This is a genomic window from Microvirga makkahensis (assembly GCF_009830105.1).
GTDB classification, from domain to species: Bacteria; Pseudomonadota; Alphaproteobacteria; order Rhizobiales; family Beijerinckiaceae; genus Microvirga; species Microvirga makkahensis.
The window spans coordinates 1-57,671 of sequence record NZ_WURB01000004.1; the positions used below are offsets into that span (position 1 = coordinate 1).

Consider the following 57,671-nt stretch of genomic DNA (forward strand, 5'->3'; position numbering starts at 1 on the left):
TCGGCCACCTGCGAGGACTGGCCCACCTGCGAGGCGATCTCGCGGATCGAGATGGAGAGCTCTTCCGTGGCGGCGGCCACCGTCTGCACGTTGGCCGAGGTCTGCTGCGCCGCGGAGGAGACCGTCATAGTCTGCTGGCTGGTCTGGCCGGCCACGGCGCTCATCGACCGGGCGGTCGCCTCCATCTCGGTGGCGGCCGAGGCCAGGCCCTGCGTGAGAGCCGACACCTGGGTCTCGAACCGCTGCGTGAGCTCGTCCAGAGCTTGCGCACGGCGCATCTTCGCCTGGTTCTCGGCCTCCTGCTCGGCGGCGAGGCGGCGGGCCTCGATGGCATTATCCTTGAACACCTGGACGGCATTCGCCATCACGCCGATCTCGTCGCGGCGGGCCGTGCCCTCGACCGTCATGCTCAGATCGCCATCGGCGAGGCCGCGCATGTTGTCGACGAGTTTCTGAATCGGGCGGGAGATGCTGCGTCCCAGGCCGAAGGCGATGGCGATCAGAATGACGGCCGAGACGCCGACGAAGGCAAGGAACAGGTTCCGGTAGGTGGCGTTGAGGACGGCAAGGTCGTCGACGTACATGCCTGCCGCTACGACCCATTCCCACTCAGGGACGGAGACGGCGTATACTGTCTTCGGAGACGGTACGGTTTCGTTCAGCTTCGGCCAGGAAAAGTTCACGAAGCCGCCGCCCTTCCTGCCGGCTGCGACCTGCTCGCGGGTGACGTAGACTCCGTTGGCGTCCTTCACGTCAGAAAGGTTCTTGCCTTCGGTGTCCTTGTTGGGGTGCATGACAACGAAGTTGGTGTAATCGAGCACCACGAAGTAGTCGTTTCCGTTGTAGCGCATCGAGCGCAGGGAATCAGTCGCGCGCTTCTTCGCCTCCTCGACCGAAAGCTCACCTTTCCTGGCGCGCTCCTGATAGCCCGCGATGAGAGTGGTGGCCGTCTGGGCGAGGCCCTTCAGCTCCGCGTGCTTCCGCTCGAGCAGGATGCTGGAGATCGTGAGCGATCCGTAAATGGCAAGCGCTATCAGCGCGAGAATGCCGAAGGCCATGCCGGCGTAGAAGCGGCCTGCAACTCCCATGAGGGCATTGGCCCATTTCGCACGGGCGGTAAAAGCGTTTTGAGACATCTCCATCCTCATCTTCGTGCCGCCAGCACCTGGCGCGCGCATCCGAAATTTGGCGGGGAAGTAACCGGTGAGGCTTGCCTGGAAATGGCGGGGCCGATTCTCCCGCCGGACGCTCTGTTGTTTGAAGAGCGCACCGTTGGTGTGAATGACCGGTCCGCTTTCTGGCACGAAGCGCTAGAGAACGACGATTCCGGCGTGCTTCGCCTTATCATCGGGCTCCACGTGAATGGTGATGAGGGCATCCTCGATCTCGCCCTTCAGCGCGCGCTCCAGGCGGTCGCAGATGTCGTGCGCGTCCGTGACGCTCATTCCGCCGGGCACGACCAGATGGAAATCGATGAAGGTCATCTTGCCCGCGTGCCGCGTGCGCAGGTCGTGCGCCTCGATGGCGCCTTCCGCATTGACGGAGATGATCTCGCGCACCCGCGCGAGGGTCGCCTCGGGCAGGGCCTCGTCCATGAGGCCGCCGATGCTCTCCTTCATCAGGCCCCAGCCGGACCAGAGAATGTTGACCGCGACGAGAGCCGCGAGAATGGGATCGAGCCAGGCCCAACCGGTCCCGGGTACGAGCACGAGGCCGACGAGAACGCCCGCCGAGGTGAGCACGTCCGTCAGCAGATGACGCCCGTCGGCAGTGACGGCGGGCGAGCGCAGGCGACGGCCCTGGCGAATCAGCACCCAGGACCAGAAGCCGTTCACGACGGTTGCTGCCGCGTTGACGGCAAGGCCGAAGGCCGGGGCATCGAGCATCCTCGGCGAGAGGAGCCCGAAATAGGCTTCCCGCAGGATCATCAGCGCTGCCACGATGATCAGCACACCCTCGAGAACAGCGGAGAAATATTCCACCTTGTGGTGGCCGTAGGGATGATTGGCGTCGGCGGGCGCTGCGCTCACCCGAACGGCCATGAAGGCCGCGATCGCCGTCACCACGTTGATGATGCTCTCCAGCGCGTCCGAATAGAGTGCGATGCTCCCCGTCAGGTGATAAGCGGCATATTTGAGCGCGAGGACGAGCGCTCCAACGAATATGCTGCCGATGGCAAGCTTTTGAATGCGACTCATGGCTGGCATCGACAAACGGGACGGCAGGACGGGAGAGCCGCCGTTATAGTGACTGCGCCTCCGAGCGCAAGCCATTCATTTTACTTGCAATTCGCTCGCAAAAGCGAGCCGGGTCAGCGCAGCATCCCGCCGATCTTGCTCATGAGCGTGCGGTAGTAGCCGGCCAGGAAAGGAGAAAGCGACCGGCAGCGCACAACGAGGCCGAGCGCTTCGTTACGCCGTCCTTCGCGGAGGCTCTCGAGAGCCTCGGCATGAAGCCGCGAGAGTTCCGCGACCGCGGGATCCTGACGCTGCGAAGCGGGGGCCACGACGGTGAAGATGGCCGATTCCGTCGCGCGTCCGCGCACCGCGATGCGGTCGAGCTCGATCAGCACGTAATCGTCGCGCACGGCTGCGGCCGTCGCCGGGCCGAGGATCAGCGGGACGTTATATTCCTTGGACAGACTCTCCAGGCGCGAAGCGAGATTCACCGCATCGCCGAGCACCGAATAATCGTAGCGCCAGCGCGAGCCCACGTTGCCCACCACGCAATCGCCCGTGTTGATGCCGATGCCGACAGCGAATTGAGGGGCCCTCTCGCCTTCCTCCTGCCGCAGGGCGGCATTCAACCGGGTGACGGCGTCCATCATGCGCATGGCCGCACGCACCGCGCGCCGCGGATGATCGGGGCTCGGCAGGGGGGCGTTCCAGAACGCCATGACGCAATCGCCCATGTACTTGTCGATGGTGCCGCCCTCCGCGAGCACCGCTTCGGAGAGGGGATCGAGCAGGCGGTTGATGAGCGCGGTCAGCCGCTCGGGCTGGTCCTTCAGGGACTCCGACAGGCTGGTGAAGCCGCGCACGTCGCAGAACAGAACCGAGAGGTTGCGTCGCTCCCCGCCGAGCCTGAGTGCGCCCGGATCGCGCGCGAGCTCCGCGACGAGATCGGGCGAGAGATAGCGCGAGAAGGCCTCCGACACCGCATGGCGCAACTGCCGCTCGCGGGCATAGTCCAGGCCGAACCGCGTGCCGAACACCGCGAGCGCCGTGGCGGCGGGCAGGACGGGCGGCGCCCAGAGGCGCCCGAAGCGCAGCGCGAACCATGCGCCCGCGACGAGAAGGGCGACCATGAACAGGGCGGCGAGCCCGGTGCGCCAGGTCACGCCGCGGATGGACAGGGCCGCGGCCCCGAAGGCAGCCGCCACGAGCAGAGCCAGGACGGCCGGGCGCGGAACGGGGACGACGAAGAGATCGTGGCGCAGGTTGTCGAGGATCGTCGCCTGCACCTCCACTCCTGCGGTGAGTTCTCCCGTGGTCAGCGTATAGGCCGTGGGGAAGGTATCGGGCGCGCCCGCATCGGCGGAGGTCGCGGCCTTGAGGCTCAGGCCCACGAGAACGATCTTGTCCCTGAAGCGTCCGGGCTGGAGAAACGTCTCCGGATCCAGAGCCTGGTAGTAGGAAACGGTCGGATAGGTGCGGGCGGGTCCGAAATATTGAATGAGGGCGCCCTCGGGTGGAGGCTCGGCCGGCTCCCCGGCAACACGCAGGATCTCGGCTGCGAATCCGTCGGGCTGAGTCGGCATCCGGCGCAGATACACATCGCCGTCGGGGGTGACGGAGGCGACACCGGGAACAGCGCCCGCATCGAGAAACGGCTCGATCGGATTGACGCGCGTGACCTGAACGCCGTGATCGAGCTTCGTCGAGACATCGTCCGATGCGAGCACCACGTCCGGCCCGAGGATTGCCGCAAACCGCCTGTCGGCCTCCTCCGTCGAGGGCTCGGAAAAGATGATGTCGAAGGCAATGACCTTGGCGCCCGCCGCGCGCAGACGCTCGGCGAGCCGGGCGTGAAGCTCCCGCGGCCACGGCCAGCGCTGCCCGATCTCGGAGAAGGACGGCTCGTCGATCGCCACCACCTCCACGCCGGCGACCCGAGGGCGTGGCGGCGCGACGATCGAGAGAATATCGAACACCTTCGCTTCGATCAGCCGGAAGGGGGGAAAGAAGACGAGCGGCGTCAGAAGAGCCGCGATCAGCCCCGCCATGACGAAGTGCCGCCGGAGCGGCTCTCCCGTCTGCATGCGCGCGGCCGGTGCGGGAGCGCCCACCCTTAGAACCGTGCCTTCACGCCGGCCGCGAAGGTGCGGCTCGGTCCGGGAATATTGGGCGCGACCTGGAATTCCTCTTCGAACATGTTGAGCACGCTCAGTTCCACCAGAAGCCGCCGATCCGGGGTTTCCCAGGTCAGGGAGGCATCCGCCGTCCAGTAATCGTCGAGCCTCGTGCCCGCGAGCTCGCCCGCGAAGTCGCCCACATAGGTGGCCGCCATGGTGAGCTTGATCCGGCTCGGGTGGACGAAGGTGACGCCCGCCCGCGCGAAATTGCCGGCGATCAGCGGCACGTCGCTGCCGCGCCCGGCGCCCGAGAGCACCTCCGTCGATTGGGTGCCGATGGTGCCGAACACGCCGATGCCGTGGGTGAGCCAGAGATTGGCGGTGGCGGACACCCGCTCGATGCGCGCCTTCTCGATGGCAATGCTGTCGAAGGTGTTCGGAATGCCGATATCGAGATTGTCAGCCTCCTGCCGCTGATACTCGAGGGCCGTGAACAGATAGGGCGACCATTCCGCATCCCAGCGAAGGGCGAGCGTGTCGACTTGTCCGTCGAGGGCGATCGGCAGCGTGTTCGGCACGAGCCCCACGGTCGTGACGGGCGAGAGCGTATAGGCGAGCGGCATGAGGCCGTCGGTGCGATAGGCGGCGCGCAGCCAGTGGCCCTCGAAGGGCGAGATGCCGATTCCGATGCGCGGGGAGACCATGCTGTCGTCGCTGAAACCGGTGTCCAGGGCCGTGCGCTGGATCCCGGCCTGGGCCTCGAACCAGTCGGAAGGACGCCAGAACAGGTCGGCATAGAGGCGGCTCGCCTTGAACGTGGCGTCGGATTCCTCGTCGATGGGGATGGATGTGTACTCGCCGGTAGCGGTGTCGAAGAGGTAGGTCAGCCCCTCGGCGCTGCTGAGGGCGCGTCCGCGTTGCGCCTCGAAACCGTAGCGAAGGGTGAAGTCGTCGAATCCGATCGTGTGAGCCAGGGCTGCCGCCACGCCCTCCGTTCGGGTGCGCTCCCTTTGCTGTCCGCCCAGGATCAGGGTGGGGGAGAGCGTCAGGGCCAGATTCGAAAACCGATCGTCGACGACGCGTTGGCCGAAGACGGCTGCGGTCAGCACGTTCCTGTCGCTGAAGCTGTGGCTCCATCCGGCGCCGCCGAGCACGGAGGTCGCGTCCTGGGTGCCGTCGAAGAGTCGCGTGGGCGTGCGGATGCTTGCAATGCCCGGCGCCTGATCCGCCGCTGCTCCGAACAGCACGAACCGATCGGCCGCCGAAGGGGCAGAGCCGATGAAGAAGGCGCCATTGGTCGCTTCCTGCCTGTCGATGGTCGCGCCGTTCTCGGCCTGAGCGCGGTTTGCAGTCAGGGAGAAAGAAGTGGGAAGCGGCTCGTTGGAATAGCCCTGAACGGTCGCTTCCGCCTGCCAGCCCAAATGGCCGTCGCGGGACAGCAGGGTGCCGCCGATCTCGGCGTCGATGAAGGGGCGGCGGATGAGATCCAGGCGCCCGATGCGGCCGGAAACCGCGAGCGGGTCGAGGAACAGCCCCTGGAGCGTCAGGTTGAGGGCCGTCAGATCCGAGTCCACGCCCGTTTCGATGGTGGAGACGTCGGGCCGGGCCGTGAACAGGGTGGGCCGGTCGACGGCCGCCTGGTCGAAATAGCTCGAGGCGTTGAACGGGTCGAACACGCGGTCGCCGTAGAAACGCGACCACTCGTTCAGGTTCAGGAAGCGATAGGCCTGGGCCGGGTAGGAGCCGCCATCCTTGTTCACCGCGAGACCTGCGAAGTCGCCGCCGCGCTGACGGTAGCGGCGCAGGGTCTCGCGGGCGGCGAGAACCGCCTGGTCCGCCTGATACTGATCGATGGCGATCGCCGTGCGTGCGCTCGAGACCACGGGATCGTTGGGGTCGAGGCGGTCCGCATTGTCGAGGGCCTGGTCCGCGAGCTCCTCGTCGCCGTTCTGGTAATAGGCGGCCGCCGCCATGAGCAGGCCCTGGGACCAGGCCGGATTGGCGGCCGAGCCGGCGAGAATGGCCTCGATCGCCCTGTCGGTTTCACCCTTCTGCAGGAGGTAGCGGCCGCGGGCCACATAGGCGACATGAAAGCCGGGATCGAGGGCGAGCGCCCTGTCGATCAGGGCGCCCGCTTCCTCGACGCGGTTCTGATCGAGCAGAAGGATCGCGAGATTGGCGTAGGAGACGGGGCTTCCCGGATCTTCCGCGATGGCCCGGCGCAGGGCTTCTTCCGCGGCCAGGGGCCGGTCGCGGTCGGATTCGAAGAGGCCGAGGCTGTTCCAGATCCCGGAATTGCCCGGCGCAACGGCGGCGGCCTTGCGCAGGGACTCGACGGCGGCATTCACCTCGCCGTCGATATCGCCCCGGATGTTGCTGTCGGCGGCGATGACTTCCGGATCCTCGGGGTCGATGGCTTTCGCCCGGGCAATGGAGGCGCGCATCTCCTCGCGCCGGTTCAGGGCATAGGAGACCTGTGCCGACATCACCGCGATACGGACGTCGTTCGGGAAGCGCCGTTCCGCGGCCTTCAGCACCTCGGATGCCGCATTGAGGTCCTGGCGGAAGGCCACTACATAGGCATGGGCCAACGCGGCAAGCGGGTCATGGGCGGATCCCTTGGGCTCCGGATACACGCGTTTCGGATCGGCGAGCGACCGGGCGATGTAGCGCCCGTAAGCGGCGATGGTCCGCCGCTTCGCGTCGACCCCGCGCTCGGCCCTGCCAAAGAGTTCGGCCGCCTCCGACCAGCGGTGCTGCGATCCGAGCAGGGTGGCCTCAACCAGATCGGCGCGGGCGCGCTGCGCGGCACTCAGGCCCTTGGCGCGCGCTTCCGCAAGCGCCTGCGCGGCCACCGCGCGGCCGTCGAGAACGAGGGCCGTCTCGGCAAGGCTCAGCCAGTCCTCCGCGCTACGGCTCTCGGGCGGTATGCCCGCAATCCGCGCGCGCTCGGCCCGTAGGACCGGGCCGCTCAGCGGCGAGACCGGCATCGAGGAGAACGTATCCCGCAGGCTCAAATAGAAGAGCATCTGCTCCCGGTCTTCGGAATTCGTGAGCACGAACTTCGTCGGCGCCTGCCCGATGGAGGCCACCGCGCCTTCGCCCTGGCGCACGGTGACTGAGCCTTGTGCATTGCGCAGCTCCACGACGCCTTCGAGCACCACGAGGGAGGTGCGCCCGCCTTCGACGGACAGCGCCCAGTCGGTGCCGCGGATAGCGGCCACCGCGGCGGGGGTCTTCACGTCGACGCCCGATCCGCCGCGCGCGGCGCGCGCCCAGATGCTGCCTGCGTCGAGACTGAGCGCGGTCGTGCCGCTGCCGGCGCCCGCCACGTCGTTCACGGTCAAGGTGGAGTTGCGGCCGACGCGGATCTGGGTCCGGTCCGCGAACAGGATCGCCAGATTGCCGATGGCATTGGTGCGCAACACGTCGCCGCCGATGACATCCTGCCGAATCTGCGCCGCCCGCCAGAGATCCTCGCGAACGAAGCGCATTTCCTCGCCGCCCTTGGCCGCCACGATCGAGCCCACGGGGGGAAGCGGCCTGGGAATGGGTGACTGCGCATGAGCCTCCGCCAAGCACAGGCAGAGGGAGCTTGCGGCAGCTAGAAGCCGAAAGGGATGGGCAGCCATGATGTCTTCTGTGATAACGTGTCCTGATCCTGCAAATTCAAGCTTAGCAGGTATGCGGCAGGATCAAAGCCAAATCAGACAGCATGGTCTGTGCTCAAAAGCACATGACCCATTCCCTTAGGAAAGGGGCTTGCCCTTAGGAGAGAGATCCGGAACGTCGCAGGACCAGGCCGGGCGGGCCTCAGGACGCGACCGTGCGCCGGGCCATGATCAGCTTCTGCTTCAGATCGTTTTGAGCGAAGGGCTTCTGGAGGACCGGGCGGTCGCGGAAGGAGTCCCGGATGCCTGCGCTGCCGTACCCTGTCGAGAAGACGAAGGGGATCGAGCGCTGGGCCAGGGCCTCGGCCACGGGATAGATGGGCTCGCCCGCGACGTTCACGTCGAGAATGGCCAGATCCACCTGCTCCCGGGCGACCGCGTCCAGGGCCGCGGAAAGCCGCGCGGCCGGGCCGATCACTTCGCAGCCGAAATCGAGCAGCATGTCTTCCAGCAGAAGGGAGATCGCTGCTTCGTCTTCCACTACGAGGATACGCAGGCCGTTCAGATCTCCGTCGCTCGTCACGCTATCGGTCACGTCTTTAACTTTCCTTCACGCCAGGGCCGCATGATCGGCCTTCGCTGCACCGGATCCCGTTCCGAGTGCCTGCGAAAGCCATGCCGGGAATCAGAGGGTTCTATCATTCTTGCATGGGGTGCAAAAGCCGACGGCAACCCTTCGGAGCTCCAAAGCTTTATCATTGCGTTGATCTTAGAGCAGCCTCCTGCACTTGCCTAGGACCCGAAAGGCCTGGACTGGTTGGATATTATCGCGGCGAGGTCCAGGCCCGCCACGGCTTTCGTGCGACTCTTCGCCTTAGCTCCGGCTGGGGCCTTCCCAAGGCTTCAGGCCGGGCTCGGCACCGGTCCTGCGGGATGATCGCTTCAAAGCCGATGCCCCCTCTGATAGAAAGCGTCTTCGGAGCGGAAAACCGGGGCCACTTAGCGCTGACGCGGCCCTTCGGGTCCGTACGATGCGCTGACGGGGTCGCGACCATCGCCCTGAGCCTTGCGCGGATCCGGTTTCTTCCTGAATAATCCCCCTCATGTTCAGTCGATCCGTACCCGAGTCCGCTCTCCGCCATCCGCTGCAAACTCCCAAGCCCGTGCCGCCGGAGCGGGGCCATGACTAGGCAGGGAACCAAGGCACCCATCCTCATCGTCCTGCACCAGGAGCATTCGACGCCCGGGCGCGTCGGGCGTCTGCTGGCGGAGCGCGGGCATCGGCTCGATATCCGCCGGCCTCGCTTCGGAGACCCGCTCCCCGAGACGCTCGCCGACCATGCCGGTGCGGTGATCTTCGGCGGCCCTATGAGCGCCAACGATCCGGATGATTTCATCAAGGCGGAGATCGAATGGATCGGCGTTCCCCTGAAGGAGGGCAAGCCGTTCTTAGGCCTGTGTCTCGGCGCGCAGATGCTCGCCAAGCACATGGGAGCCGATGTCTGGCAGCATCCGGAAGGGCGCGCCGAGATCGGTTACTACCCTCTCGTGCCGACCGGAGCGGGAGAGCGCTTGAGCGAAGCCTGGGGCGTACCCTGGCCGAGCCATGTCTATCACTGGCACCGCGAGGGATTCGACTGCCCCGCCGGGGCCGATACGCTCGCAACGGGCGACGATTTTCCGACCCAGGCCATCCAGGTCGGCGGCAAGGCCTTCGGCCTCCAGTTCCACCCCGAGGTCACGCACGCCATGATCTGCCGCTGGACCGTCGTTGCGGAGGAGCGACTGTCGACGCCCGGCGCACAGGATCGCGTCCGCCAGCTCGACGGGCGTTTCCTGTACGATCCGCATGTTTCGCGCTGGATCGACCGGTTTCTCGATCATTGGCTCGAGGAGCCGCTCGCAGCGAAAACAGGGGCCGGAGCCTAAGTCGCATCGAACTCGAAGGGCGAGACGCCGCGCCGCATCTCGTCGACGATGAGGGCGTGCATCATGGGTGGGGCAGCGCGCTGCGGACAGGCGACGCGCTCGCACAGGCGGCAGTTGATGCCGATGGGGGTGGCGTCGGCGGCCGCGAGGTCCAGGCCGCGCGCATAGACAAGGCGATGGGCGTATTTCAGCTCGCAACCGAGACCCACTACGAATTGCGGATCGGACATGCCCCAGGGATTCGAGGCGCGCTTGACGGCGCGGGCCATGGAGAACCAGCGCGAGCCGTCCGGCAGCTCGACGATCTGGGTCGCCACCTGTCCCGGGGTTTTGAAGGTGGAGTGGAGGTTCCAGAGCGGGCAGGTGCCGCCGAATTGCGAGAAGGGGAAACGGCCCGAGGAGAAGCGCTTCGACACGTTGCCCGCCGCGTCCACACGCACGAGGAAAAAGGGAATCCCGCGGGCGCCGGGCCGGGCGAGCGTCGTAAGGCGGTGCGCCACCTGCTCGAAGCTCGCGCCGAAACGCGCGCCCAGCACCTCGACGTCGTATCCGAGGACGTCCGCCGCGGCCTGGAACTTGCCGTAGGGCATCATGAGCGCGCCGGCGAAGTAGTTGCCGAACGAAACGCGCAGCAAGCGGCGGGCAGGGCCGTCCGTGGGTTCGAGTTTGGCGGCCAGCGCATCGATGGTCGAGCGCATCTCCGCAAAGGCGAGCTGATAGGCGGCCTGGAAGGTGCGGCCGGACGGATCGACGAGTTCGGAGATCAGGAGCTGGCGGCGGTGGTGATCGTAGCGCCGCAGGTTGTCCGACATCACGTCGATGGGCATGACGCGCACGCGGATGCCGTGCTTGGAACGAAGACGCTCCGCGATGGCGAAGAACGGCTCGTGCCCCGTGACCGCAAGGTCGGAAGCCAGTGTCTCGGCCGCCTCGTCCAGTTCCGGAAAATGGTTCTTGGCCTCGTGGATCAGCTCGCGCACCCGGTCGACCGGATTGATCTGCGGCGCATCCTCGGCCCGGTCCCTGTCTTTGAGATGGGGAGTGACGGCCTCGCGTGCGCCCCGCATGGCCTGATAGGCGCGGTAGAGGCGATTCACGGCATCCACGAGAGAAGGCGCGTTCTCGATGGTTTCACGCAGCTCGATTCGGGAGACCGGCGCGCTGCGAAAGAGCGGATCGGCGAAAATCTCCTCAAGTTCCGAGACCGTGCGCTCATGGTCATCGTTGGCGAATTCCCGCGGATCCAGGGAATAGGCATGGGCGAGCCGGATGAGCACCTGCGCCGTGATGGGGCGCTGGTTGCGCTCCATGAGATTCAGATAACTGGGCGAGAGCCCGAGCTCCTCCGCCATGCGGGACTGGCTTAGATTGAGCTCGCGGCGCAGGCGCTTGAGACGCGGACCCACGAAGAGTTTTCTGCTCTCATCCATTTGTGAATCTTTTTACAAATTTACCGTTGTCCCTACGTCGGACTTTTACAACGCCACCTTTCTTACGAAATCAGGCATTGAAACAAAGACTTCCTCTGGAATTATATCCATCAGACATCTCGTCGCCGAACAGAGATTGTGGGCTGGCGAGGTGCTTTGTCAACGGATGTAAATATCCAATATGGGGCGCTGGCCCCTTAAGGCATACGGAGAACGGCCATGCAAAAGACGCGCTTCTGGGTGGTTGGCGGTGAATACACCTCCTGCGAATGCGAATCCCTGGTTCACGGCACCGAGCGTGTCGTTGGCCCGTTCGAGAGCCGCACCGAGGCCGAGCGAACCTGGCGCACCCTGTCCGAGGATCATCGTCCACAGGCCCAGGTGCGATTCACGATCGCCCAGGAGCCTCCGTCGGCCCTAAGTGCCTGAACGATCGGCAGATCCTTCCTGGTTCTCGCCCATCGCCGTCACCGGCCGGCGGTGGGCGAGAGTGGCGTGATACGAAATTTTTATCGTCAGAGCCGGGACTCGGGTGCATTCCCTCTGCTTAAATCGCGGGCGTGACCTAGAAATAGCCTTGGTGCGCACGCTCAAGCCGAGGGGGAAACATGAGGCTCGTTCTGAAGACTTTTGCCGCCGTTCTGGCCTTGGGCTTGGCAGCCCTGGGTCCGGCCAGGGCGGATGTCGTCGTCTCGTCGAAAATCGACACGGAAGGATCGATCCTGGGCAACATGATCCTGCTCGTCCTCGAGACCAATGGCATCAAGACCCAGGACAGGATCCAGCTCGGCGCGACACCGGTGGTGCGCAAAGCGATCACCGCAGGCGAGATCGACATCTATCCCGAGTACACGGGCAATGCCGGCTTCTTCTTCAACAAAGCCGACGATCCTCTCTGGAAGGACGCGGCCAAGGGTTACGAAACTGCCAAGAAGCTCGATTACGAGGCCAACAAGATCGTCTGGCTCGATCCCTCGCCCGCCAATAATACCTGGGCCATCGCCCTGCGCCGGGACGTGGCGGAGACCAACAAGCTCAAGACGCTTTCCGAATTCGGCAAATGGGTCTCGGAGGGCGGCGAGGCGAAGCTCGCGGCCTCCGCCGAGTTCGTGAACTCGGAAGCGGCTCTGCCATCCTTTCAGAAGGTCTACGGCTTCAGATTGAAGCCGGAGCAGCTCATCGTCCTGTCCGGCGGCGATACGGCGGCGACGATCAAGGCGGCGGCTGAGAAGACCAACGGCGCCAATGCCGCCATGGTCTACGGGACGGACGGCGGGATTGCGCCGTCGGGACTGGTGGTGCTGGAGGACGACAAGGGCGTGCAGCCGGTCTACGCACCCGCTCCCATCATTCGCGAGGCGGTGCTGAAGGAGAATCCGAAAATCGCGAACATCCTCAAGCCCGTCTTCGCCTCCCTCGACCTCACGACCCTGCAAAAGTTGAATGCCCGCGTGCAGGTGGGCGGCGAGGCGGCGAAAGCCGTCGCGGCCGACTACCTCAAGTCCAAAGGCTTCATCAAATAAGCGACCGGCTCTTTGCGTGAAGCAGACGGCAGGGTGGCCAAGCAAGGACCAGGGTTCGACGTGAGTTCCGCGACATCCAGGACGAGCACGTTCGGCGTGGTTCCGCCGCGCCCCGCGCTCTCCTTCGACCATCTGGGATTCGTGATTGCCGTTCTCATCGGGATCGCGCTCTTCGCCGCCCCGTTCGCCACGTATCGCGCCACCCGCATCGCGTCCGGCGAGGCGCGCCTCGTAATCGAGGCTCTCCCCTTTTCCATGGCGGCCGCTCTGGCGCTCGTGGCGCTCGGTGTCGCGCTCGGAGCTGTTCTCGCGCGGGATCCCCTCGGGCGACTCGGCTCCGCCGTGATCGGTCTTGCCGTTCTTCTCCCGTCCCTCGGCCTGTCCGCAGGCTACCTGACGCCCGCGGACAACAATTTTGCTCGCGTTTCGCCGTCGCTCGGTTTCTGGCTGCTGAGCCTGTCGTTCTCGCTGCTCGCCGTGGATGCCCTGGCGCGCATGAGGCTCGGCCCCTTTGGACGGCTGGCGGCCCTGGCCGTCGGCGCGAGCGCTCTGGCGCTTCTGCTGCTCTCCGGCATCTGGGACGATCTCTCGATCCTCAAGGAATATGACACCCGCGCCGACAGCTTCTGGCGTGAGGCGCGCCAGCACCTTCTGCTCGCCTTCGGCTCCTTGGCGGCCGCGTGTCTCTTCGGCATCCCGCTCGGCGTCGCCAGTCATCGGCTGAGAACGCTCCGGACAGCGGTCATGCAGAGCTTGAGCATCGTGCAGACGGTCCCGAGCATCGCCCTGTTCGGACTTCTCATGGCTCCGCTCGGCGCCGTCGCGGCGAGCGTGCCGCTCGCGGCGGCCTTGGGCATCAGGGGGATCGGCGCCGCACCAGCCTTTTTCGCGCTGTTCCTCTATGCGCTGCTGCCCATCGTCGCCAACACGGTTGCCGGGCTGAACCAGGTTCCCGCAGCCGTCGTCGATGCGGCGCGCGGGATGGGCATGTCGGCCAGGCAGCGGCTGCTGGGGGTCGAGATGCCGCTCGCCCTTCCGGTGATCCTCGCCGGAATCCGCATCGTGCTCGTCCAGAATCTCGGCCTTGCAACCGTGGCGGCGCTGATCGGCGGCGGAGGATTCGGCGCCTTCGTCTTCCAGGGCATCGGCCAGACGGCGATAGACCTCGTGCTCTTGGGCGCGCTTCCCACCGTCGCCCTGTCCTTTGGCGCATCCGTCGTTCTTGATGCGCTGGTCGATCTCTCCAAGGGAACGACGCCTGCATGATCGAAATCGATCGTCTCACCAAGCGCTACGGCGCCACCCTCGTGGTCGAGGATGTCTCCTTCAACGTCGAAGAGGGCACGCTCACGGTCGTCGTCGGCACGTCGGGCGCGGGCAAGTCGACGCTGCTTCGCATGATCAACCGGCTGGTGGAGCCGAGTGCAGGGCGCGTGCTCATCGACGGAGAGGATACGCGCACGATCCCGGAGGACGAGCTGAGACACCGTATCGGCTACGTCATCCAGGGCTATGGTCTGTTTCCGCATCGCAACGTAGCCGACAACATTGCCACCGTGCCGCGCCTGCTGCGTTGGGACCGCAAGAGGATCGCGCAACGCGTGGAAGAGCTGCTCGATCTGTTTCAGCTCGACCCGGCGGAATTCGCTCACAAGTTCCCGCATGAACTGTCGGGCGGACAGCAGCAGCGCGTCGGCGTGGCGCGGGCGCTGGCGGCGCGGCCTGCGCTCCTTCTGATGGACGAGCCGTTTGGCGCGCTCGATGCGGTGATCCGCTCCAAGGCCCAGGACGATCTCATCGCCATCCAGCGCCGGTTGGGGGCCACCATCGTCCTCGTCACGCACGACATGAACGAGGCCTTCCATCTCGGTGACCGCATCGCCGTCATGGATCAGGCCCGCCTCCTGCAATATGCGACGCCGGCCGAGCTCCTGATGCGTCCGGCCGACGACTTCGTGGAGCGTCTCGTGGGAACCGTGGAGCGGCCCTTCCGCCTGCTCTCCCTGACGCCGGTGCGGGAGGCTCTTGAGGCGGGCCATGCCGAGGGGGAGCCGATTGCGGCGTCCGAGAGCCTTCACGACGCGCTTTCGCGCCTTCTCTGGACGGGGCGCAAGGCCCTTCCGGTCGCCGATTCATCCGGTGCGATCATCGGCCGAGTCAGCGTCGACAAAATCCTGCAGCATGGGCGTCCGCTCCCATGACAGCGACCTCCCTCGTCCGGCTGATCGCCTTCCTCCTGCTCGCGGCCTTCATCACGATGCCGCAGGGCTTCGCATTCCTCTTCGAGCCTCTGATCGCTCCTGGCGCACCGGCCATCTACAACCAGGGCAGCCTGCTCGTGCTGACGCTGCAGCATCTGCGCACGGTGTGTCTGGCGACGATCGCGAGCACTGTTCTTGCCGTCGCGCTCGGGATCTTCGTCACCCGTCCGTCGGGAGCCGAGTTCCTGCCGCTCTCACGCAGCCTCGTGAATATCGGGCAGACCTTTCCGCCGATCGCCGTTCTTGCGATCGCCGTGCCGCTTGTGGGCTTCGGCGAGAAACCCACCTTCATCGCACTGTTTCTCTACGGTCTGCTGCCGATTTTCGAGAACACGCTGACGGGGCTGACGCAGGTTTCCCCGCTGGCCCTGGAGGCGGCGCGCGGCATGGGCATGAACGCGCGGCAGCGCCTTGTGCAGGTGGAGCTTCCGCTCGCGCTCCCCGTGATCCTTGCCGGTATCCGCCTGTCGGTCATCATCAGTCTGGGCACCGCGACCATCGGCTCGACTGTTGCCGCCAAGGGGCTCGGCGAAGTGATCATCGCAGGCCTCCAATCGAACAATATCGCCTTCGTGCTCCAGGGCGGTTTGGTGGTTGCGCTGCTCGCGGTTCTGATCCACGACGGATTGGGACTCGTCGAGCGGGTTGCCGCGAGGAAGCTGGGCCGCTTCCTGAATGAGGTGCCATGACGCTGCTTGAACGGCTGAAAGTCGAAACCAGGCCCGCGCATGACCGGATCGAGAGCGCCATGAAACTCGACCGCCGCATCGCCAGCCGTGACGAATACCGGAACTTGCTGGCCCGATTCTACGGCTTCCATGGCGCGTGGGAGCGGTCCGCAAGCGCGGTTGCGCCGGACAGGATTGTCTTCGAAAGCCGGTGCAAGACGAGGCTTCTGATCAGGGACCTCCTCGCGCTGGGCCTCGCGGAAGACGAGATCATCCGTTTGCCGCAATGCGATCCTCTCATGCCCCTGCCAAATTCCGCGGCCGTGCTCGGCAGCATGTATGTGGTCGAGGGATCCACATTGGGCGGTGCGGTCATCGCCCGCGAGGTGGAGCGAAACCTCGGCTTCGACGGGCAGACCGGCTGTGCCTATTTCAGGAGCTACGGGAGGGATGTCGCTGTCATGTGGAGGCGGTTCGGCGCTATGCTTCTTCAGGCGTCCTCTCCCGAGACCGATGACGCGATCGTCGCGGCGGCGCAAGAAACCTTCCGCGTCATGCACAACTGGCTCTGCGAGGCTCCATGAAAATCCAAGCGCCGCAAGAGATCGACCTGACCGCCTGCGAGCGGGAGCCGATCCACATTCCGGGCAGCATTCAGCCTCACGGTCTCCTGTTCGCCCTCTCCCGGGCGGACATGGCCCTGACGCATGCAAGCGCGAATGCCGCCACGGTGCTGGGGATCGATCCGGCGTCGATTCTCGGAAAGCCTTTCCACAGGGCGCTGTCCGGGATCGCAGCGCAGCTGGAAGCCGACGTCGCCGAGCCGGTGCCTGCGGGAACGGCACGCTACCTTCGCACCGTCACTCTGCAAACGGACAGGGGCGAAAAGACTTTCGACGCCGTGCTTTCCGGCTCGGGCGGGCACGTGGTCCTCGAACTGGAGGCGGTGCCCGAGGGCGCCAGCTCCAGCATCGGGACGCTTTACCCCGCCCTGCGCCGATTCGTGGAGGAGTTGCCCCGGGCCTCGACGGTCGAGCGGCTCTGCCATCTCGCGGCCCAGGATATTCGCCGCATGACCGGCTTCGACCGGGTTCTCATCTATCGTTTCGACGAGCACTGGAACGGCACCGTGATCGCAGAGGACCGCAACGATGCCCTGCCGTCCTATCTCGATCTGCGCTTTCCCGCCTCCGACATCCCGGCTCAGGCACGGGAGCTCTATCGCCGCAATCGCCTGCGGATCATTCCCGACGCGAACTACACCCCCGTTCCGATCCAGTCGCACGATCCCGCCCCGCTCGATCTCAGCGACTCTGTGCTGCGCAGCGTCTCGCCTGTGCATCTCGAGTACATGCGTAACATGAGCACGCCGGCTTCCATGTCGATTTCAATCCTGAGGGACGATGCGCTTTGGGGATTGATCTCCTGCCACAGCAGCGAGCCCCGGCGCGTCTCTCCGGCCGTGCGCAACGCCTGCGATTTCCTCACCCGGATCTTCTCGTTGCAGTTGGAAGCCCGCGAAAATGCGGTCCTGGCCGATGCCCGCGCGCGGCTGAGCGCCGTCCAGGCGCGCCTTCTCACCCATATGGCGGGGGAGAATTTCTTCGTCGATGGCCTCGTGAGCCATCCCGACGATCTGATGCTGCTGACCGGCGCGCAAGGCGCCGCCATCGTCACCGACGAGCATTGCTGGCTCCTCGGTGAAACCCCGAAAGAGTCCGAGGTCAAGGCGCTCTATGCCTGGCTGTCCGAGCATCACCCGGAGGATGTGTTCGCCACGGACCGGCTCGCGGAACTCCTTCCCGAAGCGCAGGGCTATGCGGACAGGGCGAGCGGTCTCCTGTCCATTTCCATCTCCAAGATGCGTTCGAGCTATATTCTCTGGTTCCGTCCCGAGATCGTGCAGACGGTCAAATGGGGCGGCAATCCGGAAAAGCCTGTGCTGGAGGAAGCCGGAACCTTGAGGCTTCATCCCCGGCGCTCCTTCGAGACCTGGAAGGAGACGGTGCGCGGGCGCTCGGCGGCCTGGGACCACAGCGAGATTGAGGCTGCCAAGGAACTGCGCAATGCGATCGTCGGCATCGTGCTGCGCCGCGCCGAAGAACTGGCGGCCCTGGCCCAGGAGCTGCGTCGGTCGAACAAGGAGCTGGAGGCCTTTTCCTATTCGGTGTCGCACGATCTGCGCGCGCCGTTCCGCCACATCGTGGGTTACTCGGAACTCCTCAGAAAGCAGGAATGGTCCGAGTTGTCCGAGCGGGGCAAACGTTACATTGACACGATCGTCGAGGCTGCCTATACGGCCGGCACGCTCGTCGACAATCTGCTCCGCTTCTCGCAAATGGGCCGCACGGCGCTGAAACCCCGCCCCGTGGAGGTGGGGGAGCTCGTCCAGGATATCCGGCAGAAGCTCGCCATGGCGGCGGAAGGCCGCCGGATCGATTGGATCGTCGGCGACCTGCCCGCAATCGTGGCGGATCCGGTTCTCATCCGGCTCGTGTTTGAGAATCTTTTGGATAACGCCGTCAAATATTCTCGAAAGCGGGATACATCGCGTATCGAAGTGGGTTCTTACCGGGATAGCGGGGAGATTGTCTTCTTCGTGCGCGACAATGGTGTCGGCTTCGACATGAAATATGTCGACAAGCTGTTTGGCGTCTTCCAGCGCCTCCACCGGGCCGAGGAATTCGAGGGAACCGGGATCGGGCTGGCCAATGTTCGCCGCATTGTCGAGAGACACGGAGGGCGCAGCTGGGCCGAAGCTCAGCCGGACAAGGGCGCGACCTTCTATATTGCCCTGCCCGAGAGCGAAGGAGCGGCTTGATGCCGGAACTGAAACCGATCCTGCTGGTCGAGGACAACCCCAAGGATCTTGAACTGACCCTGGCCGCTCTGGAGCAGAGTCAGCTCGCCAACGAGGTCGTGGTGGTCCGAGACGGCGAGGAGGCGCTCGATTTCCTCAATCGGCGCGGCGCGCATGCGAACCGCAACACCAGCGATCCCGCCGTGGTTCTGCTCGATCTCAAACTCCCGAAGGTCGACGGGCTCGAGGTACTGGAGAAGGTGAAGACCGATCCGCACCTGAAACAGACGCCCGTGGTAATGCTTACCTCCTCCAGGGAGGAGAGCGACCTGATCCGCAGCTACGAGCTGGGCGTCAATGCTTTCGTGGTGAAGCCAGTGGGCTTTCGCGAGTTCTTCGATGCGATCCAGGACCTCGGCGTGTTCTGGGCCATCCTCAACGAGCCGCCGCCGCGGCGGGCCGATTCCTGAGGCGGGTGCATGGACCGAACGGCCGCTCCCCAGTCCAGCCGAATGCTCCGCATCCTCCTCCTGGAGGACAGCGCGCTCGATGCCGAGCTGGTGACGGAGGCGCTGGAATCGTCGGGCCTGACGGCCGCGATCGAGCGAGTCGTTCTGGAGGAGGAGTTCTCCGCGGCGCTCCGCGATGGTTCATGGGATCTCGTGCTGGCCGATTATCTTCTGCCCGGCTTCGATGGGCTGAACGCTCTTGCCCTGGTGCGGGAGCGCTTCCCGGAGTTGCCCTTCGTGTTCGTCTCCGGCGCTCTCGGGGAGGAGGTGGCTGTCGAGGCGCTCAAGCAGGGCGCCACGGATTACGTGCTCAAGGACCGGCTGCACAGGTTGCCCGTCACGGTTCTGCGGGCGCTTGGCGAGGCCCGCGAGCGAATCGAGAAGCGTCAGGCCCAGGAAGCCCTGCAGAAGCTTCTCGATGAGCGGACGGCGCTTCTTCACGAACTCGATCACCGTGTGAAGAACAACCTGCAGCTCCTCCTGTCGCTGATCGGAATCGAGATTCGACATGCCGAGGATGAGGCGACAGGCCGCGTGCTCGAGCGCATGCGGGAGCGCCTTCAGGCCTTAGGAGCGGCCCATCGCGATCTCTATGACGGAAACGGATCGTCCCGGTTCGAGGTGAGCAGCTTCGCACGTGGGCTTTGCGAAGAGCTGGCGGCGGCCGTCACTCACGTCAGCATCGTCCCGGAATTCGACGTGGAGGCCATCGAGGTCGAGGCCGCCATGGCCGCGCCCATGGCGCTCCTCTTCAATGAGATCATCGTGAACGCGCTTGCCCATGCCTTCAGGGAGCGGCACGGCAAGCTGAAGATTGCCATAAGAGCACGCGACGGCCGGCTGCTTTTCCAGCTGGCGGACGATGCCTTCAGTCCCGAGGAAAAGCAGGCGGCGCAGGAGGGCGCCTCCGGGACCGTGCTGAAAGGACTGGCCCGTCAGCTCGGGGCCAGTGTCGAGTGGCCCATGGAGGATCCGAAGGTTCTTGTCCGTGTCGTGATGCCGGTTCAAGATCTCGGCTGACATGCACGATATGGACCGTCCCCCATCCGGAACAATGCCGCCCAGACCGGATCCCGTCCTCTGGTCGCGGACATCGTTGCGGCAGGTGCTCTGGGCGCTCGTGTTCGCGCTGACGCTGCCGGCCGTCCTGATCGCAGGCGCAGGGTTCTATTCAGGCTATCGTGCCGAGCGCGAGGCCACAGATCTGCGCCTCCAGGAAACGGCCAGGGCTCTGAGCCTGTCGATCGATCGTGCGATCGAGAAGAGCGAAATGGCCCTGCGCGTGCTCGCCCTCTCTCCTCATATCGCAAATGGCGATTTTGCCGCTTTCCACAAGCAGACGCTGGAGGCGGGACTCGCCGGCCCCTCGTCCATCGCCTTGATCGAGCCGAGCGGAAAGGTGCTGCTCAACACACGCGTGCCCTATGGCTCGCCCTTGCCTGACGGCCGGCGCGAGGGCGCGGTGCTGAAGGTGCAGGAGACCCGTCGCGTCCAGCTGTCGGACCTTCAAACAGATCCGATCAACGGCCAAGTCCTGATCACGATGGATATGCCGGTCGTCATCGGCGACAGGGTGGCTTATATCCTGTCGGCGGCCATCGATCCTGCGGGCTTTCAGCGGCTCATCTCGGATCAGCGGATCGCCCCGGGCTGGAACGCAGCTGTGCTCGACCGCAGCGGCCGGATCGTCGCCCGGTCCCGATCACCCGAACGATTCATCGGCGAGCTTGCCAATCCCGTCATACGCGATGCCGCCGCCACTTTCTCGGAAGGAAATGTCCGGAGCGAGACTCTCGACGGCGTTCCGGCCCGCGCCTATTTCAGCAAGTCGCCCACCTACAACTGGACGTTTGTCGTGAGCGTTCCCTCCGCGGAACTCACCGCCTCGTTCCAGCGCTCCATGTTCTGGCTCCTGATTCTCGCCGGGTGCATTCTCATGGGAGTCGCCTTGGCCGCCATGCTCTCGCGCCTGATCGCCAAGCCGGTCGACCAGCTCGTCGCTGCTGCCCAGGCGCTCGGTACCGGCCGTGAGGTGGACGGGACAACGACGCACGTCCTCGAATTCGACACGATTCAGAAAGCCCTGGCTGATGCAGCCACCGACATCCGCGAGCAGGAGCGGCATCGGGAGGAGGCTCTGGCTCGCATCGCAGAAAGCGAGGCCCGCCTTCGCCTGGCGCTCAATGCGGGACATCTCGGCTCCTGGGAATTCACGCCCTCGACTGGCGCCTTCGTTGCCTCGCCGCAATGCCGCGCCAATTTCGGGCGGGGGCCTGATGAGCCGTTGTCCTATAACGACGTGCTCGCCGCCATTCATCCCGACGATCGCGCACGGCAGACTGAGGCCGTTGCCCAGGCTCTCAAGAACCGTTCGGATCTTCATGTGGAATACCGTGTCATCTGGCCGGATCACAGTGAACGCTGGATCCGCATTAGCGGGCGTGCCCGCATAGGGCCGGACGGGGGTCTCTCGCTCGTCGGCGTTTCGCAGGACATCACGGAGCAGCGGCTGGCCGACGAGCGCCGGGGGCTCCTGCTGCATGAGCTCAATCATAGGGTCAAGAATACCCTGGCCACCGTGCAATCCATTGCGGCCATGACGCGCCGCGCCGCCGAGCAGGGCGACGAAGGAGCCTGGGACGCCTTCCTCGGGCGCGTGCAGGGCTTGGCAAAGACGCATGATCTTCTCACCGACACCCAATGGCAGGGTGCCATGCTGGAAGATGTGCTGAAGAACGAGCTGGAGCCTTACCAGGACGCCATGCGCCAGCGCATCCGCCTGCGCGGCCCGAAGATTAATCTGCAGCCGAGCGCCGTTCTGGCCCTGGGGCTCGCCATTCACGAGCTTGCCACCAACGCGACGAAATATGGAAGCCTCACGGCGCCGGAGGGGAGGGTGAGCGTCCTATGGGCGGTCACTTCCTCGCTGAATGCGCCCATGCTGATCCTGGAATGGGTCGAAAGCGGGGGGCCGCCCGTGCAGCAGCCCAAGCGCCAAGGTTTCGGCACCAGGCTGATTCAGCGTGGCTTGGCTCAGCAGCTCGGGGGGGAGATCAAGCTCGACTTTCAGCCCGAGGGCATTCGCTGCGTCGTCACCTTCCCGATCAAGAACGTGATGGTCGAGGCCGAGGAGATGAGCGAGAACGTTGAGCGATACGCTTCCTGATGAAGAGAGAGGGATGGCTCTGGCCTTGACATGCTCTCGTCGGCCCTGATGGTTGCGGCTTCGAAGGCTGATCGGATCCGGGTGATTTCATGATGACGGTGCGGGACAAGCTCGAGATGATCCTGGCGCGGCTGACCGCCCGGGAGAGCGACGAGCGGGTTTTCACGAAGATCTATGCCGCGGCCGCCCGGGCCGCCGCGGATGCCGCGGATGCGCGCAGGCAGGCGGGAATCTCCCTGGGGCCGCTCGATGGCGCGCTCGTCTCCGTCAAGGATCTGTTCGACGTGGCAGGGGAGGCGACGACCGCAGGCTCCGCCGTGCTGCGTGATGCTGCACCCGCCGCGCGGGACGCGGCCGTCGTTCACCGCCTGCGGCAGGCGGGGGCCGTGATCCTGGGGAAGACCAACATGGTGGAGTTCGCCTTCTCCGGTCTTGGCCTCAATCCGCATTACGGCACTCCCGGCAACGCCGTCGATCCCTTGCGGATCCCCGGCGGCTCGTCCTCGGGTGCGGGCGTCGCCGTAGGGGAGGGAACGTCCGAGATCTCCATCGGCAGCGATACCGGTGGTTCGGTGCGCATCCCCGCGGCGCTCAACGGCGTCGTGGGTTTCAAGCCCACCGCCAAGCGCGTGCCGCTGGATGGAGCCTTTCCGCTTTCGCCCAGCCTCGATTCCATCGGCCCCCTGGCGAGATCCGTGCAGAATTGCGCCTTTGCCGACGCGGTCATGGCAGGGGAGGAGCCCCGCAGGCTGGAACCTTATCCCCTCGCAGGATTGCGGATCGGCGTTCCCCGCGGACGCCTGTTCGCGCGCAGCGAGGCGATGGTCGAGGGGGCCTTCGAGAAAGCCCTGAGCCGCCTCTCGCAGGCCGGCGCAAGGATCGTCGATCATCCGCTCGATGATCTCCTTCTCGCCATGCGGGAGACGACGGCCGCGGCCTCGATCGCCTCCATCGAGGCCTCGGAGATTCATGCGGATTGGCTCGAGAGCCGTTCAGCCGAGATCGATCCGCGTGTCCATTACTGGCTCGTGCGCAGCAGCGCCGTTCCGGCCCACGTCTATCTGCGCATGATGCGCCGCCGCCATGCGCTCGTGCAGGCCATGGACCGGCACCTGGCGCCTGTCGATGTGGTTGCCCTGCCGACGACGGCCATCGCGGCGCCGCTGATCGCGCCGCTGGAGTCCGACGAGCAGCTCTACAACGAGACCGACGCGCTCATCCTGCGCAACACGCAGGTGGCCAACCAGTTCGACCTGGCCGCCCTGTCTCTGCCCTTGGCCGATTGCGAGCGTCCGGTCGGCCTCATGCTGATGGCGCGGCACGGCGAGGATCACAGGCTTCTGAACATCGGGGCGAGCGTGGAGCAGGAGCTGCTGCGCTGACCGGCCGTCCGGGACGATCCGGGAAGCCGCGCGTTCTATCCTCATCCCTGAGGCAGAGAAGCAGGAAGGACATATGCGCAGGTTTCACCTTGCCGTCGGCTATGCCAGCCTCGTGCTCGGCCTTGCGGGAATCGTGCTGCCGCTGCTGCCGACGACGCCCTTCGTGATCCTGGCCGCATGGTGCTTCGCGCGGTCCAATCCGGAACTGGCGGAACGGCTTTATGAGCATCCCCGCTTCGGCCCTCTTCTGACCACCTGGCGCGATCAGCGCGCGATTCCCCCGCGCGCGAAGATCTATGCGCTCCTGGCGCTCGCGCTGTCCTACGCGGTGTCCGTCTGGCTGGTTCCAAGCGCTTACGTGCCTTTCATCCTTGCGGCCATCATGGGAAGCGTTGCGCTCTACATCGCCACCCGCCCAAGTCCGCGGGGGACCGCCAAGGATCGGAACCGATCGAGGTCATAGGAAGCCTTTGCGCGAAGCAGACGGCATGCTCGCTGGAAAACGATGCGGCTGTAAGTTCTTTACACGGCCTTCCGGCCGCTTGGAGGGTCTTGTCAGGGCGCCTTTCCTGACCGCGCGGGTGCTGGTCTTCCATCCGATAAGACATAGACTTAAGGTGTATTCTGGCCGGATGGTCGGAACGTGAAAAGTCGGGAAAGAAAAATTCCCAAGCAAATCAATGCGGGGCTTGTCCGCTGGCAATGTCAATGATTTGCAAATTGACAGAGCCCCAATTGTAAAGCTTCACACCTGGACCTTAACTCGCCTTCCGGAGCTCGAACGCGCCGGATAATTCCTCGTTCAACTTGTCCAGAAGCGAGGAACACGAACGTGGCTTACCAAGATCAGATCGCACAGGCTCACCGCATCATCGAAGAGGCCGGCACCTGGAACGGAATCAATCCGGAATCCGTGGCTCGCATGCGCCTTCAGAACCGCTTCCGGACCGGTCTCGACATCGCGCGCTACACCGCGAAGATCATGCGCGAGGACATGGCGGCCTACGATGCCGATCCCTCTCTCTACACGCAGTCGCTGGGCTGCTGGCATGGCTTCATCGGCCAGCAGAAGATGATCGCGATCAAGAAGCATTTCGGCTCCACCAAGCGCCGCTATCTCTATCTCTCCGGCTGGATGGTCGCGGCTTTGCGGTCCGAGTTCGGCCCGCTTCCAGATCAGTCGATGCATGAGAAGACCAGCGTTCCCGCGTTGATCGAGGAGCTCTACACCTTCCTGCGCCAGGCGGACGCCCGGGAGCTCGGCATGCTGTTCCGCGATCTCGATGCCGCGCGTCAAAGCGGCAATACGATCAGGGAGCGGGAGCTTCTCAGTGTCATCGACACCTATGAGACTCATGTCGTTCCGATCATCGCCGACATTGATGCGGGCTTCGGCAACGCGGAGGCGACCTATCTGCTCGCCAGGAAGATGATCGAAGCGGGAGCCTGCTGCCTCCAGATCGAGAATCAGGTGTCGGATGAGAAACAATGCGGCCACCAGGACGGCAAGGTCACCGTTCCGCACGAGGACTTCCTCGCGAAGATCCGCGCCGTGCGCTACGCCTTCCTCGAGCTCGGCGTCGACGACGGCCTCATCGTGGCACGCACCGACTCCCTGGGTGCCGGCCTCACCAAGCAGATCGCCTTCAGCCGCCAGCCGGGCGACATCGGTGATCTCTACAACAGCTTCCTCGATTGCGAGGAGATCACGCCGGAGAACTGCGTCAACGGCGATGTGGTCATCAACCGCAACGGCAAGCTCCTTCGGCCCAAGCGGCTGCCGAGCAACCTGTTCCAGTTCCGTCCCGGAACAGGCGAGGACCGCTGCGTGCTCGACTGCATCACCGCTCTGCAGAACGGCGCCGACCTGTTGTGGATCGAGACCGAGAAGCCGCATGTCGAGCAGATCGCCGGGATGGTCGACCGCATCCGCGAAGTCATCCCGAATGCGAAGCTCGTCTACAACAACTCGCCGTCCTTCAACTGGACCATCAACTTCCGCCAGCAGGTCTACGATGCCTGGGAGAAGGCGGGCAAGGACGTGTCCCAGTACGACCGCGCCAGGCTCATGAGCGTGGAATACGACGACACCGATCTCGCCAAGGAGGCCGACGAGCGCATCCGCACCTTCCAGGCGGACGGCTCCAGGCGCGCGGGCATCTTCCATCACCTCATCACGCTGCCCACCTACCACACGGCGGCGCTCTCCACCGATAATCTGGCGAGGGAGTACTTTGGCGATCAGGGCATGCTGGGCTATGTGCGCAACGTGCAGCGCCAGGAGATCCGCCAGGGCATCGCCTGCGTGAGGCATCAGAACATGGCCGGGTCCGACATCGGGGACGACCACAAGGAGTATTTTGCAGGCGAGGCCGCGCTCAAGGCTGGCGGTGCGCACAACACGATGAACCAGTTCGGCTGAGTGCGGCAGGCGGGGCGTGCAGAACGCCCCCTGTTGCCATTCTTCGTCTGGCTTTCAGAGCGGATCGTGATCGTCATGATTCACGATCCGCTCCCATCATTTTGACTGACGACGGGTCGGTTCGCCGCCATAAAGTCGCAAACCAAAGAAGAGAGATGACTCCACGTCCGTGGAAGCAGCGCCGATAGGCGGCCGATGGGAGGCCCCGTCATCCGCCAGTGCCTCGCCTGCCTCCAGTGGCCATGCCGTCATAATATGTTGTTTGATGCCTTTCCTGGATGTATCGCTGATCACGCAGCACCCCTCCATCCCTGAGGTCGAAACCATCCAACTGTCTGCACCGCATGGCTTCCTACGGTGTAAGGCTCACGAACCGGGTCAGCAGGAAAGCGGGAACAATGAGCCGCCGGACATATATGAAGGCAGCACTCCTGTTGCTTGGAGTAGCCGCCCTAGGCACGGCCCTTTACTTCGTTGTGGGCGCTTCTCGCAGCCTGGATCTTCCGCATCCTGTCGAGCGGCCGCAGGGCTATGTGTCTCAGGTCGGCAGAAAAGACATCAATCTTGGCAAGCTGCCGCCCCAGACCGACGGAACACATCTTCTCTTCAGACCCAGAAAGGATCTGGAACCCTGGCCGCTCCAGCTGCCTCTCGATTGGGATGCGAATCCATACAAGGATGAGAACTGGAGGTTTCAGCTTCATGCCTGGCGAATGATGGATCCGCTCCTGGCCGGCTACTTCGAGAGCCGGACGGAGAACCTGCATCGGGCCTTCGCCTTCGCCCTCGATTGGTTCGCGTACCATTATGAGCAAGGCAGGAATTCCACCATGGCGTGGTACGACATGGCAGCCGGCATTCGGGCGATGAAGCTCGCTCTTTTCCTGGACCGCTACTATGCCGGCCGCCTGGACCTTTCACGCGATGAGACACGCCGGCTCCTGGCTCTCGTGGACGAGCATGCGCGACGCTTGCAGGACGAGAGTTTCATTTCCGAAAGCAACCATGGCTTGTTCCAGGTCTTCGGCCTGGAGCTACTGTGCCGTGTGGCGGCTGATCGGGAATCCTGCGCCAATGGACGTGACTTCGCCTCGCGCATGTTCTCCAAGATTCTCAAGGCACAGTATACGGAGGAAGGTGTTCATCGCGAACACTCGCCATTCTATCACGGCTTTGCCTGGCGCACGATCGAACGACTGGGCGGGACCAAGCGGTTCGATGATCCCGTTGTTGCAAGCGTCCTCGCCAGGGCGGCCAAGATCCAGCCATGGTTTATTGCACCCGACGGCAGCATGGTCGCTGTGGGGGACACCGCAGGGCGGGGGAAACCGCTCGCGGTCGCTCGTGATGCTCCGCCGAAGGCAGCGGATTTCACGAAGTCCGGCTATGCGATCATCCGCGATCACGACTCTATGCTTTTCGTGACAGGGATGGCCTATAGCCTTACGCACAAGCATGCGGATGATCTTAGCTTCGTACTTTTCGAACATGGCAGGCCGCTGTTCATCGACAGCGGCAAGTACGGCTACAACACGGATCCGATGCGCCGTTATGTCGAGAGTGCGGCGGCACATAACACGATCAGTCTCCTCGGCCGGGAGATCGCTCCGGCGGATGTCACGATGACGGGTTCCTCGCTGAGGGCGCTCGCCCGCGAGGGTGACGCGTTTGTCGTCACCGGACAAATCGAGAGACCGGGCGCGTCCAAGACGGATACCTTCACGCAGGCCAGGGAGATTCGTTACGTGCCCGGCCGGTCGCTCATGATCCGGGACGAGCTTTCCGCTTCGTCGGAGCAGATTTTCGTCAGCAGTCTCCATCTCGCGCGGGATCTCAGACCGGATCTTGTTGAGGGCGGCTTCGATGTCACGCTGCCCACCGGGAGAAAAGTCAGAGCTCGCCTGTCGGAGCCAGATTGCACGATCGAAACCATGCGAGGCCGTCAGAACCCGCCCCTGGGCTGGGAGAGCGTCGGCTATCTGAAAATGGAGCCGACCAGCGTGGTGCGCGCCGTCTGCGGCGGGCGCAAGCGGGCGATCACTTGGACTGTGGCGCTGGATTAGCGCAGCGTTATCCCGGATCCTCATGGCGACTCGCTCGCGGTCCTGCTCAACGCGGGCCAGCCTCAAGGCGTATCCGGCGGGAGCGAGGGAGTGGTCTGCTGCCAGGGCAGATAAGATACCGATCAATCATGTGCGATTGCCGCGCTCTCTCGTCAAGCAGCTGAACCAGAGCGTCTGTCCGCCGTTGGATAGCAGGACCGAGGCGGGCCGTTCTCCGGCAGGTTCGTTCCGGTCGCCCGGAGGACGACGTGGTCAAGCACATTCTTCTCATCGCCGTCGCCGGTCTGGCGCTTGCCTTTGGCCTTTACGTCTTCATGTTCCGGCCCTCCGAGGATTCTCCGGTGCCCCAGACCGCGTCGGCGTCGGCCGCTCCTCCGCCCCAGGTCGGGGTGATCACCGTGCAACCGGCCGAGATTCCCTATCCAGTGGAGTATGCCGGGCGTGTCGCGGGCTTTCGGGACGTGGAGGTGCGCCCGCGCGTCGGCGGCCTCCTGCTCGAGCGCCAATTCGAGGAGGGTGCGCGCGTCACGGAGGGCCAGGTGCTCTTCCGGATCGATCCGGCCACCTACGAGGTGGCCCTGAGCCGGGCTGAGGCCCAGTTGCAGCAGGCCCAGGCCGCGCTGTACCAGGCCCAGCAGAATTTCGAGCGCGTCGAGCCGCTCGCCCGCCGCGGCGTCTCCACCGATGTGCAGCTCGAGGAGGCCCGCTCCCAGCGGGATCAGGCCCGGGCCGGAGTGCAGCTCGCAGAAGCGGAGGTCCAGAATGCCAGGCTCAACCTGAGCTACACGACGGTGACCGCGCCCGCCACCGGGACCACGGCCCTGCAATCCCCTCCGGTCGGCGCTCTCATTCAGGCACAGCAGACGCTCCTGACAACGATCTCCCAGCTCGATCCGGCCTATGTGAACTTCTCCTTCACCGACGAGGAGAACAGGGCTTTCCGCGCTTTGAACGAGCGGAGGGAAAGGCCGATCTCCGAGAAGGAGCTGAAGGTCGAGCTGCTCCTCGGGCAGGAAGCATCCTATCCTCGTCCCGGCCAGGTCGATACCGCCGCCCAGCGGGTCGATCCGCAGACCGGAACGATCCAGGCGAGGGCGATCTTTCCGAACCCCGAGGGCGCTCTGCTTCCGGGCCAATTCGTGCGCGTGCGCATCACCGGCATCACGCTTCCCGGTTCCATCGTGGTCCCGCAGCAGGCGGTGAGCCAGGGACCACAAGGTCCGACGATCTATGTTCTGGGCGAAAACGATATCGCCCAGGCGCGGCCGATCCGTCTGGGGCCGGAGGTCCCGGGCGGCTGGGTGGTGCGTGAGGGCCTGAGCGGAGGCGAAAGGGTGGTCGCCGACGGCGTGATCCGGGTTCGTCCGGGACAACCGGTCAGGCCGGCTCCGATGCAGGTCCAGGCGCCGGAAGCAACCGGCTCCGCGGGGCTTGGCTCACAGGGCCGACCGGCATCGGGAGCGCGCCCATGATTTCGAAGTTCTTCATCGATCGTCCGATCTTCGCCTCCGTCCTGTCCGTCGTCATCGTGCTCGTCGGGCTGATCGCCATGCGGATCCTGCCCGTCGCGCAATATCCCGAGATCGTGCCGCCCCAGGTCGTGGTCTCCGCGACCTATCCGGGAGCGAGCGCCGAGACCATTGCCGAGACCGTTGCCGCGCCCCTGGAGCAGCAGATCAACGGGGTCGAGGACATGATCTACATGCAGTCGACCTCGACCGGCTCGGGCACCATGAGCCTGTCCGTCTTCTTCCAGACCGGAACCGATGCCGACCAGGCGACGATCAACGTCAGCAACCGCGTTCAGCGCGCGACCGCCGTCCTGCCCGAGGAGGTGCGGCGGCAAGGCGTGACGGTCACGAAGCGTTCCTCCTCGATCCTGCAGATCGTCGCCCTGTCCTCGCCGGACCGGCGCTACGACACGATCTACATTTCCAATTATGCGCTGGTAAACGTCATCGACGAGCTGCGCCGCACGCCCGGTGTCGGTGATGCCTCGCTCTTCGGCGCGTCGGATTACGCGATGCGCATCTGGCTCAGGCCGGACAGGGTCGCCCAGTACAACCTGACGCCGGGGGACATCGCGGCTGCCATCCGCGAACAGAACGCCCAGTTCGCCGCTGGCCGGTTCGCGGAGGAGCCGATGCCGGGCCGTCAGGCCTTCACCTACTCGGTCACGACGCAGGGGCGCCTCGCTGACCCACGGGAGTTCGAGCAGATCATCCTGCGTTCGGACGAGAACGGCGGAGCCTTGCGGCTCAAGGATGTCGCGCGGGTGGAGCTGGGGTCCCAGAACTATTCCACCGTGGCGACGCTCAACGGGGCGCCGACCGTTCCCATCGGCATTTATCTCCAGCCCGACGCTAACGCGCTGGAGGTGTCGGCCGCTGTCGATGCCACGATGCAGCGGCTCTCGCAGCGCTTCCCCGATGGATTGCGCTACGACGTGCCGTTCAACACCACGACATTCATCGAGGTCTCCATCGAGGAGGTGATCCGCACCTTCGTCGAGGCCATCGTCCTGGTTGTGATCGTGGTCTTCCTCTTCCTGCAGAACTGGCGCGCGACGCTGATTCCGCTGCTCGCCGTGCCGGTTTCCATCATCGGCACCTTCGCCGGAATGTACGCGCTTGGCTTCTCGATCAATCTGCTCACGCTCTTCGGGCTCATCCTCGCCATCGGCATCGTGGTGGATGACGCCATCATCGTGCTGGAGAACGTCGAGCGCATCATGACCACGGAGGAGAAGCCGCCCCGGGAGGCCGCCATTCAGGCCATGCGCGAGGTGAGCGGGCCGGTCGTCGCCGTGGTGCTCGTGCTCTGTGCGGTGTTCATTCCGGTGTCCTTTCTCGGCGGCCTCGCCGGCGAGCTCTACCGGCAATTCGCCGTAACGATCGCCGTTTCGGTGGTGATCTCGGGGATCGTGGCCCTGACGCTCACCCCCGCCCTCTGCGCGCTTCTGCTCAAGGAGGGGCATCGTGAGCCGTGGCGCCCGTTCCGCGTCTTCAACCGCGGGTTCGACTGGCTGACCGGAGCATTCACGTCCGGCACGGCGTTCTTCCTGCGCCACGCGGTCCTGGCGCTGATGCTCATCGCGGCGATGCTCGGCGCCACATGGTGGCTGTTCGAGCGGGTCCCGGGCGGTCTCGTGCCCGCCGAGGATCTGGGAAACGTCTTCGTCGTGTCGATGTTGCCGCCCGCAGCCTCTCTCGACCGCACGCTCGACATCACCGGCAAGGTGACGGAGGGCGCCACCCAGCATCCGGCCGTCGCCGATGTGGTGACCTTGGCTGGGTTCGATCTTCTGTCGGGCGCGCAGAAGACCAATGCCGGCGTATCCTTCGTCTCACTCAAGGATTGGTCCGAGCGTACCGATCCGCGTCTCGACGCCCGCAATCTCGCTCCGTCCTTCGCGGCTCTCAACGTCAATTTCCGAGACGGAATCGTGATCGGCTTCAATCCGCCGCCCATCATGGGCCTGAGCACCACCGGCGGGTTCGAGTTCTATCTTCAGGACCGTTCCGGCGGCAGCCTGGAGAGCTTAGCGCAGGCGGCCCAACGGGTCATCCAGGCCGCCAATCAGCGCCCGGAGCTCACCGGCGTCTCCACCACCTTTAACACGGGCGTGCCGCAATACCGGATCGACGTGGACCGCGACAAGGCGAAGGCGCTGGGCGTTCCGATCTCGGCGATCTTCGATACGATGCAGAGCACCTTCGGCAGCCTGTACGTGAACGATTTCACCCTGTTCGGACGCACCTACCGGGTGAGTCTCTCCTCCGAACCGGAGTTCCGGCATTCTCCCGAGGATCTGCGGCACGTATTCGTGCGCTCCAGCAATGGGACCATGGTCCCGCTCAACGTCCTTCTGGCCACCGTCCGCACCGCCGGACCCGACGTGGTCGACCGGTTCAACGTGTTCCCCGCCGCGAAAATCCAGGGCAACCCGGCTCCAGGCTTCTCGTCGAGCCAGGCGATCGCCGCCATGGAGCAGGTTGTGGCGCAGACCCTTTCGCCCGATTATTCGATCGGCTGGACGGGCTCGGCCTACCAGGAACTGCAATCGGCCGGGACAGGATCGCAAGGCTTCCTGCTCGGCCTCGTGATGGTGTTCCTGATCCTGGCCGCGCAATACGAGCGCTGGTCGCTGCCTTTCGCCGTCATCACCGCCGTGCCTTTCGCCGTCTTTGGGGCGATCCTCGCCATCTGGCTGCGGGGCATCGAGAACGACATCTATTTCCAGGTCGGCCTCGTCACGCTCATCGGCCTGGCGGCCAAGAACGCGATCCTGATCGTCGAGTTCGCGGCCGAGCGTTACCGCGAGGGATCCTCCGTCTACGATGCCGCGCTCGTGGCTGCGCGGCTGCGCTTCCGCCCCATCGTGATGACGTCGCTCGCCTTCATCCTGGGCGTCGTACCGCTCGCCGTCTCGACCGGCGCCGGTTCGGCCAGCCGCCATTCGGTCGGGACTGGTGTCATCGGCGGCATGCTGGCTGCCACCTTCCTGGCGGTATTGTTCGTGCCCCTGTTCTTCAGGCTGGTGACACGGGAAAGAAAGAACCGGAAGGAGAGTGCTCCGGCACCCGTTCCGACATCAGCGGCCGAATAGCAAGGCGCGGGAGGCCTGGCGGGGTCCCAGCGCGGCGCCGTTCCGATCGACGCTGGCTCAAGGCGGGCTTCGCTCGCCATCGACTCGATAACGAAGGCGGATTTCTGAATTTTGCGTTTCTATTTCCGAGTTTTGCGTTTCTCATGGCTGTTCTTTGGAGTTAGATCATACTCCTTAGGTGTTAGACCACTTGGCCTATGTCTTGATCGCTTCCGCCGGCTGGGTACCCTTACGGAAGCAGCGCGACATTTCGAATATATTCCGGGGGGCGGGCCAATGTCTTATGAAGCAGCTAGGCGGATTGCAGGTAACCATGTCAGACAGATCAAGGCTGTTCTCATTTCCAAGAATCCATTGATCGATACCGGGATCCGCCATCTTCTCGAGGGGAGTTGCTACGCCGTGGCGGGCATGGTCCACGATGTGGCGGCCCTGCCCAACCCTTGTCCCGGCGCTGAGCCCGATCTGTTCATCATCGCCGGCGGCAATTGTGGCGAGCAGACACTCGAGACTGTGAGGCTCCTAAGGACCAGGCATTCCAGCGCCAGAATTGCCGTGATTGCCGACCATTTCGATCTGGCCTTCGTGCGCCTCGGCCATGCGGCCGGCGTGCACGGCTTCTGCCTGTCGGGGAGCAGCCGTGACGTTCTCATCAAGTCGCTTGAATTGATTTCGTTGGGAGAGGAAATTCTGCCGCCCGTTGTGATGACTTCACTCCTGAACGGGAGCGAGGCGGCCTCTGCGCCGAAGTCCTTCGATGGCCTTGCCTTCTCGGGGAACAGCTCCGAGGCGCACAAGAAGGCCAAGCTGTCCCCGAGAGAAGCCGAGGTGCTGAGACATCTCATGGAGGGGGCGGCCAACAAGGTCATCGCGCGCGAGCTCGATGTGGCCGAGGTGACAGTCAAGGTTCACGTCAAGACGATTTTGAGGAAGATCGGGGCGGCCAATCGGACTCAAGCCGCTATGTGGGCCTCTGCGCATCTTCCCGGCCGCGAGGGTCTCGCGGGCCGCCGGCAGGGATTGTCCGTGTCAGGTTGAGGCGAAGCGCTGCTGCGATCAGCTGCACGGCCTGCTGTCAGACGGGTAAGAACCCTCCTTGCCCTTTCCCCTCCATGCCCTCGAAATCCCCGATTGCCGCGTCCCGGACTCCCGAACCGGTCGCTTTCATCGCCGCGGCGTCGAGGTCGCCTGGAAGGCCGACGTCCCTGGTCACAATCAGATGGGCAGAAGATTCCTTGGCAATCTCCTCTCTTGTATCCCTTCCAGCCCGCTTGTTTCTGCACAGCCCCGCATGGTTGCGGTGAAGCGGACCCCGTCGGCAAAAACCCCGCGTTGCGAAGCCACGCGGGGTCCGATGAACTGTCGCGAATGCGCTCCTTTCGGGCTACCGTTCGATCACCGTGACGACACGGCGGCTGCTGCCTTCGACGATGTAGTAGCGGTCATCCACCAGCACGACCTTGCAGTCGCGCACGCCCGTGATCAGGCTCTCCAGGGTGGTCGGGCAGTCGACGAGTTCTGTCACTGTCGTGGGAACGGTCTGACCCACCGAGATGGTGATGTTCTGCTGCACCGGCCTGATGTTCACGCTGCGAAGCGTCTCAACAGCTCGGGTGCGCTGTTCGCCCGTGATGTTGACCGTGGTCGAGCTGCTTGCACCCGCTGCTGCGCCACCGCTCGTGCCAGCCGTGCCTCCAGAAGTGCCGGATGCAGCGCCGCCGGACGTCGTGCCGCTCGCTGCGCCGCTCGAATTGGTGCCGCCACTGGTCCCTCCGGACGCGCCTGAGGAAGTGCCGCCGGAAGTCCCACCTGACGTGCCCGATGTCCCAGACGATGTGCTCCCCGAGGCGCCACCGCTGGCTCCGCCTGAAGTGCCTGCGGAGCCGCCGCCGGACGTGCTGGGCGCGACGGTTGTTCCGCCCGATGAACCACCAGACGAGCCGCTCGAAGAACCGCCGCTTGTCTGGGCGACAGCCGCAAGGCTCAGGGAGAAAGCCGCAGCGGCCACTGTCGTCAGCAACGCTATACGCATCTGTGTAACCTCCATTCACGACCGGGCTCCCGTGAGCCCGCGCTAGCGGACAAACATTCTTCCCGGGGCGGTGTTCCCTATAGACGGTAAACGGGCTGTCATTGTGGTAAGTGTTCTCGCTGATATCATGGGATGAAGCGCTTGATTCCCAAGCACAAAAGCCGCGGATAACTTTAAGCGTGGCACTTGTATATGAACGTTTGTTCAGAATTGATCTGGCTCGAATATGCTTTTGCGTACTCAGTTTGAGCATTGCATTGCAATACTTGCCGACTATTTTGAGAGTGTTCGCGAGACATCGGCGTGACATGGCCGCTCCAAGCGATTGTGGCGGGATGCAGAGGCGCTGGGACTCTTGCTCCGGGACTCTTGCTCCGGGACTCTCGGGAATCCTTCCCGTTAAGATCGCGAACCCCGCATGTCGAGCAGGTCGCAGGCGCGCCAGTGACCGCGACGATGAATTCGAGGGGCAACAGGCTGAAGTCCGAACCAGCGCGGCCCACGACAGCGTCGGCACAGCTTGTCATGAACTTGAGAGAGTATTGTTACGCGCAGCAAAGGGAGGCGGCATGTTCTTCGTTGTAACCGGAAATGGGGAGCAGGGAGCTGTGGCGGTCACCTGCGAGACCGCAGCCGCCGCGGCGGAGAAGGCCCGCGCTCTGACCCTGGAAGGGATGAAAGACGTTCTCATCACGGATGCGGATGGGCTGCAGCATGCCCCGCCCGACTTCGATCGGCTGTTCGTTACGATCCCGGCGGAGACGCGGTCTGCCTCCTAAGGCAGTGGACGCTGCGTTTCCGTACCGGCTCGTTGCTGTCCCTTGCGCCATGCTTCAGCGGGCAGTCGCGCTGAAGCAATCCTGTCGGCCGGGCTGCGCGCTCTCGATCTCAGGAGCGCCGAAGACCTGGCCTCGCGCTGGCGCATCCAACGGGCACGAGGGAGCGCGTTGAAGGGTGCTCCCGTCCAAGGAAGAAGCATCGGAGGGGCTCCCGAAAGGGCAAGTCCACTTTTCGCGTCCGATGCTCCAAGCCCCTAAGCTCCCACAGGGCCTCATGCGGAGCGAGCTTGCTCGCGCTCTTTCCGCCGCAGGGCAAGGAGCAGGTCGATGCAGTCGTCCGGGATTGGTGCGCCAATGATCGGTCGGTAAACCAGGCGCAGTCTGCGGCCGATCCGGACCTGGGCGGCCTTGCCAAGTCGGCCATTTCCAGACTTCTGGTGATCTCCAGCCATCGCAACTCCAATTCTCATCAGGGGAGAGGATGTAAAAACATGGTAAACGGCTGGTTAAAATGCGGGTCTCACAGACGAGAATGGCGGCCTTCTGTACCTGGCTTGACTCTTCGGCTTGACTCTTCGGGGTGAGATGGTCTGTTCCCGCCTTTGCCTCGAGACGCGGCAGAGCTTCACCTGGGAAACGGTTATCGCAAAGAGCGGCTCACGGAATCCATGGTCCAACGGCCGCGTTTGCCGCTTCCCCAGGTTGGTCACGAACACCCGGGCCGTCACGGCCTGGCATGTCCGGTTGCTGATTGGGCGGAAGGCCCCTGGTGGCTGAGCCTAATGCTTGGTGTCCGTCCGCGCCTCGACGATCTCGCTCACGGCCCATTTGGAGGACTGAGCTTGCCCGCCTCCTTTGGGTTTCTCCTTCTTCGGCTTCTTCGCCTCTCGGTTTCCATGCTGCTCGCGGTGGGCCATGGTCGTCTCCTTCCATATCCAGGATCGTCTCAAGGACTCAGCGGAACGCGCAGCCGAACAATAGCATATCTGGAAGACCGGCTCACCTGTGGACAGGCCACGTCCGGGCGTGCTCCGCGGGCTGTTCGCGACACCGCCCAGCGGGACAGGGGAAGGTCGCTCGACGAACTCCTCATTCCTTCGCGAGTCGGTAGGCGCTGCCGAGCAGGTCGAGCAGATCCAGCAACCGCGCTGCGTAGGGATGGCGGGCGACAAAGCCGATCTCCTCGCGCTCCGTCTCCGATTCCCGCTCCTCTGCCGGACGGGCAGTTCGAGCAGGTCCGTGATGATCAGCCACTCGATCTCGCGGCCGACTGCCGTCTCGAACATCAGATTGCGCGAGTTCAGGTACGCCGAGGCTCTCTCGACGCCGATGGCCTTCTCCGACCGCGGCAATCTTCGTAGCGAGCTGTGGCGCCGCCAGCGCGATGTTCGCGGGCGCCTTCAGCATATCCCAGCCAACCGCCTGATATCCCAGCCAACCGCCCGGCGGTGGACGGCGGCCGAGCCCGCCAGCGAGAAGTGGCGGTCCACGAACCCATCCGCGCGTGACCGGCGGCTTTCGAAGGAGCGGCGGGCCGTATTGGCCACGATGCGGCCCGCGTCCGCGGGCGAAAGCTCAGGAGGATTTTGCAAGGCTCCAGCAGACCATCCGTCATGAGGCACCAAGGTCGGCTGTGCGGCTGCGCAAGTCTTCCTCCATGCCGGTGACAGGGCCACGCATCCACCCGGCATGTCGCGGCGGATCCTGAGCCAAGCGGGAACAGCCTTCACGATCACGACGTTCAATTCCGGGAGGACGCTGTCATGCCGACGAAACTGCCCGACGAAAGACAGATCCGCGAGCCGGGCTCTTTGGAGCTCGATCCTTCGGGCGAGGGCGTCGCCCTTGACGAGACCCGGCGTCTGATCGCCTCCAGCAAGGTCGAGGGCACCCCGGTGTTCAACCGGGCAGGGGAGCAGCTCGGCACCGTGTACAATTTCATGGTCGACAAGATTTCGGGCCAGGTCGCCTATGTGGTGATGAGCTTCGGCGGCTTTCTCGGGATCGGCGAGAACTACCATCCGCTGCCTTGGCGGGCGCTGACCTATGACACTCGGCTGGGCGGCTATGTGGTGGATGTCAACAAGGACCGGCTGGCTGAAGCTCCACGCTATGGCGCCGGCGAGGATCCCTTCACGGATGACGAGTACGGCGCGAGGGTCGACGCTTACTACAAGACCACGCCGTCTGCCTGATCTCTCCGCTGCACGGGTCAGGCCGTAGGCTGAGGTATCGTGAGTGCGACAGGAATTTCTGAGGCGAGGTCCGGGGGGAACGTCGCCGGCCGGCGACGGCTCGGGGCTCGTTCGGCAGAGAAAGGGGCACGTAGGCAACGTTCGCTGTCTACCGGGGCAACCGCTATCCACATCACGAGGTTCGGCCGAGAATGGCCGCCCTTGAGCAGACCGGCAGATCGACTTCGGCGGCAGCCGCTCACGCGCGGGACCATGATCCGCCTCCCGGAGGGGAAAGTTCGTCCGGGTCCAGTGCTCCAGCCCACGGAAGGCCGGACGACATCACCATCCTGGCCCATGTTGAAGCGGGGCCCAACGTGATCAGCAAAGGCCCATCCTCATCCCGGCCTGTCCGGATTGAGTGCGTTGGGTCGTCGATGCCGATGAACATGCCATCGACGGCGCCGGGGTCCTCAAGGCGCAATGCCATGGCCACATGGCTGCGGGGCTGTGTGCGGTTGGCATCACCAACAGGGCTCTTCACCGTCATGCTGGTGGCGGTGACCACCCAGGCTGCCCTGATCGTCCCATGCCTGGTCCCGACACGCCATCGATCGTCCTGGTCGAATGACGTGGCCCGGCTCTGCTCAAAGATCCGGCTGCCCCGAGCCTCGACCGCTTTGGCGAGAGCCATCAGATAACGGGCCGGATTGAACGGGGCCTGGTCATGGAAGCAGAGAGCCCCGGCCGTCGGGAAGGGCAGGGGGCGGTCGAGAGCCTGCGCCTCGGGGTCCGGGATCCGGGCCGCCTCGGTCTCCTGACGGATCTCATCCATCCGGTGCGGGTCACACGTATAGGCTTAGGCCGCCTTGCGCTCGTAGTCGCAGGCGATGCCGGCGTCTCGATCCAGGTGCGGATCCGTTCGACGGCGACGCGATGGGCCTCGGCATAGAACATCGCAGTCCTGCGCGCCAGCCAAGCGCGGGAAAGCTTGCCTTCGGGGCTGTTGCAACCCAGCAGGAATCATGGCGTCCGGGAAGCGCGGCCACCGGGTTCCTCATGGCTCCAGCCGTTTGGCTCAGGTCTGCTCACGGCCGTGCACTTGGGCCGGCGGAGCCGTGGCCTCGACGGCGGTGAAGGTCTCCAGGATCCGGTAGGTGTGTTCGGCCCCAGCCGGAACCATCCAGGAGTCCCCGGGCTCCAGCCGGATCGTCTGCCCCTCGATCTCCAACTCGGCCCGTCCTGCGATCACGTAGCCGACGACCTCATACCCGTGCTTGTGCGAGGGTTTGTCCTGCGTCGGCTCCTCGTCGCGCCAAAGCCGCATGGAAACGCGCTTGCCCGAGGCGAGGTAGACCTCGCCCTGGTCGCCCTTGGGAGAGTGGGCGCTGCTCACTTTCGTTACGGTTGTGTCGGTCATGGGCGTCTCCCCGGCATTCTCAGGGCTGCTTGCGTTCGAATGCTCCGACCCGCCCGCCTTTGGGCAGATGGGTTGCTCTGCACGCAACCGATGGTCGCGCGCTCCCCAAGGGAACCCGGGTGCGAGGCCAGGGTTCCGGCGCAATGCGGTGTTCCGGCGAGCCGGAAAACCAACCCTTCATGAGCGTGCCAAAGCTGCCAGCCAGACGCGGTCCGCTGGAACGCATGCGGTATCCGGTGGTTAAGTGCGAGGATCAAGAACAGTTCCTGCAGGTTTGCCGGCTGTTCTTCGCCCGAGCGGGCCCAGCCTTCAGCAGTATCGGCTCTCCTCAGCAGACGTCGCCGTCGTCCTCGCGTGTTGCAACCGGAGAGGCTTCGCAGGCGGAGCATCGCTCCGAACGGAGAGGATACTTTGGCCTTCGACAATCTCTCGATCTGGCTCAACGGCGGGATCTTTGCCGCGAGTGCCGTCATCGTCTGGCTGGCCGGCAGCCGCCTGGCCCTCTATGTCGACGGGATTGCGGGCCGGACCGGCATCGGGCAGGCCTTCACGGGCATGCTGCTGCTGGGCGGGATCACGTCCCTGCCGGAGATCGCCACCGTCACCACGGCGTCCTGGACCGGCAATGCGCCGCTTGCCGTCAATAATCTCCTCGGCAGCGCATCGATCAACATCCTGCTTCTGGCGATTGCTGACGCCGTATTGGGCCGCAATGCCCTCACATCGGTGATCGGCAAGCCGGCGACCCTCCTGCAGGGCACGCTCGGCATGATGCTCATGGCCGCCGTTGCCGCGGTCGTCCTGGCGCGCGATGTCCCCGTTGCCGGTGTGGGGTTGGGCTCGACGGTCCTGATCGTTCTGTGCTTTGCGTCCCTGTGGCTGTCCTCAGGCTACGAGCGCCGGCACGTGTGGACGGCCATCGACGATGAGCCGGACACAGGCGATGTGCCAGGCGACGATGAACAGAATGAGAGCCAGGGGCAAAAACAGTCCCTGCGCACGCTCGTCATCAAGACGATCATCGTCGGGGTCGTGATCCTCGGCGCCGGCTTCCTGCTCTCCCAGACGGGCGACGCCATCGCGAAGCAGACCGGGCTGGGCGCAAGCCTCGTCGGCCTTGTGCTGGTGGGCTTTGCGACGTCGCTGCCGGAACTGAGCTCCATCATCGCGGCGGTCCGGATCCGTCGCTACGAGATGGCGGTTGGCGACATCTTCGGCACCAACCTGTTCAACATCGCTCTCATCTTCTTGGCTGATCTCGCCTATCCCGGAGGCCCTGTCCTCGCTCAGGCGGGCGCCTTCGAGTCCGTCGCGGCCCTTGTCGGCCTGGCTCTGACCGGTGTCTTCGTCGTCGGCCTTCTAGAGCGCAGGGACAGGACCGTCGCCCGTATGGGCTACGACTCGCTGGCCGCCATCGTGCTCTACGTCGCCGGGCTCGTCCTGCTGTACGTGCTCGATCAGCGCAGTGGCTCGGGCATGGGCTGAGGAGTTCCTGCCGGTGTCGCGTCTGGTGGTTCCGGCATTCCGGCAAGCCGCGCTCCAAGCCGCCCTCCAAGCCGCCCTCCATGTGCCAGGGCTCGATGCCGCAGCTTCGGAAGGCCGAGGAATCTGGACGAGGGCGCAGCCCCACACCATTGCGGAGGCGGTTGGCCTGTGAGCGACGATCGATCGGGGACCGACCTGCCGAGTGGATCATGCGGGACCCGTAAGCTGCCGATCACAATCCTGCAGGTTCACTTCGCATGGATCACACAACGATGGTCCGCGGGCTTGCTCGCCCGGCCCGGGAGCAGCAGGCCTGCGCGGCAGACGGAGCCGAGTTGCCGGACAATCCGTTCGTCAGTTTTGAACGACCTGGATTACCTTACGGTTTTCCAGGTCGACCGCGGCCATGGTCTTGCCGGTGAGCAGGAATTTGTAGCTCGTGGTTTCCGGCACTTCGCCCATGCTGTCCTACGGAAGGCCTCACGGCCCTACGCTCTCCGGCACGACCTCAAGGGGCCGCCAGTCTCCACCTCAGGCGGCTTCTCCCGCCGCATGTCGGCTTGATCGCGGCCTGCTTCTCCGGGGCAAGCGGCACAGGCGGCGTTGTTCCACCCGAGTGCCGCCCGTCCGGCCGCTGCCGACGTCCCGACCAGGCTCACCAGCAGGCGCCCACGCCGTGTCACTCATGGATTGCGCCGGCCGTCGTCGCGCAGACTGTCCTTCAATCCACCGGCCGTGTTCTGGATCTTGCCTTCGGCCTGATCCATCTTGCCTTCGCTGCGCAGCTTCGTGTCACCGAACATGCGCCCGAAGAATTCCTTCACACGTCCGCCGAGCGTTTTGGCGCTACCTTCGATGCGATCTTGATCCATGGCATTGCTCCTGATGAGAAATCATTTTCAAGATCAACGCATTGCGGTCAGGGCCGTTCCGGGTCTGGCCTCCGACGGAGACCCTCCTCGTCTATGATCCACACTCCTGCCGCATGCGTTGCTACGAGCGTGGGTCAATCAGAACAGCGTGAGGAATGTCACCGAGCTTCGTCTCTGCGGAGGACCGGGAGTACGATCGTTCGCTCGACATTGGGACGCCGTCAGGTTTTGACGTCCACGCGGCGCAGACCTCCTCGGGGGCCAACGGCTTCAATCTGTTCCATTCGGCATCCTGACTCCACCAGGAGCAGCGGCCGGGAACCGTCCTGTCTCATGGTTGAAGGAGCGCCGCCACCCGGCATTTAGAGCATCGGACCCGCTTTTGGGCCCGAAGCTCCACTCTTCCAAGAGCGCATCGTTCGAAGCGCAAAACCGGCCCCACTGTCTTACACGATGGCTAGGCTGCGCCGCGGACCCGCTCGGCGGTCTTCTCTGCCTGCACGGATACGGTGCGGGTGGCGTCCTCGGCCATCTGGATCGTGAGCTCGGCGATGCGCCGGCTGTTCTCGACCGTCAGCTCCAGGTTGTCGCGCAGGAGCGAGCTTTGCACCTCGATGAGATCGGTCACCGAGCGGCAACGGGCGAGCGACTGCAGGCCGTCGAGGTTACGCTGCAGGCGCTTCTGGCTGCGGTCGACCACTTCGCGCGAGACTTCCTGCAGGCCGCGGGCCAAGGCGGTGCCGGACTGGGCCACAGCCCGGAGGTTGTGTGCCGCCTCCTCGCTCAGCCCCAGGGCGACCCCGTCGGATCGACCCGCCGCCTGAAAGCCTTGACCCGTCGAGCGGCGAGTGAGCTCCGAGAACGTGCCGAAGCCGGTCTGGACTACCTCCTGCAGGGCTTGAACCATGGTCTGGGCGCTCTTCACGCCAGCCTGCAGCGTGTCGGCCACGTCCCCGGTCACCCGCTGCACGGCTTCACCTTGCTCACGGGCTTGTCGGCTGTCGGCGCGCTTCATCTCGTCGATGCTTGCCATTTCATCTTCCACCGTTTCGACTATGGCGTTGGCTTCCTCGTCGCTCAGGACTTTGAGCACCGCGGGAAGCAGTTCCTTCCTGTCGTCGCGAATGTGCTGCTGAAACACCCTCCGCAGCTCTGACACCCGGCCGATGAACTCCGCACCGTTCTTGGGCATGCGGTCCAGTTCGGACAGGAGCGCGGCCGTTTCCTGATTGTCGCTGATGGCCTCCCGCAGGAGATCGTCCATCCCGTGCCGTCTCAGCACAGGAAAGAGGTGTTCCTCCTGCAAGGTGGCCAGCAGTTCCAGCTCCTCCTTCAGGTCCGCGAACAGTCGCTCACGGGTTTTGATCGCGTTGTCGGACGCCGCGAGGAGCTTGTCGAAGAGCTCGTTCGCCTTGTCGGGTGGGGTTTGGCTGAACCGTCCGTTCATCATTGTTCCTCGCAAAAATCATCAAAGAAACGGTCCCAGGCTCCGCAGCTTGGACCACATGCCGTGACACTGATATGTCGACTGAACTGAATACGTTACGCGGGACTCACGTCTGGCGGGCAATCTTGTACGCCCGCCGACCCATTCATCTGGCGGTGACGTGTTACTGACCTTTGAGGGCGCTTGTCCCTTGAGTTCGGTCCGCAGGGGACCAGGTTTTGATTTTTTTAACCGAGGTTAATTCGAGGACGGTGCCTAAGGTTCCCGGGCGATGACACGCGGCGCAGTATCGCGCAGGCGCAAGGGTCGGGCCGCCTCCGGGCCGGTTCCGGCTCGCGCATCTCTGCACTTGGAACGACGCTGTCGGATCGGATGACGTGAGTGGTCTTGCCGCCCTGCTCCTTGCTGAGGCGACATTGCTCTTCGCCTCAGCGGCGCCTCCGCCACACCCCCAGGCGGGCTGAGCGGGCCTGATCCTCGGCGGCCAGCAGCTCCTCGGATGCATCCGGCGTCGCCCGCCCGCCGCCGGCGGCCAGGATGATCGCCGAGAGATCATGCCTGCCGATCCGGCAGCGCTGCATGCCCGGCGTAGCGCCCGGGGCGCAGACAATCTCCCGCCGCCGCAGGAACCGGGCGAGTTGCCGGGCCATGTTCCCCCGCTCGCCCTGAATGCCCTCCAGGCGGACCATGGTGCCGCGGATGGCCAAGGTTCCCGTGTCCACGACCTCCGGGACCCCGCGCAGGATGGCGGCGCCCGAGGCGGCCGGGGCCGCGTCGCCTGGATCGGCAGGCGCCACCTGCTCCGTCGGCGTCCGAGGCTTGCCCCTGGCGAGCAGCGGAGCGGCCCGGCTGATGAAGTCGCGCCAGATCTCCGCCGGCAGGTCGCCGCCCACCACCTTGTTCGTCGGCGCGTTGTCATCGTTGCCGACCCAGACGCCGACGATCAGATCCGGCGTGAAGCCGATGAACCAGGCGTCGCGGTACTCTTGCGTGGTGCCGGTCTTGCCGCCCGCCGGCACGTTCGGAAGACGCGCCGCCTTGCCTGTCCCCTCCCGCACCACCGCTTGAAGGAGGTCGAGCATCGCCGCCCGGCTCTCGCCAAAGCCCTCGTTCCGGGGAGCGCTGCCCGGGCGAGTGAACAGGGCCTGCTGGGTTGAACCCTGGATCGAGCGGATCGTGTAGGGTTCAAGAGACAGGTTGCCGGTGGCCACCGCCGCATAGGCGCGGGTCATCTCCAGCAGGGTCACCTCGGCGGACCCGAGCGCCAGGCTCGGCACCGCAGGCAACTCGGAATGTACGCCCAGGCGCTTGGCGGTTTCGATCACCGCCGGGATGCCGACCTCATCAGCCAGTTGGGCCGCGACGGTGTTGATGGATTGCGCGAAGGCGTTGCGAAGGCTCACCGGTCCGCGGAAACGGCCGTTCGCGTTCTGCGGCTCCCAGTCGCCGATCTGGGTCGGGCGGTCGACCACGACGGACCGGGGATCGTAGCCCTTCTGCAGGGCGGCGAGATACACGAACAGCTTGAACAGGGATCCGGCCTGCCGCCGCGCCTGAGTGGCGCGGTTGAACTGGCTCGCCTCGTAGTCGCGCCCGCCGACGAGGGCCCGGATGGCCCCATCGGGCGAAAGCGCGACCAGGGCCGCCTGCGAGACGTTCTTCTGCCGCCCCTCGGCGTCGAGCCGGCGTTCGATGATGCCTTCCGCCAGCCGCTGCAATTCCAGATCGAGGGTGGTGCGCAGGGTCAGGTCGCCCGGGGATCCGCCGAGCAGACGGCGCACGTCGGCGGCCATGGTATCGACGAAGTAGTTGGTGCCGGGCGGGGTCTCTGGGGGCGTGCGCAGGTTGATCGGCTCGTCCCGAGCCGCCTCCGCCTGCTCGGCCGTGATCGCCCCGGTCTCCACCATGGCCTGGAGGACGGTGTCGGCCCGCTCCTTCGCCCCTCCGAGATTGCGGGTCGGGGCGAGCTGGGAGGGAGCACGGACGAGACCGGCGAGCATGGCGGCCTCGGAGAGCGACAGCTCCTTCGTGGGCTTGGCAAAGTAGCGCTGGGCCGCCGCATCGACGCCGTAAGCGCCGGCGCCGAAATAGGCCGTGTTCAGGTAGCGCAGCAGGATCTCCTCCTTGCTGAGCTGGCTCTCCAGCCAGAGGGCGATGATTGCTTCCTGGATCTTGCGTCGCAGGTTCTGGTCGGGCGACAGGAACATCAGGCGCGCCAGCTGCTGGGTGATGGTGCTGCCGCCCTCCCGGGTGCCGCCGGCCTGCCAGTTGCGCCAGGCCGCCCGCAGGATGCCCCAGGGATCGACGCCGAGATGGCCGTAGAAGCGGCGGTCCTCGATGGCCACGACGGCCTGGGCGAGATGCACCGGCACGTCCGCCGCCGTGACCTTGGCGCCCTTGAAGACGCCGCGGGTGGCGAAGGTCTCGCCGTTGTCCGCCTCGACGACGAGGGCGCTCGGGGTCGGGTCGACCTGCAGGCCCCCGTCCAGCGGCAGGGTGGCGATGCTGTAGCCGACGATCAGGGCCAGCAGGACGGCGAAGCTGCCGGTGACGATGAGGAGGTGACGCAGCCGGATGCGGGACAGGACGCGGCGCACGCCCCTGCCGGTACGCTTCGCGCCCTGAATGATCGGTCCGCGCAGCGGCCCGAGTGCCGCCGCCGTGCGGCCTGCCGCGGCCCGAGCCAGGCGGGTGCTCGCCGCAGCGGCGAGGCGGCTCCGGGCCGCGACCGTCCCGGCGAGCCGCCTGCCTTCCATGGCGGCCTTCAGTCCCGACGGCGCCACCCGAGCCTTCCATCGTTCGAGGCGGGACGGGGCGGGGCGCGGCGCAGGCTCCGCCAACGACAGGATATCCCTCTGCGGCTTGGGTCCGGAAGGCTCATCCGAAGCTGGGGTGGGTGTCGTCACGATCCGCGGCTTTCTACTGCTACGCCTGTACAACCCGGATCGGCGATTTGCGTTGCGCCGGGCGGGCCGCCTTGTGCCCGGGCCAAGCGTGCCAGATCGAGAGCCCGGCCGCCGCTGCCCAGGACATGGCTCGAGCATCGGACGTGAGAGGCGGATTGCCGTTCGGGTCAGGTTCAGGCGGGCCCCGATAGGGCAATCTCTCCGGATCCGCCACGTTCGCTCATCGAGAGCGTCAGGAGCTGCCTCATGAAAATTCTTGGGAAGAAGCCTGGATGGATTGCCGCATTGAGCCTGATCCCGGCCGGGTGGGCGGGCAGCGCCGCCGCCGATCCCTGGAAGGATGAAAGCGGCAAGGGCCGCTGGCGGGGCGGTTACGAGCGCGGCTACGACGACCCTGGCCCGGGGGCCGGCTATGGCCGTGAGCGTCCCCGCCGTGAGCGCCAGGCTTTCAAGCAGGAATATGACGACGGCCGCTGCAAATACGAACGCAAGCTGGAGAAGAGCGGCGAGTACAAGGAAGAGGTCAAGTGCCGTGGCGGCTATCGGTCGAGCTATCGGTACTGAGGCCCGTGGGGGCTGCGATCATCCTTCGTCGGATGATGGCTGGCACCCCGTCGCTTAAGGCGGCCGGATTCGATGAAGCATGCTCCCAAAAGGCATTGGAGCAGGACCAGCGCGGCCTGCCTGGGGGCTTTCCTGGGCATGGCGGCTGCCATGGCTCACCAGCTTCATCATACCCTCGTCGGTGAAATCCCCGACGAAAATCCCCTTGTCCATATCTTCCCCGAATTTGTGGGCCTGACAGCGGGCAGCGCCCTGATGCTGGCAACCGTCGCCGAGATCCGCAATCGGCTTGTGCGGCAATTTCTCCCGGGCCGCCGTGAAACGGACTCGAGGGGGCTCGTGTGGATCCGACGAGGGCAGAGAGACGGTCAAGGATGCCTGAAGGCGCCCCGTCATCGGGATCAAGACTCTCGGGTTGACGGGGGCACGTGAAGGACTGGACAATGGCCCGTTTCTCGAATTGGCCGCATTCGCCGTTCATCTTGGTGATCCCGATAGGCCCGACGGAGGCGGCCGTGCGATTCCACAGCGATCGAACTCCGTGCCTCAGCCGCGGTATACCGGCTCTCGTTACGTCTGGGCTGTTCACGATTGCCTCCATCCCCGGGCTTGCCCAACCCGCCACCGCTCCGGTCCAACAGGCATGCACCGCGAGCAGGGCTCACTCAGTGGTCGGGCAGCCATACTCTCCGGAGCTTGCGGAAAGGGCCCGCCGCGCAGCGGGCGCCCGCGAAATCCGCAAGATCGAGCCCGGGGGTGCCTACACGATGGACCTGGATTCCACCCGGCTGAACGTCGAAGTGGACCGCGCCGACACCGTGACCGGCCTTCGCTGCGGGTAAGCCTTCGGCAGCGCAAGATCCTGGGCACTCTTGACCGCGGGCCGTCGTCCACCAAGAAGATTGTGAACGGGCCTGCAGCCGCGGCGACGAGGGCCCTCGACCTTGCGGGAGGAGAGCCATGACGCCAGACCTTTGCGACGCGTTCCGAAGAAACGTCGACGGATCCTGGACCTGCATCAGGCAGAGCATGTTGACGCTCGGCGGGGGACAGAGCGTCACCATGGAGGTCGACCGGACGATCCGGCCCGGGGAACTCCTCGGGGGCTATGATCTTGCAGCCTATCTGGAGCAGACCTGCGCCCACGATGACACCGCCGAGTGAGGGTTCCCGTCGGGCTGTCGCAAGGAGGGCCTGATGCCGCGTTCTCTCGTCCTGGTCACCGGATCGAGCGGTTTCCTGGGGCAGGCCATGGCTGCACGCCTGGCGCGGCGCCACCGGGTCGTCGGGCTCGATACCGTCCAGCCGAAGAAACCCGTAGAGGGGGTCGATACGGTTCCGGTCGACCTGACCTCCGACGACCATGTGCGCGATGCCCTGTCGGAGATCCGCCGCCGGTTCGGTGCTCATCTGACTTCGGTGATCCACCTGGCGGCGTATTACGACCTCTCCGGTGAGGCGGATCCCAAGTACCGGAGCGTGACGGTGGAGGGCACCCGTCGCCTCCTGCAGGGCCTGCAGCGTGGATTCGACCGGGTCGAGCAATTCGTGTTCGCCAGCACGATGCTCGTTCACGCTCCCACCCAGCCGGGACGGCCGATCACCGAGGATTGGCCGCTCGAACCCAAATGGGCCTACCCGCAGTCGAAGGTCGAGACGGAACGGCTGGTCCTGGCCGAACGCGGCCCGATTCCGGCCGTGATCCTGCGGCCGGCCGGGGTCTATGACGAGCGCTGCCGCTCGGCCTTCCTGGCCCAGCAGATCGCCCGCATCTACGAGCGTCAGCCCACCAGCTACCTGTTCGCCGGTGACCCGTCCCACGGCCAGCCTTCGCTGCATCTCGACGATCTCGTCGATGCGGTCGAGCGCGTGGTGAACCGGCGCGGGGATCTGCCGGCCGAGGTCACGTTCCTCCTCGGGGAGACCGAGACGCCCAGCTACAGAACCCTGCAGCGGCGCATCGGCGAACTCGTGCATGGCGAGCCTTGGCCGGTGGTGGCGCTGCCCAAGCCCCTGGTCGAGGCCGGGGCCTGGGTGCAGGAGGAGGTGCTGGCGCACGATCCCTTCATCCGGCCCTGGATGGTCGAGATCGCCGACGATCACTATGAGCTCGACATCGGCCGCGCCCGCACGCTTCTGGGCTGGTCGCCACGCCGCTCTCTGCTGGCAACGCTGCCCGCCATGATCACAGCCCTCAAGGCCGATCCGACGGACTGGTACCAGGACAACAAGCTCAATCCGGCCGTGGTCGCGGGCGCGCAGGAGGAGCTGCAGGAAGTGGTCGCGCGGCAGCCGCCTTCCGACCATCCCGCGATGCAGGCTGTCGACACGGCCCTTGCGCAGGAGCACGCGGCCACGTTGTGGGCGCATCTCGCCAACATCGCCCTGGGCCTGTGGCTGCTGGCGGGCCCGTTCGCCTACGGGCTCTTCGACCCGGTCGGCCCGGTGCCGGTGCCCCCCGCTGCCGGGCACGAGCTCCCGCCGCCTGAACTGCGCAACGCAAGGCTGGCCTGGAGCGAGATGGCGAGCGGGATTGCGGTGATCGGCCTGTCGTGCCTCGCCCTCGCCCGACCCCGCTCCTGGGTGCCATGGGTCGTTGCCCTGGTGGGCGTCTGGCTGCTGTTCGCTCCGCTGGTGTTCTGGACGACGAGTGCCGCGGCCTATGCGGTCGATACGCTGATCGGCACGCTCGTGATCGTGTTTGCGGTCATGGTGCCGCCACAGGCCGGCCTCAGCCGCGAGGCCCTGGCCTCGCCTGCGGACGTGCCCCTCGGCTGGTCCTACTCACCCTCGTCCTACGTGCAGCGCGTGCCCATCGTGGCGCTGGCCTTTACCGGCCTGTTCGTCTCACGCTATCTCGGCGCCTTCCAGCTCGGGCACATCGACGGCCTTTGGGATCCGTTCTTCTCCGGTCGCGGCGGAGGCCGAAACGGCACCGAGGCGGTCGTCACGTCGAGCATATCGAAAGGCTTTCCCATCGCCGATGCCGGTCTGGGAGCGGTCACCTACATCCTCGACATCCTGACCGGCATCATCGGCGATCAGCGGCGCTGGCGCACGATGCCCTGGCTGGTGCTGCTGTTCGGGCTGCTCATCGTGCCGCTCGGAGCGGTCAGCGTCGGCTTCATCATCATTCAGCCCACAATCATCGGCGCGCTCTGCACTCTCTGCCTCCTGCAGGCGGCGATCACGGTGCTGCTGATCCCGTATTCGGTCGACGAGGTGTTCGCGACGGTGCAGTATCTGTGGCGGAGCCGGAGGGTCGGCCGCTCCGTCTGGCGCAGCCTGATCTTCGGCGGGCCGGTGCTCGCGGAGAAGCGCGATCCCGTGCAGGGCCTCGCCATGCCGGTGAGCCAGATCCTCAAGGACTTCTTCAGGGGTGGCGCCACCTATCCCTGGACACTGGTCGGCTGCACGTTGATCGGGGCTTACCTGCTCTGCACACGCCTGCTCCTTGGCGTCGAGCCGCCTCTGTATTTCAGCGATCACACCGCAGGCTGCGTTGCCATTGTCATCGCCGTCACGGCCTGGGCCGAGGTGGCGCGGACGGTGCGGCTTCTGAACGTGCCGCTCGGGCTCTGGGTCGCAGCCTCACCGTTCCTGCTCGATGGCGGCACCCCCATCGCCTTGATCGCCGATCTCTCCGCGGGACTTGCCCTGGCTGGACTCAGCCTGCCGCGTGGGGCCCGCAGCCGGGAGCACTATGGCGGATGGGACCAATCCATCCTGTAGCCGGGGTTGTTCGCGCTGGGGGCACAGGGTCGCCTGTCGGGAAGGAAGCGGCCGCCGATCCTGCAAGCGCCCCCGGCGGGAGACTCAAGTGCTCTTCAGGCCGGGCAAGCTTCCGGGGGATGGCGCGGATTCAGGCGTCCGCGCAAACCATGGCGCGCAAACCATGGATTGTCTTGTTAGACTTCGGACGAATGAGGACTTGGTGGAGCTGAGGGGAAGGGAACCTTATCTTAGAAAAGATAAGTTTTTCAATAAGTTGCCTCACTTCGTCTGGTCTCTAGTGTACCGCGTTGGTGTACCAAATGGCCGAGCTTGTGACTGCCCTGTCAACCGCTACAGATATCAACAATTTCTGAATGTCTGCTCGACAGATTGAAGCGGACCTGTGGCGAAATTCTTAACTTGAACCGTTTGCCAAGGCCGGTCTGACTTTAGGTCTCACAATGGGCCTACAGACTTTGCACGAGAGCAGTGCACTGAGGACCGCTTACGATCGTGCAAATGCCCACACGATAGTCTAAGGTCACGCTAAAACGACTGAACTCCTAAGACAGGTTAAATGTCCAGCTATTTCACCGATCGCGAGTATGGAGCGCGCCCACAAACCATTGACGTCATTGACGAGCGATTGTGGGGCGGTCTCTATAGCTTAATCCAAATCCGGATCAGCGATGGATCGTTCGGCCAGCGCTTCCCCGAACAGTGTCCCGATGGCAATAACCCATGCGGGTGCGATCAGCAGATGTTTCGCCGAGTGCTGGCTGCGGAAGTGCCCTGGGTCGAGTGGCCACTCTCGGCCGTAACCCCGCCTGCCACACCGATTATCCTTGATTTGTTGGAGTTTTGTGCTGCTGCGGTCGGCGAGCCTATCCAGGGCGGCTATCACCCCTTTTTTCGCCACTATCACCTGAGCTGGGACCGAGCGGCAGGCCTCGCGCGGTTCGTCGCGGACGTGAACCTGCTCTTTGCGCGCAACGGTGTGGCGTACGAGCTCACTTCGGAGGGGCAGGCGCGTCGCCTGCTGCCGCAGCCTGTCGCCGAGGCGCTCGGCTGGGCACGTTTCTATACAGGCGATGCCGAAGCAGACCGGCTGCTGGAGGTGGCGCGTCGACGGATTATCTCACCAAAGCTCGAGGACCGGCAGGACGCACTAGAGAAGCTCTGGGACGCGTTCGAACGACTGAAGACGCTTGAACCAGGCCCGAGCAAGCGGGTGCAGGCTGACACACTCCTAAATCGGGTCGCAGCCCCCGGATCGAAGTTTCGCGACGAGCTGGGCAAGGAGGCAACCGCACTCACGGCAATCGGCAACACGTTCAGGATCCGACATTCCGAGATGAGCCAGGAAGCCCTAACATCCTCTGAGCAGATCGATTACCTGTTCATCCGCATGTTCGCGTTCGTACATATGATCCTAAAGGTGACCGGCCGTGGCGGATAGGCGTAAGGCAAAGCCGGACACCGAGCCTCGTAAGAAGCGCCGCACAGCAACGGCCGGCGGCGCACCAGCGCGATCCAGGCGCCGGCCTGGCAATCCCGGCTATGCGGGATACGAGTACCAGATCGATGTAACGATTTGGGTCGCTCTCGAGCTAATGCTGGCGAAGAACGCGACCGAGTACGTGTCTATAGAGCCTCGATCGGATGAGGATTTGGAGGCGGCCGTGCGGGACCCTGCAACCGCGTTGCTTGGCCTCACGACCCAAGGTGAAAGCTTTGACCTCGTCCTCCAGGCCAAAACGCGGTCGGGCGCGCCATGGACGAGCCCCGCCATCGCTGACGTGCTGTTAGGAAAGCAGACGGACGAGGAGAGCGGAACGGGGAGTAAGCGGACGCGCCCGCTAGCGATGCTCGAGGGCGAGCCGCGGCGGCGTTATGTCTTTGTTACAAATGAAGCTTCGGCTGATGCTCTCCGGGCACACGAAGGACAGCACCTATTCGATTTTCCGGAGGTCGATGAGCTACCCCCGTATGCGCGCGAAGGATACGATGCTGTTGCACAGGCCTCGCTCGCACCGCGGATTTTGCTCTGCACTGGGGTCACCCTAGAGGTGCTCGAGGCGCGGATTGGCAATCTGCTTTCCCGTCACGGACATATCCCATCATCAAAACATAGGGCCTGCGTCAGTGATCTGCGTGACGAGGTTCGCAAGCGTATCCGCGGGCATGCGGCAGGACGCTGGACATATGCTGAGCTACTGGAAGTGCTGGTCCGTCATGGTGGCTCCGTGGCGCCGACGCGGGCCATGGACCATTACGTCCGACCACGTTCATTTGACGAGATCAAACGGCGGCTAGATGATGCACATGCTGTCGTGATCTCGGGTCCATCGGGGACGGGGAAGACACTCACTGCAGATATCCTCGAACTGGACCTACGCCGAGCTGACCCGCCTTTCGATATCGTGGGCGAGGAAAATGGTCCCGGTTATGTCCGCCACTACCTCACGCGGTCGGACCCGATACTATTTCACCTGCGTGATCCGTGGGGAGGCAACCGGTTAACGCCGGGCGCGGATCGGTGGAGTGGGGAGCTGCCTAAGCTCCTCGATAGCGCCGGGCCCGGTCGGAAGTTTCTCATCACGTCGCGGTCGGACGTTCTGCGGAGTGCCGGTCCCGAACTGGTGAAGGACCTCCAGCCCTATCTTGTCACGATCGAGATCGAGGACTACGGACCAGAGCGCCTGGCCAAGATCTACGACGGGATCGCCGGCGACTTGTCAGGTCACGCTCAAACGCTCGCCCGCAGGTATCGTGACCGAGCGCTGAAGGCTCTAACCCGCCCCTACGAAGTGAACCGGTTTCTCGTGGCCCTAAGCCGTGAGGACGCCAGGAGTCCGCGTAAGGTCGATGAGATCATTGCGGACTCGCAGATCGGTGCAATCTCCAGAGTCATTGCCGAGCAGATAACGCCCTGGGGTGACGATGGTGCAACGAGCGCAGCCATCATCTGGGCTTTGCTGAGCGCCCGTGGTGCAGTTGCGCGCGAGGTGTTCCCGAAGCTTGTCCGCCGCCTCCGCTCGGTTGACCCATCACTGCGGCCAGACGTTGAGGGTTTGCTCGACTTCCTCGTCGCAGGCCGCAATATCCGTCAGGACGGCGCTGCACTCGCTTTCTACCACCCACGGGTGGAAGATGGGCTTCGTATGACTTTCATGCGCCGAGCGCGGGATGCTGAAAGCGTCCTCTCAACTGTCGTCGACGTGCTCGCTGGCTGGGATGCTGCCGCAGGAGGTGACTGGGGCGTTGAAACTGGACTGGCGATCCTGCGCGTAGTCGCAAAGCTCGAGGGCATTGAACTTACGCTTACGCCTAGGACGCAAGCTTGTATCGACGCCCATCTTGAGGCCGTAGTGTCGGGAGCCGGTCAGCACTTCGATTTCGAACGAGCGTTGCAGGATCTCGCACGCTACGGCTCGGCTGAGCACCTGCCTAGCCGCCTTGCCCGTGTGCTTATCGAAGGTGAGCCGGCGACGGAGAGGATTGTGTTTCTAGATCGCTGGTATCCGCCGACATTAAGCGCAGAGGATATCGCAGCTCTCCGGGAGGATACCCGAACGAAGCCACTTATAGAGCGGTTCATTCGCGAGGTGCTGCCGTTCACGCAACGAGACTTCGACCCGGGCCTCGTATCCCTATTGGGCGATCTCGCTCCTGATCTGCACTCTGCCTTCTGGGACGCACTCGACATCATCGCTGGGCCCAGTGGCCCCAATGGGAACATCAAGTCCATCGTTGCCGGCGCCTTGGCTGGTGAAGCGCCTGACTATGAGCGCGCGATCGCCCGCTTCGCGCGTTCGGAAGCTGAAGCCGACACCTGGATGCAGAACTTCGCACACGATATCTATGAGGCGGAGGAACATGCTGTTGATGCTGATATCGCCGATCAAGCTATCGATGAGCCGAGCGAGCAGTATCACAATGCTCGAGAGGGGATGAAGGCAGTAGTGCAGCTCAGGCGGGTGCGGGAAGGGGTTGCTTGGATGGCCCAGCATCCAACCCGACGTCTGCTGGCCTACGCCCTGTCCAATCTGATCGGTCACAGCCATCGTACACCAGACGTGGCTGAACTTCGGCTGCTTCTGGAGGCCTCGGACGCGTGGACTAGAGGACACGCTTGGTGGGCGGTGCAGCAGCACTGGAACCCGGAGCTTAGCGACATCTTGGAGGACGAGCTGGCCCGTCCCGACCTGGAAGACGCTGGAACGCGGCGCCTGCTGATCGAGATCGCGGCGCTGAATAGTGGCACTAGCGCTGATCCCACCCCGCAGCTGATCGCAGTCGCCGCTCGGGTTCCCCCCGAACGCCGGTTCGAGCTCGTGCACGATGTAATGAGTGCCAAGCTGGATAGTGATCCCAATGGCGATCTCGGGCGCGCCGCGCGCCGCGCTCGCGCCGAGCAGTTGGCGAGTACTTTTACCGAAGCTGAGTGCGAGGTCGCACGCGCGCTCTTGGCGGTGCTAGCTGGAGATGAGATCGCGGGCGCCGCATCAGCTCTGTCGCCTTCTGGACGGACCCTTCTTGGTTCGATCCTAACGACCGTCTCTACCGACGTCGCGGGCCCACTCGTTTGTCTGGCAGCAGCCACAGGTCTGGAAGTAGCAGCAATAGTACAGCGCCTGCTCGCAACCGGTGATGCAAACGATGGAGAGGCTGCGGTACTCGCGGTGCTGATCAAAGACGACGCCTCTGTCCCAGCGATGTTGCGTGGGGCGCTCACACATAAGCGGTATTCTGTACGCCGGAAAGCGCTTCGTGCTCTGGTGGCCAATGCGGATCCGGGTGACCGCACTGAATTGCTTGTTGCTGCTGAAGACCACAGCGCCGACGTCCGGCTTGCCTGGGCTAACTTAATGAAAGAGCACCGATGGCCTGAGGCGATCGACACCTTGATTAAGCTGCTGGAGGATCAACGCAACTTCAGCAGCCATTTCGCATCTTCACCCAATTCGTCTTGGTCGAAGTTCAGCGTGGCTCGCGCTGCAGCTAATGCTTTAGGTGCCTATGGCGAGCTGCCGACCAGAGCGGTAGACGCCCTGCTGCGGGCAGCAGAGACCACCTCGGCCGATCCTCTCGTTGAATGCGCCGCGTTATCCGCACTCTCCGAGCAAGAAGACGAGCGCATCGTTACGACCTTGATCGCTGCCCTTGGGAGCCCTGGGTTACAAGGGGCATCCGAGTACCGCCCCCGTGCGCAGGCTGCGGCCTGGGGGCTCTTGGATCGTGTGGCCAACCAGAGGCTTCACTCGCTAGGTCCAGTAGTGGCTAAAACCGCTGAGCAGGATTATTTGGCTGTAGCCGGCCCTGTGCTTATCGCGTTCGGCGTCCTGGGCGGCTCAGAGCGCGATGGGCTGCTCGATAATCTAAGAACGCTCGGATCGTTGGATCGCGAGGAGCTCGTTAGGACTGCGGCCGTAGCTGCTGGCAACGTCGCTGGGCTGTCACTGCAAGCGCGCGAACAGACGCTAATGCGCCTTGCGAGTGGAGTGACGCTGGACCAACTTAGCCCGGAGGAACGAGCCGACATTGAGGCGTGGAGTTTGGCACTCGATCAGCGAGCGGGCGTTCAGCGCTTTATAGCCTGGCTGGCTGATGTCGCCTTCCACCTGCCCACCAATGGAGAGGTTGGTGATCCGAGAGAAATCGATTTCCCGGAGCGGATTGGTGTCCTCACAATGCGAGCATTATCTCCGGCGCGCGAGGAGAATGAATAGCAACGGTGCAACTTGTTGCACGTCTCAGGTTGATGGTGTCCCAGTAAAACTACTCCATCAAGACCGCGGCCCAAGGAAGCGGTCGCCGTTGTAGTGGATCATGTGATCCGGCATCTCAGCGATCCAGACTTCCGTCTCCCAAGCAATCTCCGCTATCCAGCGTTTGAACTCAGCAAAATTTGGGAATGCGCTGACATAGACAGGGCCTGCGGGACACTTAGACAACATTTTCTCTATCTCGAAGACGCGCTTCGGCGAGACTGGTCCATGCGATGTGACTGCCTCAATTAGGAATAGCCAATTGCGGTTCCTATCGTAGAGGACGACATCCGGCAGCTTGTCGTGTTCAGTTAGTGTAACCCCGAGGCTTGCAAAGCCTGAGTCGTCTCGGTGCAGGTCTTTGTTCTCGGTGTCACCCAGATACAGCACTTGAGATCCCGGAGCAAAGCGCGGAGCGAAATCTTCCACAATGGCTCGCTGGACCTGGTTGTGCTTGCCGGGAGAGAGGCGCAGCTCCTTTCCATCAGGCAGGCGCACGGGGATCCGCTCCATGTTTCGCTTCTTGGCATAGATCTCCGCAAGAGCCCCGACTGACGCAACAAAGTGTGCGGAGGCCTTCGCCCATTCGCTCGTGCCGTATGTACGGATGACTGCCAGGGCATCCTCAGTCAGCGCATAGTGTGCTCGGGGCGAGTTCGTTGGTAGGTTCGGCTCGAATGGATTATAGTCCGCAATGCGGGCTTGAACGAATTGATGCAGCACCTGGCGCCGGAAGGTCTCGCGAGTGTTAGGAGCGTACTCCTTGGCGAACGTATCGCGCACATAATCCATCACACCTTTAGTGACAGTTCGTGCCGTACGCGTAGCACTGACCCAAGGATCGTTAGGCCCCAGCACACAGAGCGCAAGGAGCGTGTAGCCGGACATTTGGTTCTGCTGGGCAGGTGGGAGCCCAAGAGTGCGCAGAATCTCTTGCGCCTCTTCAACACTAGCCACGAACTCGTACCTCCTTCGCAACAAGGGTATCAATCCCGTCAAGATCATTTAAGGTTTGTGCTTGTTGGCCAATTCGCACGATCACATCAAGTGCAGGCAGCGGCATAGATCGGATCTCTGTCGCCGAGACTTGAGTATTGCCGTTCACCGCTCGAAACCAAGTATCAAGAAGGCTGGAGTTCAGTAGAGCGGCAATCCCAAGGGCCTCATCCTCCGTGAGCGAGCCACCTGGTTTATGGATGTAGTTAAGATGGTTCTCAATGCCGACCATAGAACAGTCAAAATCGCGGGCGAGGTATGGCGCTGCCACTAGCCGGCGCTTTTCTTCCTTTGCGGAGAAGCGACGCAACAGAACATAGTTTGCGTTTGGCACAAGGATCCGCTGAGATGTTGATGTATTGTGGATGTACTCAGGCTTCCGTCGAGAAATTGGCCAAGTGACCCGCATTGGGTGGACATGGTTCATCCAGAGCAGCGGTAGGTATTCTGGCCCACCCTCCATACTCTGAACCTCTCGAGCTCGGAATGGGACAACAGGTCCAGTCGATATCTTCCACTTATAAGCTTGAAGTGAGCCCGGCCACGCATCGACTAGGCGCATGATGTTCTCATCAGTCTGGGTCGCCGGCATCCGCAGGACCCGGTCCTTTGAGGTGAGGTCCAAGACCTCGGTCATGGCGACAGTGCGTGTCTCACGGCTTTCGAGATCGGCAACTCCAGCGCTGGTGCTGATGTGAACCTTGCCTGTAGTCCAATTGTCTTCCCTTAATCCATGTAAGATAACATTTTCTTGCAATACCTCATCACGTGAGAATGCATCGCGGCGTGAACCGAAGACGTGCATCAAATCCGGGCGGATCACGGCAAAAAAACGTTCGCGAAA

General features: G+C 64.3%; 43 protein-coding genes (1 of these 43 running past the window's edge). 27 read left to right on the top strand and 16 right to left on the bottom strand.

From position 1 onward, the window contains the following. The 5 genes from GR328_RS06665 to GR328_RS06685 all read right to left on the bottom strand — a co-directional run. The coding region (locus GR328_RS06665; protein WP_160883751.1) for a methyl-accepting chemotaxis protein at positions 1 to 1,136 on the bottom strand (1,136 nt) is incomplete at its 3' end. 174 nt (positions 1,137 to 1,310) lie between these two features. Continuing rightward, positions 1,311 to 2,198 (bottom strand): cation diffusion facilitator family transporter, encoded by an 888-nt coding sequence (locus GR328_RS06670; protein WP_160883752.1) that lies wholly within the window; start codon positions 2,196 to 2,198, stop codon positions 1,311 to 1,313. 113 nt (positions 2,199 to 2,311) lie between these two features. Further along, positions 2,312 to 4,288, bottom strand: a complete 1,977-nt coding sequence (locus tag GR328_RS06675; RefSeq protein ID WP_343039310.1) for a CHASE2 domain-containing protein — start codon at positions 4,286 to 4,288, stop codon at positions 2,312 to 2,314. Between the two features lie 2 nt (positions 4,289 to 4,290). Then, positions 4,291 to 7,926: a FecR domain-containing protein gene (locus tag GR328_RS06680; RefSeq protein ID WP_160883753.1), complete on the bottom strand. Its 3,636-nt coding sequence runs from the start codon at positions 7,924 to 7,926 to the stop codon at positions 4,291 to 4,293. A gap of 181 nt (positions 7,927 to 8,107) precedes the next feature. Beyond that, positions 8,108 to 8,500, bottom strand: coding sequence for a response regulator (locus GR328_RS06685; RefSeq protein ID WP_343039311.1), 393 nt, complete (start codon positions 8,498 to 8,500; stop codon positions 8,108 to 8,110). A gap of 587 nt (positions 8,501 to 9,087) precedes the next feature. On the opposite strand from GR328_RS06685, the gene GR328_RS06690 reads away from it, so the two are divergent. Then, positions 9,088 to 9,834, top strand: coding sequence for a glutamine amidotransferase (locus GR328_RS06690; RefSeq protein WP_160883754.1), 747 nt, complete (start codon positions 9,088 to 9,090; stop codon positions 9,832 to 9,834). Here GR328_RS06690 and GR328_RS06695 read toward each other — a convergent pair. Then, a complete protein-coding gene (locus tag GR328_RS06695; protein ID WP_160883755.1) occupies positions 9,831 to 11,264 on the bottom strand; it encodes a helix-turn-helix domain-containing protein in 1,434 nt (477 codons plus the stop codon). The genes GR328_RS06690 and GR328_RS06695 overlap by 4 nt on opposite strands. A 219-nt stretch (positions 11,265 to 11,483) precedes the next feature. Between GR328_RS06695 and GR328_RS06700 the strand changes: the two genes are divergently transcribed. The 17 genes from GR328_RS06700 (at position 11,484) to GR328_RS06780 (ending at position 33,705) form a co-directional block, all read left to right on the top strand. After that, positions 11,484 to 11,693: a DUF4170 domain-containing protein gene (locus GR328_RS06700; RefSeq protein ID WP_160883756.1), complete on the top strand. Its 210-nt coding sequence runs from the start codon at positions 11,484 to 11,486 to the stop codon at positions 11,691 to 11,693. A gap of 179 nt (positions 11,694 to 11,872) precedes the next feature. Beyond that, positions 11,873 to 12,787, top strand: a complete 915-nt coding sequence (osmF, locus tag GR328_RS06705) for a glycine betaine ABC transporter substrate-binding protein OsmF (protein ID WP_160883757.1) — start codon at positions 11,873 to 11,875, stop codon at positions 12,785 to 12,787. Between the two features lie 96 nt (positions 12,788 to 12,883). After that, the gene (locus tag GR328_RS06710; RefSeq protein WP_160884054.1) at positions 12,884 to 14,053 is read left to right on the top strand and encodes an ABC transporter permease subunit; all 1,170 of its coding nucleotides are present in this window, start codon (positions 12,884 to 12,886) and stop codon (positions 14,051 to 14,053) included. Then, complete coding sequence (locus tag GR328_RS06715) at positions 14,050 to 14,988, top strand: ABC transporter ATP-binding protein (protein ID WP_160883758.1); 939 nt, start codon at positions 14,050 to 14,052, stop codon at positions 14,986 to 14,988. The genes GR328_RS06710 and GR328_RS06715 overlap by 4 nt, the downstream gene beginning before the upstream one ends. Beyond that, positions 14,985 to 15,737, top strand: coding sequence for an ABC transporter permease (locus GR328_RS06720; protein WP_160883759.1), 753 nt, complete (start codon positions 14,985 to 14,987; stop codon positions 15,735 to 15,737). Before GR328_RS06715 ends, GR328_RS06720 begins: the two co-directional genes overlap by 4 nt. Further along, positions 15,734 to 16,300, top strand: a complete 567-nt coding sequence (locus GR328_RS06725) for a biliverdin-producing heme oxygenase (RefSeq protein ID WP_160883760.1) — start codon at positions 15,734 to 15,736, stop codon at positions 16,298 to 16,300. The genes GR328_RS06720 and GR328_RS06725 overlap by 4 nt, the downstream gene beginning before the upstream one ends. After that, positions 16,297 to 18,537, top strand: coding sequence for an ATP-binding protein (locus GR328_RS06730; protein WP_160883761.1), 2,241 nt, complete (start codon positions 16,297 to 16,299; stop codon positions 18,535 to 18,537). Before GR328_RS06725 ends, GR328_RS06730 begins: the two co-directional genes overlap by 4 nt. Continuing rightward, positions 18,537 to 18,986, top strand: a complete 450-nt coding sequence (locus GR328_RS06735) for a response regulator (protein WP_160883762.1) — start codon at positions 18,537 to 18,539, stop codon at positions 18,984 to 18,986. Before GR328_RS06730 ends, GR328_RS06735 begins: the two co-directional genes overlap by 1 nt. 9 nt (positions 18,987 to 18,995) lie before the next feature. Further along, a complete protein-coding gene (locus tag GR328_RS06740; protein ID WP_160883763.1) occupies positions 18,996 to 20,045 on the top strand; it encodes a sensor histidine kinase in 1,050 nt (349 codons plus the stop codon). Between the two features lie 34 nt (positions 20,046 to 20,079). Continuing rightward, positions 20,080 to 22,191 (top strand): sensor histidine kinase, encoded by a 2,112-nt coding sequence (locus tag GR328_RS06745; protein ID WP_160883764.1) that lies wholly within the window; start codon positions 20,080 to 20,082, stop codon positions 22,189 to 22,191. A gap of 89 nt (positions 22,192 to 22,280) precedes the next feature. Continuing rightward, complete coding sequence (locus GR328_RS06750; protein WP_160883765.1) at positions 22,281 to 23,573, top strand: amidase; 1,293 nt, start codon at positions 22,281 to 22,283, stop codon at positions 23,571 to 23,573. Positions 23,574 to 23,646: 73 nt separating this feature from the next. After that, entirely contained in the window at positions 23,647 to 24,036 is a 390-nt protein-coding gene (locus GR328_RS06755; protein WP_160883766.1) for a YbaN family protein, read from the top strand. A gap of 369 nt (positions 24,037 to 24,405) precedes the next feature. Then, complete coding sequence (locus GR328_RS06760; protein ID WP_160883767.1) at positions 24,406 to 25,995, top strand: isocitrate lyase; 1,590 nt, start codon at positions 24,406 to 24,408, stop codon at positions 25,993 to 25,995. Positions 25,996 to 26,393: 398 nt separating this feature from the next. Next, on the top strand, positions 26,394 to 28,058 hold the full coding sequence (locus GR328_RS06765; RefSeq protein WP_160883768.1) for an alginate lyase family protein: 1,665 nt from the start codon (positions 26,394 to 26,396) through the stop codon (positions 28,056 to 28,058). Positions 28,059 to 28,306: 248 nt separating this feature from the next. Next, a complete protein-coding gene (locus GR328_RS06770) occupies positions 28,307 to 29,530 on the top strand; it encodes an efflux RND transporter periplasmic adaptor subunit (protein WP_160883769.1) in 1,224 nt (407 codons plus the stop codon). Then, positions 29,530 to 32,667 (top strand): multidrug efflux RND transporter permease subunit, encoded by a 3,138-nt coding sequence (locus tag GR328_RS06775; protein ID WP_160884055.1) that lies wholly within the window; start codon positions 29,530 to 29,532, stop codon positions 32,665 to 32,667. Before GR328_RS06770 ends, GR328_RS06775 begins: the two co-directional genes overlap by 1 nt. Positions 32,668 to 33,021: 354 nt before the next feature. Further along, the gene (locus tag GR328_RS06780) at positions 33,022 to 33,705 is read left to right on the top strand and encodes a LuxR C-terminal-related transcriptional regulator (RefSeq protein WP_160883770.1); all 684 of its coding nucleotides are present in this window, start codon (positions 33,022 to 33,024) and stop codon (positions 33,703 to 33,705) included. Between the two features lie 346 nt (positions 33,706 to 34,051). Here GR328_RS06780 and GR328_RS06785 read toward each other — a convergent pair whose 3' ends face one another. Continuing rightward, positions 34,052 to 34,699, bottom strand: coding sequence for a DUF1236 domain-containing protein (locus tag GR328_RS06785; protein ID WP_160883771.1), 648 nt, complete (start codon positions 34,697 to 34,699; stop codon positions 34,052 to 34,054). Positions 34,700 to 35,268: 569 nt separating this feature from the next. Here GR328_RS06785 and GR328_RS06790 point away from each other — a divergent pair. Beyond that, entirely contained in the window at positions 35,269 to 35,478 is a 210-nt protein-coding gene (locus tag GR328_RS06790) for a hypothetical protein (protein ID WP_160883772.1), read from the top strand. Positions 35,479 to 36,257: 779 nt separating this feature from the next. Here the strand turns inward: GR328_RS06790 and GR328_RS06795 are convergent. Next, positions 36,258 to 36,395: a hypothetical protein gene (locus GR328_RS06795; RefSeq protein WP_160883773.1), complete on the bottom strand. Its 138-nt coding sequence runs from the start codon at positions 36,393 to 36,395 to the stop codon at positions 36,258 to 36,260. A gap of 172 nt (positions 36,396 to 36,567) precedes the next feature. Beyond that, on the bottom strand, positions 36,568 to 36,732 hold the full coding sequence (locus GR328_RS26840) for a hypothetical protein (protein ID WP_205789806.1): 165 nt from the start codon (positions 36,730 to 36,732) through the stop codon (positions 36,568 to 36,570). A 509-nt stretch (positions 36,733 to 37,241) separates the two neighbouring features. On the opposite strand from GR328_RS26840, the gene GR328_RS06805 reads away from it, so the two are divergent. Next, positions 37,242 to 37,673: a PRC-barrel domain-containing protein gene (locus GR328_RS06805; RefSeq protein ID WP_160883775.1), complete on the top strand. Its 432-nt coding sequence runs from the start codon at positions 37,242 to 37,244 to the stop codon at positions 37,671 to 37,673. A 238-nt stretch (positions 37,674 to 37,911) separates the two neighbouring features. Here GR328_RS06805 and GR328_RS27200 read toward each other — a convergent pair whose 3' ends face one another. Together GR328_RS27200 and GR328_RS06815 are read right to left on the bottom strand one after the other, a co-directional pair. Then, on the bottom strand, positions 37,912 to 38,487 hold the full coding sequence (locus tag GR328_RS27200; protein ID WP_246215735.1) for an FAD-dependent oxidoreductase: 576 nt from the start codon (positions 38,485 to 38,487) through the stop codon (positions 37,912 to 37,914). A gap of 243 nt (positions 38,488 to 38,730) precedes the next feature. Continuing rightward, a complete protein-coding gene (locus GR328_RS06815; protein ID WP_160883776.1) occupies positions 38,731 to 39,072 on the bottom strand; it encodes a cupin domain-containing protein in 342 nt (113 codons plus the stop codon). 411 nt (positions 39,073 to 39,483) lie between these two features. Between GR328_RS06815 and GR328_RS06820 the strand changes: the two genes are divergently transcribed. Beyond that, a complete protein-coding gene (locus tag GR328_RS06820; protein WP_160883777.1) occupies positions 39,484 to 40,557 on the top strand; it encodes a sodium:calcium antiporter in 1,074 nt (357 codons plus the stop codon). Between the two features lie 683 nt (positions 40,558 to 41,240). On the opposite strand, the gene GR328_RS06825 is transcribed toward GR328_RS06820, so the two are convergent. The 3 genes from GR328_RS06825 to GR328_RS06835 all read right to left on the bottom strand — a co-directional run bounded on the left by GR328_RS06825 (position 41,241) and on the right by GR328_RS06835 (position 45,716). Beyond that, positions 41,241 to 41,429 (bottom strand): CsbD family protein, encoded by a 189-nt coding sequence (locus tag GR328_RS06825; RefSeq protein WP_160883778.1) that lies wholly within the window; start codon positions 41,427 to 41,429, stop codon positions 41,241 to 41,243. A gap of 457 nt (positions 41,430 to 41,886) precedes the next feature. Continuing rightward, positions 41,887 to 42,876, bottom strand: coding sequence for a phasin family protein (locus GR328_RS06830; RefSeq protein WP_160883779.1), 990 nt, complete (start codon positions 42,874 to 42,876; stop codon positions 41,887 to 41,889). Positions 42,877 to 43,304: 428 nt separating this feature from the next. Next, complete coding sequence (locus tag GR328_RS06835; protein WP_246215736.1) at positions 43,305 to 45,716, bottom strand: PBP1A family penicillin-binding protein; 2,412 nt, start codon at positions 45,714 to 45,716, stop codon at positions 43,305 to 43,307. Positions 45,717 to 46,028: 312 nt separating this feature from the next. Between GR328_RS06835 and GR328_RS06840 the strand changes: the two genes are divergently transcribed. The 6 genes from GR328_RS06840 (at position 46,029) to GR328_RS06865 (ending at position 55,792) form a co-directional block, all read left to right on the top strand. Then, complete coding sequence (locus GR328_RS06840; protein ID WP_160883781.1) at positions 46,029 to 46,346, top strand: hypothetical protein; 318 nt, start codon at positions 46,029 to 46,031, stop codon at positions 46,344 to 46,346. A 443-nt stretch (positions 46,347 to 46,789) separates the two neighbouring features. Further along, on the top strand, positions 46,790 to 47,188 hold the full coding sequence (locus tag GR328_RS27205; protein WP_246215737.1) for an I78 family peptidase inhibitor: 399 nt from the start codon (positions 46,790 to 46,792) through the stop codon (positions 47,186 to 47,188). A 118-nt stretch (positions 47,189 to 47,306) separates the two neighbouring features. After that, positions 47,307 to 47,510: a hypothetical protein gene (locus GR328_RS06850; RefSeq protein WP_160883783.1), complete on the top strand. Its 204-nt coding sequence runs from the start codon at positions 47,307 to 47,309 to the stop codon at positions 47,508 to 47,510. 33 nt (positions 47,511 to 47,543) lie between these two features. After that, a complete protein-coding gene (locus GR328_RS06855) occupies positions 47,544 to 50,078 on the top strand; it encodes an NAD-dependent epimerase/dehydratase family protein (protein ID WP_160883784.1) in 2,535 nt (844 codons plus the stop codon). 559 nt (positions 50,079 to 50,637) lie between these two features. Then, the gene (locus GR328_RS06860) at positions 50,638 to 51,519 is read left to right on the top strand and encodes a hypothetical protein (protein WP_160883785.1); all 882 of its coding nucleotides are present in this window, start codon (positions 50,638 to 50,640) and stop codon (positions 51,517 to 51,519) included. A gap of 154 nt (positions 51,520 to 51,673) precedes the next feature. Beyond that, positions 51,674 to 55,792 carry an nSTAND3 domain-containing NTPase gene (locus tag GR328_RS06865; protein ID WP_205789807.1) on the top strand — a complete coding sequence of 1,373 codons (4,119 nt, stop codon included), beginning with the start codon at positions 51,674 to 51,676 and terminating at the stop codon, positions 55,790 to 55,792. A 57-nt stretch (positions 55,793 to 55,849) separates the two neighbouring features. Here the strand turns inward: GR328_RS06865 and GR328_RS06870 are convergent, their stop codons facing one another. After that, positions 55,850 to 56,836 carry a BsuBI/PstI family type II restriction endonuclease gene (locus GR328_RS06870; protein ID WP_246215738.1) on the bottom strand — a complete coding sequence of 329 codons (987 nt, stop codon included), beginning with the start codon at positions 56,834 to 56,836 and terminating at the stop codon, positions 55,850 to 55,852. After that, positions 56,781 to 57,671, bottom strand: partial view of an Eco57I restriction-modification methylase domain-containing protein gene (locus GR328_RS06875; RefSeq protein ID WP_160883788.1) — the 3' portion only. Its footprint extends 672 nt past the window's final position; the window shows 891 of its 1,563 coding nt (coding positions 673–1,563); its start codon lies off the right edge, out of view — the gene reads right to left on this strand; its stop codon occupies positions 56,781 to 56,783. Before GR328_RS06875 ends, GR328_RS06870 begins: the two co-directional genes overlap by 56 nt.

Bases quoted from the DNA above. Each gene is read 5' to 3' on its own strand.
- GR328_RS06670 (WP_160883752.1), bottom strand. From the start codon at position 2,198: ATGAGTCGCATTCAAAAGCTTGCCATCGGCAGCATATTCGTTGGAGCG.
- GR328_RS06680 (WP_160883753.1), bottom strand. From the start codon at position 7,926: ATGGCTGCCCATCCCTTTCGGCTTCTAGCTGCCGCAAGCTCCCTCTGC.
- GR328_RS06690 (WP_160883754.1), top strand. From the start codon at position 9,088: ATGACTAGGCAGGGAACCAAGGCACCCATCCTCATCGTCCTGCACCAG.
- GR328_RS06695 (WP_160883755.1), bottom strand. From the start codon at position 11,264: ATGGATGAGAGCAGAAAACTCTTCGTGGGTCCGCGTCTCAAGCGCCTG.
- GR328_RS06700 (WP_160883756.1), top strand. From the start codon at position 11,484: ATGCAAAAGACGCGCTTCTGGGTGGTTGGCGGTGAATACACCTCCTGC.
- osmF (WP_160883757.1), top strand. From the start codon at position 11,873: ATGAGGCTCGTTCTGAAGACTTTTGCCGCCGTTCTGGCCTTGGGCTTG.
- GR328_RS06715 (WP_160883758.1), top strand. From the start codon at position 14,050: ATGATCGAAATCGATCGTCTCACCAAGCGCTACGGCGCCACCCTCGTG.
- GR328_RS06720 (WP_160883759.1), top strand. From the start codon at position 14,985: ATGACAGCGACCTCCCTCGTCCGGCTGATCGCCTTCCTCCTGCTCGCG.
- GR328_RS06725 (WP_160883760.1), top strand. From the start codon at position 15,734: ATGACGCTGCTTGAACGGCTGAAAGTCGAAACCAGGCCCGCGCATGAC.
- GR328_RS06730 (WP_160883761.1), top strand. From the start codon at position 16,297: ATGAAAATCCAAGCGCCGCAAGAGATCGACCTGACCGCCTGCGAGCGG.
- GR328_RS06735 (WP_160883762.1), top strand. From the start codon at position 18,537: ATGCCGGAACTGAAACCGATCCTGCTGGTCGAGGACAACCCCAAGGAT.
- GR328_RS06740 (WP_160883763.1), top strand. From the start codon at position 18,996: ATGGACCGAACGGCCGCTCCCCAGTCCAGCCGAATGCTCCGCATCCTC.
- GR328_RS06745 (WP_160883764.1), top strand. From the start codon at position 20,080: ATGCCGCCCAGACCGGATCCCGTCCTCTGGTCGCGGACATCGTTGCGG.
- GR328_RS06750 (WP_160883765.1), top strand. From the start codon at position 22,281: ATGATGACGGTGCGGGACAAGCTCGAGATGATCCTGGCGCGGCTGACC.
- GR328_RS06755 (WP_160883766.1), top strand. From the start codon at position 23,647: ATGCGCAGGTTTCACCTTGCCGTCGGCTATGCCAGCCTCGTGCTCGGC.
- GR328_RS06765 (WP_160883768.1), top strand. From the start codon at position 26,394: ATGAGCCGCCGGACATATATGAAGGCAGCACTCCTGTTGCTTGGAGTA.
- GR328_RS06785 (WP_160883771.1), bottom strand. From the start codon at position 34,699: ATGCGTATAGCGTTGCTGACGACAGTGGCCGCTGCGGCTTTCTCCCTG.
- GR328_RS06790 (WP_160883772.1), top strand. From the start codon at position 35,269: ATGTTCTTCGTTGTAACCGGAAATGGGGAGCAGGGAGCTGTGGCGGTC.
- GR328_RS06795 (WP_160883773.1), bottom strand. From the start codon at position 36,395: ATGGCCCACCGCGAGCAGCATGGAAACCGAGAGGCGAAGAAGCCGAAG.
- GR328_RS06805 (WP_160883775.1), top strand. From the start codon at position 37,242: ATGCCGACGAAACTGCCCGACGAAAGACAGATCCGCGAGCCGGGCTCT.
- GR328_RS27200 (WP_246215735.1), bottom strand. From the start codon at position 38,487: ATGGATGAGATCCGTCAGGAGACCGAGGCGGCCCGGATCCCGGACCCC.
- GR328_RS06815 (WP_160883776.1), bottom strand. From the start codon at position 39,072: ATGACCGACACAACCGTAACGAAAGTGAGCAGCGCCCACTCTCCCAAG.
- GR328_RS06825 (WP_160883778.1), bottom strand. From the start codon at position 41,429: ATGGATCAAGATCGCATCGAAGGTAGCGCCAAAACGCTCGGCGGACGT.
- GR328_RS06830 (WP_160883779.1), bottom strand. From the start codon at position 42,876: ATGAACGGACGGTTCAGCCAAACCCCACCCGACAAGGCGAACGAGCTC.
- GR328_RS06840 (WP_160883781.1), top strand. From the start codon at position 46,029: ATGAAAATTCTTGGGAAGAAGCCTGGATGGATTGCCGCATTGAGCCTG.
- GR328_RS27205 (WP_246215737.1), top strand. From the start codon at position 46,790: ATGGCCCGTTTCTCGAATTGGCCGCATTCGCCGTTCATCTTGGTGATC.
- GR328_RS06850 (WP_160883783.1), top strand. From the start codon at position 47,307: ATGACGCCAGACCTTTGCGACGCGTTCCGAAGAAACGTCGACGGATCC.
- GR328_RS06855 (WP_160883784.1), top strand. From the start codon at position 47,544: ATGCCGCGTTCTCTCGTCCTGGTCACCGGATCGAGCGGTTTCCTGGGG.
- GR328_RS06860 (WP_160883785.1), top strand. From the start codon at position 50,638: ATGTCCAGCTATTTCACCGATCGCGAGTATGGAGCGCGCCCACAAACC.
- GR328_RS06865 (WP_205789807.1), top strand. From the start codon at position 51,674: ATGCTGGCGAAGAACGCGACCGAGTACGTGTCTATAGAGCCTCGATCG.
- GR328_RS06870 (WP_246215738.1), bottom strand. From the start codon at position 56,836: ATGATCTTGACGGGATTGATACCCTTGTTGCGAAGGAGGTACGAGTTC.